The following is a 57,671-nucleotide window of genomic DNA, read 5'->3' on the forward strand; positions in this document are numbered from 1 at the left end:
GTCAGAAGGGCGTCAAGGTCTTTGGTCACACACTGATCCTCGACGCCCTTCGTCATGCCCGCAGCAGGTTCAGAAATTTCCCATCAACGATCTAGGCCCTCGTCGCGCAGGCGATGCAGGTGCGGGCCACGGGCCGGGCCAGCAACCGCTCGGGGGAGACGGGCTCACCGCAGCGCTCACAGCGGCCGTAGCGTCCCTGGGCGATCCTCTCCAGGGCCGCGTCCACGTCGGCCAGGTGACGCTCGGCCGCGGCGAGCGCGGCGCTCGTGTGCGAGCGCTCGAACGCGATCGTCGACCCTTCGGGGTCGTGCTCGTCGTCCGTCGCCGTGTCCTGGGTCGCCTCGACGATCGAGTCGAAGCTCCGGGTCAGGGAGAGGATCAACGCGGACGTGCGCTCGCGGTCGGCGGTCAGCAGCCCACGGATCTCGGCGACCCGGCCTCGGAGGGGCTCCCCGGCCCCGGGCCGTGAGCCCGCCGAACGCTCGGACGGAACCATGTCGCCTCCCCTCGCACGGCTTCCCGGAGTGGCCGCGGAACGCTTCCACCGGACCTCCTGTAGAACGCGGTCACCCGCCGGGCATTCCCGTCGGCGGGCACCCCGTAGGCTGCTCGCAGGGCGCGTACGGTTCCGAACTCAGGAGGAGGCACCATGGCTGACCTGGACGACATCCCGGTGACCATGATCGACGGCCGCGAGACCACCTTCGGTGAATGGTCCGGGAAGGTCCGCCTGGTGGTGAACGTGGCGTCCCGCTGCGGACTCACCCCGCAGTACGGCGCGCTGGAGGAGCTCCAGAAGCGCTACGAGGACCGGGGCTTCACCGTGCTGGGCTTCCCCAGCAACCAGTTCCTCCAGGAGTTCGGCGGTGAGGAGAAGATCGCCGAGTACTGCTCGATGACCTGGGGGGTGACCTTCCCGATGACCAGCAAGGTGAAGGTCAACGGCCGGGGCCAGCACCCCCTCTACGCCGAACTCACCGAGGTCCCCGACCCCGAGGGGCACGCCGGGCGGGTCAAGTGGAACTTCGAGAAGTTCCTGGTCCTGCCGGACGGCACCGTGCACCGGTTCCGCCCCGCCACCGTTCCCGACGCCCCCGAGATCGTGGAGCTCATCGAACGCTCCCTGCCCGAGGGCGGCTAGCGGAGGCGGTCGCGGAAGACCTCGGCGATCGCCTGGGCGCCGGCGAGGTTGGTGTGGATGTCCGGGCCCCGGGCGGCGTCGCACATCCAGGTGAGGTCGCAGATCCGCTGGAGGTTGACCGGCATGCCCGTGGTGCTGTCGGCGGGCACCTCGGTGTCCGAGCCGTCGAAGACGGTGTCCACGTCGGCCACGTCGATCCCGGCGGCCTCGTAGGAGGCGGTCAGCGACGCGTTCACCCGGTCGAGGATCTCCACGGTGCGCTCGGACTGGCTCGTGTTCCCGGGTTCCTCCAGGAGGGCGAGGGCCAGGAACGGGTTGTAGTAGGTCATCCCGACGATCCGCGTGCCCGGGTCCGCGGCCTCCACCAGGCGCTCGGCGATCACCGGCACCTCGGTCTCCAGGCGCTCCAGGCCGTCCGCCACGCAGGCCTCGTCGACACCGATCCCGTCGATGCCGAGCGCCTCCTCGTGGACGCCCTCCACACAGTTGGTGAAGTTGTTGCCGCCGATGGTGAGGGTGACCAGGTCGACCGCGTCACCGTTCTCCCGCAGGAACTCCTCGGCCTGGTCGAGCTGGGACCCCGCCTCGTAGCGGTCGTCGCAGCCGGGGATGCCGCCGCCGACGAAGGTCGTGGTGTCCTCCCCGCCGCACCCCATGCGCTCGTGCCGGAGAGTGGAGTCGGCGTCCTTCAGGGAGCGGTACAGGACGTCCGTGTACCCCTCGGAGGTCTCCCGTCCCCGCCCCTGCTCGTCGGGCTGTACGCCCACGGTCAGTGAATCGCCCAGGGACAGGTAGTGGCTCGTGGTGGGTTCATCGGTGTCCCCGCCGGAGCAGCCCGCGACGACGAGGGTCACGGCGAGGAAGGCGGTCCAGCGGATTCTCAACGTGCTCTCCAACCAGGGCCCCGTACGGGAGTGACGCGGGCCCCCGGACGGAACGGCCGTCACCCTTGCGGGCCGGACGGGATCCCGTCGAGGGGCGCGAGAAGGCTTCTCAGTAACGATGCCAGCTGTTCGCGCTCGGCGGCGGGCATCGGCGCCAGGAGGGTCTCCTCGTAGCTGAGGAGCGAGGCCAGGGCCGCGTCGATCCGCTCGGCGCCCCTGGCGGTCAGCCGGACCAGCACGCCGCGCTTGTCTGCGGGGTCGGGGCGGCGGCGCACGAGTTCGGCGGCGGCCAGGCGATCCACGCGGTTGGTCATGGTGCCGGAGGTGACCAGGGTGGCGCGCAGCAGGCGTCCGGGGCTGAGCTCGTAGGGCGGGCCCGAGCGGCGGAGTTCGGCGAGGACGTCGAACTCCCAGGGCTCCAGGGCGTGTTCGGTGAAGACGGTGCGGCGGGCGCGGTCGAGGTGGCGCGCGAGCCGGGACACCCGGCTGAACACCTCCAGGGGCGTCACGTCCACGTCCGGCCGCTCGGAGCGCCACGCCTCGATCAGCCCATCCACCTCATCGCGCATGGCACCAGCATATCTCTTGACATCAAGATAGTGGGGCGGGTATACGAATTCCACCCGCCCCACTGGTGACCAGGGGCGACGTCCCCTCCTGTGGCCAGCGCCACAGAAGGGTCAGCGCTTCCTGCGTGTGTCCAGCCTCGGCTTGGCCTCCAACGCGGAGAGCCCGTTCCAGGCCAGGTTGACCAGGTGCGCCGCCACCACCTCGCGCTTGGGCCTGCGCACCTCCAGCCACCACTGGCCGGTCAGTGCCCACATGCCCACCAGGGCCTGCGCGTACATCGGGGCGAGCGCCGGGTCGTAACCGCGTTCGGCGAACTCGTCCACCATGATGTGCTCGACCTGGCTGGCGATGTCGTTGAGCAGGCTCGCGAAACTGCCGGTCCCGGAGGCCACGTGCGAGTCACGGGTGAGCACCCGGAACCCCACGCTGTCCTCCTCGACGTAGCGCAGCAGGGCCAGGGCTGCCTTCTCGATCTTGCTTCGGGCGTCGTCGGCGGTGAGAGCCTCGCCCATCATGTCCAGGAGCGTGCGCATCTCCCGGTCCACGACGACGGCGTAGATGCCCTCCTTGCCACCGAAGTGCTCGTAGACGACGGGCTTCGATACTCCGGCCCGCGCGGCGATCTCCTCAACGGAGGTCGCGTCGAACCCTCGTTCGGCGAACAGCTCCCGGCCGATTCCCAACAGCTGTTGCCGACGCTCCTTGCCCGTCATGCGCTTGCGGCGCACTCGGGTTCCCTGCTCGCTGTCGGCTGCTCCCATGATGGTTGTCGATCCTAGACCTTGACCCGCTTCGCAGCGAGCCGTTCGTTGTTGGGCCAGCGGACCTTGGTGGCCCAGCCGAACTTCTCGAAGGCCCAGATGACCCTGGCGGAGATGTCGATCTGGCCCTTGAGCACGCCGTGGCGGGCGCAGGTCGGGTCGGCGTGGTGCAGGTTGTGCCAGGACTCACCGAAGGACGGGATGGCCAGCCACCACACATTGCGGGAGCGGTCGCGGACCTCGAAGTTCTCCTCGCCGATGGTGTGGCAGATGGAGTTGATCGACCAGGTCACGTGGTGCAGCAGAGCGACGCGGACGAGGCTCGCCCAGAAGAACGCGGTGACCGCGCCCCACAGGGACATGGTGACCAGGCCGCCGATGGCGGCGGGGGCGAAGAGCGAGAACAGCACGATCGGCAGGAACAGCTTGTCGACGAGGACGACGTCCTTGTCCTTGAGCAGGTCCGGGGTGAAGCGGCGCGGCGAGGTCTTCTTCTCGTCCAGGTACATCCACGCCATGTGGGCGTAGTACATGCCCTTGGCCACGGACTTCCAGTCGTCGCCGAAGCGCCACGGCGAGTGCGGGTCGCCCTCGGCGTCCGCGTACTTGTGGTGGCGGCGGTGGTCGGCCACCCACTTGATGACGCTGCCCTCGATGGCCATGGAGCCCGCGATCGCCAGCGCGATCCGCAGCGGGCGGTTGGCCTTGAAGGAACCGTGGGTGAAGTGGCGGTGGAAGCCAACGGTGATGCCCAGGCCGCTGATCACGTAGAACACCGTGGCGATCGCGATGTCGGTCAGCGACAGGCCCCAGCCCCAGAAGAACGGCACCGCGGCGAGGAGGGCGATCAGGGGCACGAACACGAAGGCGAAGACGGTGTAGCGCTCGGCCTTGCCCCGTAGTTCGGGCTCGTACTCGGGGATCGCCTCACGCTTGGGCGCGTCGGCGGCGGTCCCGGAGGGCTTCTCGGTGCCTTCGGTCGGCACCTCGGGGGCAGCGGTCATGGGTCTTGCACACCTCGTCACGGAGAACGTCGTCACCGGTCGGGACGGCGTCACGGGTGCGGTGCACCCGTCGGGACGGCCCAACCTATTCCTACGTAACCGTAACCTACGACCCCGTAGGTTTGGCAAGCCCCCGGGGGGAGGCGCTATGTTGGTGTCGAGCGTCCGGACCACGGTCCGGAGCGTTCCCGGATGATGTAATCGGCAGCATCTGGGGTTTTGGTCCCCATCGTCCAGGTTCGAGCCCTGGTCCGGGAGCAACCCCCGCCGTCACGCGACCGTCCCCGTCGAGGGGGCGGGACGCACCCCGTGCGCCCCACGGGAGGGACGGCGGTACAACTCACACCGGCGTCCGGCCGGCCCGCTCCTGCGGGCGTCCGCCGGGCGCCGCGCGCGTCGCGCCCTCATGTGCCTGATGTGTGCCGGTGACACACATGTATCCTTCCCATGTCGGCCGCTGGTCATCCGACGGCCGCCCGCGCGGCATGCGGGTCGCGCCGCCGAAGGGTGAGCCGACGTTCATATGCCAGCTATCACGAGGGGTCTCCTCCAGTGAGCGTGAACCGTCCGGCTGCCGTGATCATCCTCGCGGCGGGTGAGGGCACCCGAATGAAGTCGAAGCTTCCCAAGGTGCTTCACGAACTCAACGGCCGCAGCATGCTCGGCCACGTGCTCCACGCGTCCCGAGAACTCGAACCCGGCAACACGGTCGTGGTCGTGGGCCACGCCCGTGACCAGGTGAGAGCCCACCTGGCCGAGGTCGCCCCCGAGGCCACCACGGCGGTGCAGGAGGAACAGAACGGCACCGGCCACGCCGTGCGCATGGCTGTCGAGGACCTGGCCGCGAAGGGCGTCGAGCTCTCCGGAACCGTCGTCCTCACCTGCGGTGACACCCCCCTGCTGCGCGGTGAGACGCTCGCCTCGCTGGTCACGGCGCACGAGAAGGAGGGCAACGCGGTCACCGTGCTGTCCGCCCGCGTCCCCGACCCCCACGGCTACGGACGCATCGTGCGCGACGCCGACGGCGCCTTCACGGAGATCGTCGAACACGCCGACGCCACGCCCGAGCAGCACCTCGTGGACGAGATCAACTCCGGGATGTACGCCTTCGACGGCGCCCTCCTGAGCCAGGTCGTCAAGCGCCTGTCCACGGACAACGCCAAGGGCGAGGAGTACATCACCGACGCCGTGGGCCTGCTCCGCGGTGACGGCCACCCGGTGGACGCCTGGAGCGCCGAGGACTGGAACGAGGTCCAGGGCGTCAACAACCGGGTCCAGCTCTCCGAGGCCCGCCGCGTCCTCAACGACCGCCTCCTGACGGAGCACATGCTCTCGGGAGTGACCATCGTCGACCCCGCCACGACCTGGGTGGACGCCCAGGTCAGCATCGGCGCGGACACCGTGGTCCACCCCAACAGCCGCCTCTACGGCACCACGCGGATCGGCGAGGACGCGGAGGTCGGCCCCGGCGCCGACCTCCGCGACACCGTGGTCAGCGACGGCGCGAAGGTCCGCGAGACCACCGCGGACGGGGCGGAGATCGGCCCCGGGGCCAGCGTCGGCCCCTACACCTACCTGCGGCCGGGCACCCGCCTGGCCGAGCGGACCAAGGCCGGAGCCTTCGTCGAGGTCAAGAACTCGAACGTCGGCACCGGTTCCAAGATCCCGCACCTGACCTACGTCGGTGACGCGGACATCGGGGTGGGCAGCAACATCGGCTGCTCCTCCGTGTTCGTCAACTACGACGGGGTCAACAAGTCCCGGAGCACGATCGGCGACCACGTCCGCATCGGCAGCGACAACACCATCGTCGCTCCCGTGACGGTGGGCGACGGAGCCTACTCCGGGGCGGGGACCGTGGTCCGTGACGATGTCCCGCCCGGTGCCCTGGCGATCTCCGAAGGACACCGGCAGCGTAACGTCGAGGGCTGGACGCGGCGCAAGCGTCCGGGAACTCCGCCCGCCGAGGCGGCGGAGCAGGCGGAACGGCACAGAGCCGACGCCGCGAACAAGCAGTGACTGTGGGGGAGAAACACGTGACCGGCATGAAGGCCACCGGCCAGAAACAACTGATGCTGTTCTCGGGGCGTACGCACCCGGCTCTGGCCGAGGAGGTGGCGAAGGAGCTGGGGATAGAGGTGGTCCCCACCCGCTTCGACACCTTCGCCAACGGCGAGATCTTCATGCGGTACCTGGAGTCGGTGCGCGGCAGTGACGCGTTCGTCATCCAGAGCCACGCCGACCCGGTCAACGAGTCGATCATGGAGCAGCTGATCATGGTGGACGCGCTCAAGCGCGCGTCCGCCAAGCGGATCACCGTGGTCACGCCGATCCTGGGCTACGCCCGCCAGGACAAGAAGCACCGGGGCCGCGAGCCCATCTCCTCGCGCCTGGTCACCGACCTGTTCCGGACCGCCGGGGCGGACCGGATGATGGCGGTGGACCTGCACACCGACCAGATCCAGGGCTTCTTCGACGGCCCGGTGGACCACCTCTTCGCGCTTCCGATCCTGGCCGACCACATCGCCACCCAGGTCGACCACTCGGAGATCACGGTCGTCTCCCCCGACGCCGGGCGCGTGCGCACCGCGGACCGCTGGGCGGACCGCCTGGGCGCGCCCCTGGCCATCATCCACAAGCGCCGCGACCCGGACGTCGCCAACGAGGTGAAGGTCCACGAGGTCGTCGGTGAGGTCAAGGGCCGCGTGTGCGTCCTGGTCGACGACATGATCGACACCGGCGGCACCATCGTGAAGGCCTCCGAGGCCCTCTTCGAGCAGGGCGCCAAGAAGGTCCTGGTCGCCGCCACGCACGGTGTGCTGTCCGGCCCGGCCGCCGAGCGCCTCCAGAACTCGCGCATCTCCGAGGTGGTCATCACCAACACGCTCCCCGTCCCGGAGGAGCGCTCCTTCGAGAAGCTCACGCAGCTCTCGATCGCCCCGCTGGTCGCCCGCGCGATCAACGAGGTCTTCACCGACGGCTCGGTCACGAGCCTGTTCGACTAGGGCCTGTTTTTCTGGATGCTTTCGCCGGTGGCGGCGAGCGCGGATCCAGAAGACAGGTCCTGGGGCGAGGGCACCCGCGCCCGGCGCGGGTGCCGTCCGGCCGAGGCCGGAACCGGTCCCGAGGTGGGCCATGTACGGAGTCGTCACCAGAGACAGTAGACTTGGCCGAGTGTCCCCGTGTCCGGGTGGATTCCTTCGTGTCTCCTCCTGGAATCAACGCGGGCAGGGGTGCGCGACGAGCGTTCCCGGGCCGGACGGGTCCGGTGACGGCTCGCCGGGCACGCCTGGAACCAGGGCGGTCGAGTCCCCTGCAAGTTGGGTGACCCCGTCACAATTCTCCGCCGAGGGCGGGAATCGTTCGTACTACTGGAGTCGTGTGCCCCGTGCTGCGGGGTTGAACCCGAGGAGTTTTGTCGTGTCCGAGGTACGTATCGCTGCCGAGCCCCGCACGGAATTCGGCAAGGGCGCCTCCCGTCGCGCCCGCCGCGCGGGTAAGGTGCCGGCCGTCCTCTACGGCCACGGCACCGAGCCCCGCCACCTGAACCTGCCGGGCCACGAGCTCATGCTCGCCCTGAAGACCCCGAACGTCCTGATTCGCCTTGGTGGCCTGGACAAGGACAACCTTGCCCTCCCCAAGAGCGTGCAGCGCGACGCCATCAAGGGCTTCCTGGAGCACGTCGACCTGCTGGTCGTCTCCAAGGGTGAGAAGGTCGAGGTCGAGATCAACGTCTCCCTCACCGGTGAGGTCAAGGCTCCCGGCGTGCTCAACCAGGAGCTCGTCACCGTGACCGTGGAGGCCGAGGCCACCCGCATCCCCGATGGTGTCGAGTTCGACATCGACGGGCTGGAGGTCGGCGCCAACCCGACCGCCGCCGACCTGAAGCTGCCCTCGGGCGTCACCCTGGTGACCGACCCCGAGTCGATCCTGCTCACCGTCTCCGCGCCGCGCGTGGAGGAGGAGCCGGAGACCAGCACCGAGGCCGCGGAGGCCAACGAGGAGGCCGCCGCCGAGTAGGCGCGGTCCCGCACCACACATCACAGAGCGCGCGGTCCCCGATCCGGGGGCCGCGCGCTCTGCGTGCGGCGGGGCGCGGTTCGGGTGCCGATAGTGTCGGTCGGCATGTGGAGAGTGTTGAGCAGGTTGGGTATCCGGAAGAGCGGGGACGGCGAGGACATGGCCGAGGCGGAGCGCTGGCTGGTGGTCGGGTTGGGCAACCCGGGCCCGAAGTACGCGGGCAACCGGCACAACGCCGGGTTCATGGTGGTGGACGCCATGGCCGCCGAGAAGGGTGAGCGCTGGAAGGTCCACAAGGCGCACGCCGAGGTCGTGGAGACCCGGATCGAGGGCGCCCCGGTGGTTCTGGCCAAGCCGCGCACCTTCATGAACGTGTCCGGCGGGCCGATCGCGGGGCTGGCGAAGTTCTACAAGGTCCCGATGGAGCGGATCATCGTCGTGCACGACGAGATGGACATCGACTTCGGGGCGCTCAAGCTCAAGAAGGGCGGCGGGTCCGGCGGCCACAACGGCCTGAAGTCGGCCACCGCGTCCCTGTCCGGCCCGGACTACCTGCGGGTCCGCTTCGGCGTGGGCCGTCCTCCCGGGCGCATGGACCCGGCCGCGTACGTGCTGCGGGACTTCTCCTCCACGGAGGCCCCCGAGCTGGACCTCAACGTGGAGCGCGCCGCCGACGCGGTGCGCACCATCCTCAAGGACGGTCTGGGCCGGGCGCAGAACATCTTCCACACCGCCGCCTGAACCCGGACGGCCGGGGCCCCGAGGCACGCCGCCAGGAGCTCGGTGATCCGGTCGCGGAGCTGGTGGTGAGGCGGGCGGCCCCGGTCGGAGCCCCGTGCCCGAACAGCGCCTCCAGCGGTTCGGGCGCGGGCGCGCGGGGCTTGCCGGGGGCAACACCCCCGCGCAGCGTGCGACGTGCGCGGCGCCCTCCACGGCGTCCGAAGTCAACCACTCGGCGCCCGCCCTGGCCGAATCCCCGGCGCGGGTGTTCAGGCTGTCCGCCGTGACGGACCCGCGCTCGCCTGAGTCGGCACCCCCGGGGCCGCGAGCCGCGTCGAGTATCGGTCGGGACATATTTTGGTGCAGCTGTGTCCCCTCAAAACGGTCATCGACGGTCTCAGGACAGACACATTCTCGGTTGGAATGGGACTTCTTTACCAACAGGCCGACACTGACAGCGATTTTCCGACTACTTTTGGTTACTGTTCGGGTTGACGACAGGCGTTCTGTGCCCGGCGATACTCCCCGTCCCTGCCTTCCGCGTGGGTTCCACGCGCGCGGGGGTGGTTACCCATGGTGATTATTCGAAGTCGTTCGTGGTCTTGGGGGATGCATGGTGACAACCAGTGGGACCGTCCACGGAGAACCCTCCGTCCGACGGCGTGAGCATCCCCGGCGGCCCGGCACGCCGGTCCGGGGTATCCGGCGGATTCCGGTCAACACCGGACCCCGGGCCGACGCCTGGCTCCGCCCCTACGTCCTCGGCCTGGTGGCCCTGGACCTGACCGCCGCCGTAGTGGCGACCCTGGCCGGGAGCCTGGTCCGGTTCCATGACGCCCTGCTGGCCGGGACCACCACGCCCTATCTGCTGCTCTCCCTGGTCCTGCCGCCGGTCTGGATCGTCTTCGTCCGGATCGGCGGCGGCTACGAACGCCGCTTCCTGGGCGTCGGCACCGAGGAGTACCGCAGGGTCGCGGTCGCCGGCGCGATCCTGGCCGCGACCGTCGCGGTCGGCGCCTACGCCGTCAAGTTCGACCTCGCCCGCGGCTACGTGCTGATCGCACTGCCGCTGATCGTCCTGCTCTCCCTCGGCCTGCGCTACGCGCGCCGCAAGGCGCTGCACCGGCGCCGACGCTCCGGGGCCTGTATGAGCGGGGTCGTGGTCGTCGGCTACAGCGTGTCGGCGAGCGACCTCATCAGGCGGTTCCGCGACGAGATCTACCACGGCATGCGCGTGGTGGGCGTGTGCCTGCCCGCGCACGAGTCGGACGTCACCGAGGTGGAGGGCTGCCCGGTCCTGGGCTCCTTCACGGACGCGGCCGACGCCGCCGCCCTGGTCGGCGCGGACACCGTCGCGGTCCTGGCCTGCCCCGAGATGGACGGCGTGGAACTGCGCCGACTCGCTTGGGAACTGGAGAAGACCGGAACCGACCTCAACGTGGCCTCGGCGCTCATGGAGGTCGCGGGTCCCCGGACCACCATCCGACCCGTGGCGGGCCTGCCCCTGCTGCACGTGGAACACCCGGAGCTGGAGGGCGCGCGCCGCGTGGTCAAGGGGGTCTTCGACCGCTGCGCCGCCGCGCTGGCGCTCCTCCTGCTCTCGCCCCTCTTCCTCGTTCTGACCGTCCTCATCCGGTCGGAGGGCGGCGGTCCCGCCTTCTTCCGGCAGACGCGCGTGGGCCGGGGTGGCGCCGAGTTCACCGTGTACAAGTTCCGTACGATGGTGGTCGGGGCGGACGCGCTCAAGGCGATTCTCCAGCCCCGGAACGAGCACGACGGAGTGCTGTTCAAGATGCGTCGGGACCCCAGGGTCACGCCCGTGGGGGCGTGGCTGCGCCGCTACTCGCTCGACGAGCTACCCCAGCTCGTCAACGTGGTGCGCGGAGAGATGTCGCTCGTCGGCCCGCGGCCCCCGCTGCCGGAGGAGGTCGCCCAGTACGGGCACGACGTCCGCCGTCGGTTGGTGGTCAAACCGGGGATGACGGGTCTGTGGCAGGTCAGCGGCCGATCCGACCTCTCCTGGGAGGAATCGGTCCGACTCGATCTGCGGTACGTGGAAAACTGGTCGCTGACATTGGACATCCAGATCCTGTGGAAGACGTGGTCAGCGGTGATCCGTGGGGCGGGAGCATACTAGCCGGTGAACAACATCCGAAACGATCATGAGGTGGCCCGGGACCTGGCGAGCGAGGCCGGACAGCTGCTGCTGCGCCTGCGCGCCCGCCATGGATTCGACGAGCCCGAGGTCCTGCGCACACTGGGGGACCGCACCTCGCACGAGTTCCTCTTCTCCGCGCTCGGGCGGCTGCGGCCGAGCGACGCGGTTCTGTCCGAGGAGGGCGTGGACGAGCAGTCACGGCTGAGGTCCCGGCGGGTGTGGATCATCGACCCGCTGGACGGAACCCGGGAGTTCTCCGAGCCCGGCCGTACCGACTGGGCGGTGCACGTGGCGCTCTGGGAGAACGGCGACCTGGTCGCCGGGGCGGTCGCGCTGCCCGCCCAGGGCAGCTGCCTGTCCACGGTCGACCCGCCGTGGCTGCCGGAGGAGCGCCCCGAGGGGCAGCGGCTGCGCATCACCGCCAGCCGGACCCGGCCTCCGGCGTTCGTCCAGCGCATGGCGACCCAGATGGGCGCCGAAGTGATCCCCATGGGATCGGCGGGGGCCAAGATCTGCGCCGTGCTGCTCGGGATCGCCGACATCTACGTGCACGCGGGCGGCCAGTACGAGTGGGACAGCGCCGCGCCGGTCGCCGTCGCGCGCGCCGCCGGACTGCACACGTCCAGGATCGACGGCTCGCAGCTGCGCTACAACGTGTCCGACCCGCTACTCCCCGATATCCTTGTATGCCGATCGGAATTGTCGGGTATGTTGTTGGCAAGCATCCGCGACGGCGCGGACCTTGACAGCGCCGGTCCGCACGCGGGGGGCTGAACCGCAGCACCCACCGCCGCGGAACCGGACTTGGGTGTCGGTATTTCTAAGGCGGATTCCATGGGTCAGGCGAGTCAGCAGGCGCTCGGGCGCTACCAGCTCTCCCAGCTGGACGTCCTCGAAGCCGAGGCGATCTTCATCATGCGCGAGGTGGCGGCGGAGTTCGAGCGGCCCGTGCTGCTCTTCTCCGGCGGCAAGGACTCCATCGTGATGCTGCGCCTGGCGGAGAAGGCCTTCTGGCCCGCCCCGGTGCCCTTCCCGGTGATGCACGTGGACACCGGGCACAACTTCGAAGAGGTCATCGAGTTCCGGGACCGGCGCGTCGCGCAGGCCGGGGTCCGCCTGGTGGTGGCCTCGGTCCAGGAGCAGATCGACGCGGGCAAGGTCACCGAGCCCACCGGCCGCTGGGCCAGCCGCAACCGCCTCCAGACCTCGGCGCTGCTGGAGGCCATCGAGGAGCACGGTTTCACGGCCGCCTTCGGGGGCGCCCGCCGTGACGAGGAGAAGGCCCGGGCCAAGGAACGGGTCTTCTCCTTCCGTGACGAGTTCGGCCAGTGGGACCCCAAGAACCAGCGCCCCGAGCTCTGGAACGTGTTCAACACCCGGATCAACCGGGACGAGCACATCCGGGTCTTCCCGATCTCCAACTGGACCGAGCTCGACGTGTGGGGGTACATCCAGCGCGAGGAGCTGGAGCTGCCCTCGATCTACTTCGCCCACCAGCGGAGCGTGTTCGAGCGCGACGGCATCCTGCTCGCGGACTCGCCGCTCATCCAGCGGGACGAGACCGAGGTCCCGTTTACCGAGACCGTGCGCTACCGCACCGTCGGCGACCTCACCTGCACCGGAGCGGTCAAGTCCTCGGCCGTGGAGCTGGACGACATCATCGCGGAGATCGCCGCCACCCGGATCACCGAGCGCGGCCAGACCCGCGCCGACGACCGGGCCAGCGAGGCCGCCATGGAGGACCGCAAGCGCGAGGGCTACTTCTAGCCACGTCCTCCTGGGCCTCCGCTTCGCTCGGGCCCGTGTTCGGCGCCTTCGCGGAGGGACTCCCTCCGGTATCCGAACGCCAGGGCCTCCGCTTCGCCGAGGCCAGCGATCCCCTCCGCACCTCCCGTCCCCACGGTTGTTGACCGCCCCACACTTCGCGCAGAGGACCAGTCACCATGAGCAACGACATCCTGCGGTTCGCCACGGCGGGCTCCGTCGACGACGGCAAGAGCACCCTGATCGGGCGCCTGCTGTACGACTCCAAGTCCATCTTCGAGGACCAGCTCGACGCCGTGGAGCGCACCAGCGCCGCGCGCGGCGAGGAACAGACCAACCTGGCGCTGCTCACGGACGGTCTTCGCGCCGAACGCGAGCAGGGCATCACCATCGACGTGGCGTACCGCTACTTCGCCACGCCCAAGCGCACCTTCATCATCGCGGACACCCCCGGGCACATCCAGTACACCCGGAACATGGTCACGGGCGCCTCCACGGCCGACCTCGCGATCATCCTGGTGGACGCCCGCAAGGGCCTCCAGGAGCAGAGCCGCCGCCACGCCTTCCTCACCACCCTGCTCCAGGTGCCGCACCTGGTGCTGGCGGTGAACAAGATGGACCTGGTCGACTACTCCCAGGACCGCTTCGAGGAGATCAAGTCCGAGTTCTCCGAGTTCGCGGCCAAGCTGGACGCGCGCGACCTCACGTTCGTGCCGATCTCCGCGCTGCACGGGGACAACGTGGTCAGCCAGTCCGAGAACACGCCCTGGTACACGGGCGGTTCCCTGCTGCACCACCTGGAGAACGTGCACATCGCCTCGGACCGCAACCTGATCGACGCGCGCTTCCCCGTGCAGTACGTGATCCGGCCGCACCGCTCGGACGACCCCGAACTGCACGACTACCGGGGCTACGCGGGCCAGCTCGCGGGCGGCGTCCTCAAGCCCGGTGACGAGGTCACCCACCTGCCCTCCGGGCTGTCCACGCGGATCGCGAAGATCCGCACGGCGGACGGGGAGGTGGCCGAGGCGTTCTCGCCCATGTCGGTCACCCTGCTGCTGGAGGACGAGATCGACATCTCCCGGGGCGACATGATCTGCCGCCCCAACAACACGCCCACGGTGTCCCAGGACATCGAGGCGATGGTGTGCTGGATGACGGACGCGCGCAAGCTCACGCCGCGCTCCAAGCTCATCGTCAAGCACACGACCAGGACCGCGAAGGTGGTGGTCAAGGACCTGCGGTACCGGCTGGACGTGAACTCGCTGCACCGCGACGAGGGTGCGGACCACCTGTCGCTCAACGAGATCGGGCGGGTGCGGCTGCGCTCCACCCAGCCCCTGTTCGTGGACGAGTACGCCAAGAACCGGCAGACCGGCGGGTTCATCCTCATCGACGAGGCCACCAACACCACGGTGGGCGCCGGAATGGTCGTCAAAGCTGACTAGACGTACCCGCTGAATAGCCAAACATTCCTCACGGGGTCGCCTTTCGGCGGCCCCGTTTCGCGTGTTCCGAGTGGTGCTCCTGGAGGGTCCGAGTCGGGACCTTCGGACGCCGGTTTCTTAAGCGGACATTTCCGAGTGTGAATCCTGGGAGGACCTTTTCTGGTCCTCGGTGCCGATCGGGTCAGGGTCAATGGTGTGCCTGGAGGAGCCCAAGTTACCCGGCGTTAGGGCCGTGTCCAGGTGTGAGAACCAACCAGAGTGTCACCTCGAACGGAGTGATCCTGACCTATCGGATAAGAGTGCGGAGGGTGATCTTTGAGAAAAATTCTCTCAGCCTCTGGCAATCCGGGGTCAAGTCTGCCTAAAGTGTGCGAATCGCGTACAGGGTCGCAATCGATCCAATACGGACGGTTATGGCCTGGCGCGTGCTCCCACTATGGAAACCCCCACAAGGAGAAACGCGTGAAGAAGCACCCCACTCGCAGGGTCGCGTTCAGCGCTGTCGCGGTCAGTGCACTCACCATTCCCCTGGCGCTGAGCGGCGCCACCGCCGGCGCCTCGGACCTCGCGCCGGTGTACACGAACTCGTCCGCCTCCAGCGGCGACTGGTTCGTGGTCCTTGAGGACACCATCACCACGAGCTCCGTCTCCCCGGCCTCCCTCGGTATCTCGGAGAGCCAGGTCAACCACACCTACGAGGAGACCATCAACGGCTACTCGGCCGAGCTGAGCGCCGCCGAGGTCGAGGAGCTGCGCGCCCAGGACGGCGTCGCCTACATCGAGCAGGTCGGCGAAGCCACCACCATGGTCCCGTGGGGCCTGGACCGCATCGACCAGGAGGACCTGCCCCTGGACGGCTCCTACACCACGGAGTCGGACGGCAGCGGCACCTCCGTCTACATCATCGACACCGGCATCGACGACTCCCACCCGGACTTCGGCGGTCGCGCCGAGGTCGGGTTCGACGCCACCGGCGGCGACGGCGGCGACCGTCAGGGCCACGGCACGCACGTCGCGGGCACCGTGGGCGCCGACGGCTACGGCGTGGCGCCGGGCGCCTCGCTCTACGGCGTGAAGGTCCTCGGCGACGACGGTTCGGGCACCTACGACGACGTCATCGCGGGCATCGAGTGGGTGGCCGAGAACGCCGACGCCAACGCGGTCGCCAACCTGTCCCTGGGCGGCCCGGCCTCGCAGGCCGTCGACGACGCCGTCAACGCCCTGGCCGACTCCGGCGTGTTCGTTGCGGTCGCCGCGGGCAACGAGGGCCAGGACGCGGGCAACGTCTCCCCGGGCGGCGCCGAGGGCGTGGTCAGCGTCGGTGCCTCCGACGAGTCCGACGCCACCGCCTCCTTCTCCAACCACGGTCCGTCCGTCGACATCTACGCCCCCGGCGTCGACGTCGAGTCCACCATCCCCGGTGGCGGCACGGACAGCTACTCCGGCACCTCCATGGCCAGCCCGCACGTGGCCGGCGCCGCCGCTCTGTACAAGAGCTCCCTCGGCGACGACGACCAGGGCGTCATCCTGGACTGGCTCGTCGAGAACGCCGGTGCGGACAAGCTCAGTGGCGTTCCCAGCAGCACCGTGAACCTGCTGCTGAACGTCGAGGGTCTGTAGGAACCCACCGGACTGTGGAGACCCCGCGCGTCCACACCCACCGGAACTGACTGGCGACACCGCGGCCCCGGGCCGGGAGCACACCTCCCGACCCGGGGCCGTTGCCGTGCGCGGGAATCAGTCCGTCACTATGTGTTCAAGGTTCATGACCAAAGGTAATAGCCTGGGGGTGTGGATGGATATCGTCTGGTGTTCGTCGGCGGGATGGGCCGTTCCGGGTCCACGCTGATCGAACGCCTCCTTGGTGAGCTGCCCGGGTTCTGCTCCGTCGGTGAGATCGTGCACCTGTGGCGCCGGGGGCTGGTGGAGAACGAGCGCTGCGGGTGCGGGCTGCCCTTCGCCGACTGCGGATTCTGGGGCGACGTGGGCAAGCGGGCGTTCGGTGGCTGGGAGCGCCTGGACGTGGATGCGGTGCTGCGGCTCAAGGACAGTGTCGACCGGACCCGGTTCCTGCCGGGGCTCCTCCAGGGGTCGGAGGGGGAGGGCGCCCTCGCGGCCCGGAGCGGGCGCTACACCGAGCTCTACCACCGGCTCTACTCCGCCGTCGCCGAGGTCAGCGGCGCCCGGGTGATCGTGGACGCCAGCAAGCACGCCTCCCTGGCCGCCTGCCTGCGCTGGCGGTACGGCTCCAGGATGCGCCTCCTGCATGTGGTGCGCGACCCCAGGGCGGTCGCGCACTCCTGGAGCAAGAGGGTGGCCCGCCCGGACGCGGCGCCGGACAGCTCCGAACCGGAGATGGCCCGGTACTCGGCGGGGCGGTCGGCGGTGCAGTGGATGACCCAGAACTCCACGCTGGACGAGCTGGCCCGGCAGGGGCTCCCGACGCTCAGGGTGCGCTACGAGGACTTCGTGGCCGACCCCGAGGCCGAGTTCGGGCGCGTCGCCGCGTTCGCGGGCCACGCGGGCGCCCCGCTCCGGCTGGGTGAGGGCGGGGTGGAGCTCTCCGAGGGGCACGCCGTCTCCGGCAACCCGATGCGCTTCCAGGCGGGCCCCGTGGGGGTTCGGGCCGACCATGGATGGCGGCGGGGGTTGGCCCCGTGGCGCCGGTGTCTGGTGGAGGCGGTCACCGCTCCCACACGCGGACGCTATGGGTACTGATGTCCGCTACCTGGTTCCCAGAGTGTTGCGTCGACAAAAGATAACGTATGGTCATTACGCGAACACTCTGTGTTGTCATCGGGATGGCTGGGGGGCGGTTGACCATGGTGGGCGGACCGGTTCGAGTTTTGGCGGCGGGGGCGGCACTGCTCGCGCTGGGGCTGGCGGGGCTGGGCGACGAACCCCCCGCCGCCGCGAAACCGGCGGAGAACCGGCCGCCGGAGAGCCGCCCGGTCCCCAACTCGGCGTCCTTCCTCGGACTGCCCTCCACCCGGGAGACCCACTGCACGGTCTCGGACATCCTCGAGCCCTCCTGCGGCGTCTGGTGGGGCGCCAGCCCCGACGGAGACGACGTGAAGGCGCTGGAGGCCGCGGCCGACCGGAAGATGGACATCGTCTACACGTGGCGCGGCATCGACCAGCCCGACGTTCCCGGTGACCGCGAGCTGCGCATGATCGCCGAGGGCCGGTTCGTGCACACCAACATCGAGGCCCGCGGCTTCACCCAGCCAGGGCGCCCCAACCTCGCCTACCGCGACATCATCGCCGGGCGCTACGACTCCTCGCTGCGCTCCCAGGCGCGGTCCATCGCCGAACTGGACGTGCCCTACTTCGTCACCTTCGACCACGAGGCCGACGGCAAGGCCCGCTACAACAACCGGGGCACACCGGAGGAGTTCGTGAGCTCCTGGCGGCACATCGTCGACCTCTACCGGTCGGAGGGCGCGGACAACGTCATCTGGGTCTGGAACGTGACCGGCTGGCCCGGCAACCTGGAGCGCCTCCCCGGCCTGTGGCCCGGCAACGACTACGTCGACTGGATCAGCTGGGAGGCGTACAACATGACCGGCTGCGAGAAGATGAACAACTGGGACCACGTCGACTCCTTCGAGGACGCCCTGGCGCCCACCTACGAGTGGATCCAGCAGGAGGGGCCCAAGCACGGCATCGACCCCGGGAAACCGGTCATGATCGGCGAGATGGGCACCACCGACATCGGCCCCAGCGCGACCACGAAGTGGTACACGGACGTCCCGGACGTCCTCAGGCGCTACGAGCGGGTGCGCGCCGTCAAGCTCTGGGACAGCCAGGTCGGAGACGACTGCGACTTCCGGATCCTGGCCAACGAGCACGCCCGGCGCGGGTTCGAGCAGGCGGGCAAGGACCCCTACGTGTACCTGCCCGACCGTGTCCGCCGCCTGGCGGAGTACGCGGTGACCCGCGACTGAGTCCGGTCGGGTCGGGGCCGCTCCGGTACCACCGGGGCGGCCCCGACGCGCTCAGCCACCCACGGGCCTGGACATCGACCAGGTGTGCGGGCCGCCGTCGGGCAGGTCGTACTCGGCGGTGACGGAGAAGCCCAGTGACTCGTACAGTCGGACGTTCTCCGGCGTCGAGGTCTCCAGGAAGGCGGGCACGCCCGCGGCGTCCGCCTCGCGCAGTCCGGCGCGGAGCACGGCCCGGCCCAGCCCCCGGCCCCGCGCCCGGGTCCGCACCCCCACCGTGCCCAGGAACCAGACCGGTTCCTTCGGCCGGTGGACCTCCATGGCCGCCTCCGCCGAGGCGTAGGAGTCGGCCCGGTCACCCGCGAGGTTGACCAGCGTGGGCAGCATCTCGGCCATGACCTCCTCGGCCCCGCCCGAGTCCGGGGTGGACCAGACGGCCACGGCGTCCAGGTCCTCGCTCACCCACACCCGGCCGTGCGGAAGCCCCACCTCGGCGAGGAAGAGCCGCTGGAACTCGCGGAGCCGCGCGAGGTGGTCGTCCGCGGAGATCGTGTGTCGGGTGAAGGGGTAGTCCCGGAAGGCCTCGGCGAGGGTGTCGGCGGCTCCGGCCACGTCCTCGACGTCGGCTTCCCTGATCACGTGCTCCCCGTTCGTGTGCTCTTCGAAGATGGCGTCCCCCAGCGTGTCGTCGTGTGCGTGCCCCGCCCCCGTGCGGGGCACGTGGGAGAGGTTATCGGCTGTGTCGGATCACGGCCTGGACACCAGGGGGCCTTGCCACCACCGTCAGCGGAGGGCCGCGCACACCAGCTCGTCGGCGCACGCGGCGCGCAAGAGCGCACCCGGTCGTCGCTGCTGGCCGGTTCGCAGGTGGGCATCACCGTGGCCACGCCCTGGGGGCCACCCCCGGGACTCCGGCACCTGCTGGTGCTGGTGGGACCGTCGGGCCGCTGGCGCCGCTTCCTCCGCCGGGCCTGCCCCTCCCGGGTCGTCCCCCCACACGGAGGCGGGGGAACGACCCGGGGGCCACGCCTCAGACCCCCTTGCCGCGCAGGTGGAGCAGCCGCAGGATCCACGCGGGCGGGACCCCGCACACCACCAGGAACGCCAGGAGGGCGCGGGCCTCGACCGGTCGGTGGCGCAGGGTCCGGCCGATCCACACCAGCGCCTGTCCGCGCCGTTTGGCCGCGGCCTCGGCGAACGCGATCTGCCCCGCGATCCGCGCGTACCCGCGCGGCACCAGGGCGAACTCCGGATAGCGCTCCAGCAGCCAGCGCAACGCCGTGGAGATGGTCTGCCAGCGCTCCGAGAAGAACGACTTGCGGTGCCACAGCACCCGCACGCCGGGCTCGGGGATGTTGCGGATCGGTGCCCGCCGGGCCAGCCGCAGCAGGAGTTCGTAGTCCTCCGCGTAGCTGCCGGGGATCTCCTCGCTCACCGTGCCGCAGCCGTCGATCATGGCCCGGCGCCGGATCAGGAACGTGGACGGGTGCAGTTCGGTCAGGCGCGAGCGCAGCAGGTCGGCGAAGGTGACGCTGGTCCGGTCCAGGGTCCGTTCGGACTCGACCCGGTCGTAGACCACCCGGATGCCGCAGCACACCATGTCGGTGTCCGGCTCGTCGCGCATGATCCGCACCTGCGCGCGCAGTTTGTCGGACATCCAGGTGTCGTCGTCGTCGCAGAAGGCCACGAGATCGGTGTCGGCGCCCAGCACACCGGTGTTGCGCGCCCCGGCCAGCCCCGGAGTGAGCGTGTTGGTCACCACGCGGACCGGGCGGTCCCCCTCGCTGTGGGTGAGCGAGGGGTCCGGCTGGTCGTTGTCGAACACCACGATCGTGGTGATTCGGCCCGGGTAGTCCTGCTCGACGATCGATCGCAGGGTGCGGCGCAGCAGTTCGGGCCGGTCCCGGGTGGGCACGACCACGGTCACCGCGGGCCAGGTGTCGCCGGGCACCTCGGTCGTCACCCCGGTACCGGTACCCCGCCGCGTGTCCGTCCCCTCGTCGGCGGGCCGGTCCTCGTCGGTGAGCAGGTCGATGAGCTCGCCCGCGCGCCGGGCGGCGCGGTCGGGGCCGTCGTCGGCCGCGGGGTCGACCCGGAAGTCCTCGGGGGACTCCAGCGCCTTGTCGATGAACGCGTGCAGCTGTTGGGCGGTGGAGCAGGCGCGCACCCGGCCCGCGTCCTCGACCCGGCGGACGAACAGCAACTGGTGCTCGTCCACGTGCTCGTCCAGTTCGGGGTCCCGGGCCACCACCACGGGCAGGTGCCCGGCGGTCCGCGCCTGGGTGATGGTGCCGGGGCCGCCGTGCGTGACGACGACGGAGGCCGAGCGCATCGCCTCGGACAACTCCTCTCCGGACAGGAACGGCGTGCCTGAGGCCCTCTCCGGGGCCCGGCTGTGTCCGTGCTGGACCAGGACGGACAGGTCGGGGTTGCGGCGGGCGTAGTCGTCGATCCACCGCACCAGGCGGTCGAAGGAGTGGTGGTCGGTGCCGAGGCTGACGACCACGTCCGGGTGGTCGCTGCCCTCGGGGCTCTGGGTGGGTCGGGTGGTCTGTTCGGTCACAGGAGCGGTCCTACGGTGATGGCGGTCGGCATGAACGAGCGCTGTTCCTCCCACTGGGCGAGGTACAGCCGGGTGAACGGCTTGCAGAGCCGGGCGGTGAGTGTGGGGGTGTCGATGCGGTCGTACACCTCGATATAGACGGTGGGGACCCGCATCAGCCAGGCCAGGACGAAGAACGGAAGAGCGACCCCGGCGCCGGTGCTGACCACGGCGGCGGGGCGCCGCGCGCGCATCACTCGGAGCGCCAGGAGGGTGTTGCGCAGCAGGTTGCCGACGTCACGTGTGGTGGGGTGGTGCGCCCAGTACACGGACTCGTCGGTGAGCGAGGTCTCGGCGTCGGGAGTGCGGAAGGTGACCCAGACTCGTTCCCGCCCACGCCACCAGGGACGCAGGGACCGCAACTGGGTGAGGTGGCCGCCGCTTGAGGCCACCAGGAGAACCGGTCGTTCTGACATTCGGTAATCAGTCCATTGCTCTGGGTGTTGGCGTGTGGGCGTCGTGGGCACGGTGGACGGGCGTACCGGGTTCACCTCCGCGGTTCGAGGGACTCGCGCAGCCACCAGATCGTGCCGAGGTGGCCGATCGCCCCCACAAGCAGGGCCGCGACCAGGACCGGAACCCCGCCGCCGGTCAGCGCGTCCATCGTCATCGGCAGGGCGCCGAACCACACCAGCGCGCTGCACGTGGCGGCCGCCACCGGTCGGCTGAACGGGTGTAACACCACCAGGGAGCGCAGCTGCCACAGCGGCAGGAGCTTGCGGACCATGGCGGAGGCCACCAGTGCGACCGCCGCTCCCGCGGCCCCGTATGCGGGGACCAGGAGCACGCACACGGCCACGTTGGCCAGCAGTGACATCACGTTGTTGAGCAGGTTCAGACCGGTGCGTCCGGTCATCGTCAGGACGAGGTCGCCCATCCCCAGCACCTGAGCGGTCATCTGGCCCGCGCACACGATGACCAGCGCCACCACCCCGGCCGCGTACTCGTCCCCGAACAGCCGCATGACCTCGGGCGCGAACACCAGGGCGGACAGGTACAACGGCCAGTTCAGGCACACCAGCCAGGCCGTCCCCGCCTGGTACAGCGCGCGTACCGCGTTGTGGTCGCGCGAGGCCAGGAGCTCGGCGAAGCGCGGCTGGGCCGCGTTCAACACGGCCTGGGTACCGAACTGGCCGACGACCATGATCCGCGTGGCGGCCGTGAAGACCGCCGCGCCGCTGAGGCCGTTCAGCAGCGCCACCATCACCACCCCGCCGCGCTGCACCCCCATCTGGGCGACCCCGCCCAGGGCGCGGGGCAGAGCGAACGCCCAGAACACCGCCGGGGTGACCCGCTCGTCCCGCTCGTCCCGCTCGCTCCGGTCCGTCCGGTCGTCACGCTCGTCACGCGCCTCCCGGCCGTCCCGGTCCTGCGCTTCGGGTGACGGGAGCTCGTCCGGCGCGGCCCGGCGCACGATCCGCCCCAGCCAGAACCAGGCCAGCACCGCCGCCGGGAGGTACGGGCCGGCCCACGCCAGGGCGAGCAGCCCGGCCGAACCGGAGAGCGCGATCATCCCCACCAGACCCAGCTGGGCCAGCGGGCGGCCCACCTTGTCCACCAGGACCGTCGCGGACATGTCGTGGTGGGCTCGGGTGGCCGCCAGTGCGGAGTCCGTGAGCACGGCGAACGGCAGGAAGAGCGCCAGCATCCACAGGTACGCCGTGGCCTCCTCCGACCCCAGCGCCTCGGCCAGCGGCCCGGCGAAGACCACCAGCGCGGCCCCGACCACGCAGGAGGCCAACACCGCCGGTCCCAGCGCCAGCCGCAGCAGCACGGGCACGGCCTCGGGGCGGCCGAACACCCGCATCCGCGCGATGAAGTACACCAGCCCGTCCGGGGCGCCCGCGTTGGCCACCGCCGCCATGATCAGGAACACGGAGGTCGCCGAGAACAGCAGCCCGGCCGTCTCCTGCGAGAACGCCCGCGTGATCGCCACGATCAGCGCCAGGTTGAGCGCGGCGCTCACCACCGCGCCGGCCATGTTCACCGCGCCGCCGCGCAGTACCCGGCGCAGGCCGTTCCCGGGACGCGTCCCGGTGGGGGTCACGCGCACCACGAGGGGGTGCGCCCCCACCAGGCGGTCAACCGGGCGTCACTGTCCGCGAAGCGCGAGGTGAGGTCGGCGCGCAGGGACTCGGGCATCACCGCGCGCTTGCGCGCGTTGTGCCTGCCCAGGGAGATCCCCGGCCCCGGCGGCAGGCCCAGGAACTCCAGGATCCCGCCGAGGGCGAAGGGGCTGCCGTCGAACAGATCGGCGTAGTCCACCACGTGCATGCGTTCGCGCCCCACGGCACGCTCCATGCGCTCCAGCTGGTCCGCGTAGCGGCCCCGGGCCACGTATCCGTGGTGCTGGTGCGAGTGCGAGTGGTGGCCGGGGTCCTCCACGAGCCGTTCCTCGGCTCCGTCCAGCCGCTTCTCCTCCAGTTCGAGGGCGCGCGCGAACGACTCGGTCTCGAACCCCCGCGCGGTCTCGTGGGCGTGCGCCGAGTAGGCCCGCTCGACGGGGTCGCGCAGGATCACCACGATCCGCGCGTCCGGCAGCTCCTTGGCGATCCGCTCGGCGGACAGCGGGTGGAACAGGTAGTAGGGGCTGGACTCGAACACCCGGACCCGGGGCCGCCCCCACCACGGCCGCAGGGACGCGCGCAGCGGGAAGTGCGAGCGGTACCAGTCCGGCCCATGGTGGTGGCCGGTGTCGAAGTAGTGCACGCCCTTGCGCAGGACCGGTCCGGTCGCGGCCGGGTGCTGGGACAGGGCCTTGAAGAGCGAGGTGGTGCCCGAGCGCTGGGCCCCGCAGATGAGGAAGTCGGGTACGGCTCGGGCGGCGCTGGTGACGCCGCCCAGTCCGTCCGCGAGTGGGAGCAGGGCCCGCCGTGCCGGTACGGCCAGGCGGTTCAGGGGCGAGGTGGCCCGGGTCATCGCGAGCTCCTTGGGTGTGGGTGGCCCCCGTCCCGGGGACGGGGGGCCGGGGCTGATGTCGGTCAGCCGCGGGGCGGCGCGGCCTGCTTCTTCGTGGCTTGGATCGGGGCGGACCGGTGCGGCCGTCAGACGGGGTGGGCGGCCTCGTGGGCCGCTCTCTCCTGGAGCCCGTCCAGCGCGGGCAGCAGCCAGTCGTCGACGGCGGCCATGCCGCTGCCGGACTCCGCCTGACGGTCGTGCAGGTAACGCGTGGCGAGGTCGATCAGGTACAGCGCCATCACGGTGGACACCGCGTGCTCGCGTAGGCCGCACGTCGCCATCAGCGGGTCGCGGAGCAGGCGGGTACCGCTGTCCAGCCACCGGTGGACCCCCGGGTGCACCCCGGCCTGCACGCACTCGTTGAGGTCGAAGTGCAGGGCGTCGAAACCGGCAGGCGCGTCCATGGTGAGTCGCTCCCAGTCCCACACGAAGGCCCGACGCGCGGTGCTGGCGATGTTCCACCGGGTCAGGTCGCCGTGCCAGGCCCCGAAGGGCAGGGACACGTCGGGGAGCCGGTGCAGAGCGGCGCGCAGGGGAGCGGCCTCGGGCCGGGTCCCGAGCCGGGCGATGCGATCGTCCAGGGTCCTCAGGTACGGGCTCTCCGAGAGTTGGCGCTCGCGCACCTTGTCCATCCCCACGATCTGCGTGACGCAGCGCAGCAGTTGGTAACGGGTGGGCCGGTCCGTCTGATGGCCGACCGGCAGCGCCTCCTGCACCATCAGCGGGTGTCCGTTCCACTCGCCGTCGTAGAGCAGACGGGGCACGGTGACGTCCCGGAGTCGCGCCTGTCCGAGGTGGCGCAGGGCCTCGGTCTCGGCGCGCACCAGTCGTGTGGTGAGGTCGTTGACGGCCACCTTGGCGTAGCCGATGGTGCGCCCGCCCGGAGTGAGCAGGAGCAGGACCGGTTTGCGGTTGGCGCGCGGCGGGCCCACGTGGATCGCGATGGCCAGTTCGCGGTCCAGGGCCGTGGTGAGCGCGTGCTCGATCCCCGGGCCCGCGCCCACGAACAGGCGGTCGCGCAGGAGCAGCGGCGCCACCCCCGTGGCGAAGGCGCCGGTCAGCAGCAGGGTCCGCAGCCGCTCGCCGAGAGAGTGTCCCTGCGCGAAGGAGGTGATCCCCCTCGTGGCCGCCGAGCGGTTGTGCGCGGGCAGGATCACCCGGGGATTGTGCGCGTTGGGCACCGGGAGGTACTGGTTGCCCCGGTTGCGGTACGCCATGCGGCGCACCGCTCCGTCCCCGGTGCCGAGCAGGCCACCGCAGGGCCACAGCACCGCCGCGAGGTCGGTCAGATAGGTGGTCTCGCTGTTCACCAGGCACCCCCGCCGGTGCGCGCCGCCCCGCCGCGTCGGACCACCGGTTCCTCGCCGCGCCAGAGCAGGGCGACGGCGATCATGGTGACGGCGAGCGGGGACATGAGCGCGACGTAGAAGAACATGTACCAGAACAGAAGCAGGACGGTCAGGAGCGCTCCCTGGCCGACCGGAGTTGACGCTGCCCGGTGGCGCCAGGCCACCCAGGCGAAGAAGCCGAAGAGCAGTGCGGTGCCCACCCAGCCGCTGGAGATCAGGGTGATCCACAGCTGACCGGCGTTGCCGATCACGTGCTGGCCGCAGCCCGGACACTCGGCCGTGGGGCCGATCGCGATGGAGTCGGAGCTGCCCAGGGACTCCCGTGTGGTGCCCCACCCGTTGACCGGGGACAGGTTGGCGGCCTCGACGGAGGCGGCGTTGGTCGCCGCCCGGCCGCCGTCGCTGTGCGGGTTGTCCGCGCGGGCCCGCACGACGTCCGCGAGCGGGGACAGGGCCAAGGCGATCAGCACCGCGACCACGGCCACCGCCCCGGCGCCGACCAGCACCACGCGGCCCCGGCGCACCGCCTGCACCGCGCCGAACGCCAACGAGAGCGCCAGCCCGGCCCACAGGGCCCGGTTCAGGGAGTGCACGACGGGGGCCACGGACACGGCGAGCACGGCCAGGGCACCCAGCCGGGCCCACCCCGAACCCTGGACGAACCAGCCCACCACGACCCACACCAGCAGCAGGGACAGCATGTAGCCCCACACGTTGGTGTACTCCCAGGGAGCCTTGGGCCGGGCCGACTCGATCCCGCCGAACACGTCCATGATCTGCGCGGACGCCGGATGGATCAGGGTCTGCATGTAGGGGTCCTGGGCCAGGGAGCCCGGCACCAGGTACTCCAGGGGAGCGGTGAACTCGAACCGGGGCGCGAGCATCCCGAGGTAACCGCCGACGACGGTCACCACGCACAGCACCGCCAGGGCCCACACCACCACGCGGACCGGTAGTTCGCGCTCGGTCAGGTTGCCCACGTAGAGCAGCAGCACCGTGAGCACCAGGTAGTTGATCACCCGCAGCAGGGCTCCGGGGTAGCCCCCGCTCTCCGGCACCGTCCCCGGCATCTCCAACGGGACCAGCGCCAGGCCCAGGACCGTCCACAGCAGGAACAGCCCCCACAGCCAGAAACCGGACGGGACCCGCAGACCCACCGTCCGGTGGCGGCGCACCAGCTCGGCCAGCATGGGTACGGCGAACAGCCAGTAGGCGAACTGGCCCATCCCCAGCGCCCACCACAACGGATACCCGGCCAGCAACCACACCAGCGGGGACCCGGAGACCGGGGCGCCCCCGCGTCGCGGTGCGACCTCCCAGGCCGTACCGGGCACGTGTCGGCCGCCGACGGCGGCGCCCCGGCCCGTCAAGGCCGCGACCCCGCGGGTGCGGGCTTGTGCTTGGTCGACTTCTTCTTCGCGGGCGTGGACTTGCCCTTGGCGGGCTTGGTGCCGTTGGACCCCGCCGGAACCTCGGAGGAGCCGTCAGTCTCGGTGCCCTCGGTGGTATCGGCAGCCTCGCTGGAGTCGGCGGTCCCGGCGGCTTCAGCGGACCCGGCAACCCGGGCAGCCTCAGCGACCTCGGTGGCCTCGGCGACCCCGGTGGTATCGGCAGACTCGCTGGTGTCGGCGGTCTCGGAGGCCTCTGCGACCTCGGCAGCCTCGGTGGACCCCGCGGCCCCCGCAGCCTCAGCGCCCTCGGCAGCCTCGGTGGTCTCCGCGACACCGGCGGTCCCGGCCCCCTCGGAGGACTCCGAGACACCAGTGGACTTGCTTGCCTCGGTGGCCCCGGCGACCTCGGTGGCCTCGGCGACCCCGGTGGTTTCGGCGACCCCGGTGGTTTCGGCGGCCTCGCTGGAGTCGGCGGTCTTTGCGGCCTCGGCGGACCCCGCAGCCTCAGCGCCCTCGGCAGCCTCGGTGGTCTCCGCTACTCCGGCGGTCTCAGTGTCGGTGGGAGCCTCGTCGGACTTCCGGGACGTGGACGCGGCGGCCGGGTTCGGCTGGCGCGGCACGGTCACGGCGCCAGGAACGGTCACCCCGAACCTCGTCCCGGCGGCGACCAGGCCGGTGAGGTCGGCGCGCCGGGTGCGACCCAGCTCGACCACGGGCAGCAGGAGGTCGGCGGAGGCGGCCAGGGCGTGGGCGTCGGCGCTCTCGACCACGGACGCGGTGACGACCACCACGAACGCGGCGCGCGGGCGCAGCAGCTCCACCAGTTCGGCGGCGCCGCCCTGGACCGGGGCGACCGCTCCCGGGCGGCCGTGCCGGAGCACCCGCAGGCGCGGCACGGCGGTGGGGCGAGCCTCCAGGTCGGCGGGGTCCTCCCCGTCCACCAGGACCTCGGCCAGGCCGGGGCCCTCCGGCAGGTCGAGGAGTTCCTCGGCGGTGCCTGCTCGCGGGTCGGCGCAGACCAGCAGGGTCTCGGAGCCGGTCCGGGCCAGGGCGGAGGCCAGGTTCACGGCGGCGGCGGTGCCCGCGCGCCCCGGGGTGGTCCCGGCGACCACGAGTACGTGCCCGGGTGCGGGCCGGTCGTCGGTGTCGTCAACGGTTGCGGCGGTGGCCACGGGGTCGGTCAGACGGGCGCGGACCAGGTGCGCGAACTCGTTGGCGCGCTGGCCGACGGGATCCGCGTCCGTGAGTAGCCCGGGGGAGGGCGCGGAGCGGTCGGCCCTGGCGGCGGACAGGTCCAGCAGGACGGGGACGGCGCCGACACGGGCGGTGTCCTCCGTGTCATGGACGCGCGGGTCGAGGCGGTCCCGGACCACCGCGGCCAGCAGTCCGGCGATCAGACCGAGGGCGGCACCGGCGACCAGCCACAGCAGCGGCACGGGGGAGGAGGGGGCCTCCGGCAGTTCGGCCGGGGAGATCACCTGGCCGGGTGAGACCGTCTCCAGCAGGGCGCTCAGCGGGCTGATGCCGTTGCCGAGGTCGCTGATCTCCTGGCGCAGCGCGTCCGCCTGGGCTTCCGCGCTGACCTGCGCGGATTCGGAACCCTCCGAGGCCAGCTCGGAGAGCCGCCCGTACAGGCCCTCCTGTTCCTCGCGCAGGGCGTCCAGCCGCCCGTTGATCAGCGCGCGGGCCTGCTCGCTGCGGTGGTCCAGATAGGCGGCGGCGAGGGCGTCGGCCCCGTCCCGGGCCGCTTCGGGGGATCGGGCCGAGTAGTGGAGTTCGAGGATGTTGCTGTTGGAGGGGACGGTGACGTCGATCCGCTCCCGCAGGTCAGCGGGGGAGGGCGTGCCCGGCAGCTCCTCGGCCATGCCCCGGGTGACCTGGTCGGAGACCGCCACCTGGGCCTCACTGTCGAGGTTGACGTCGCCGGTCAGGCGGCCGGACCTCTCCCCCGTGAACTCGGCCATCCCCGTCGGGTGGACCTGCACGGCCGCCACGGAGGTGTAGGTCGCCGGAACCGCGAACAGTCCGGCGGTGGCCAGGACCAGCCCGCCGAGCACTCCGGCTCCCACCAGGCGCCAGCGGCGCCTCAGCAGCGCGGTGTACTCCTTCAGTTCCGGTCCGGACGGGCCTGGGACGTCGCTGTCCATCGGGTCCTCTCCACGCAGACATGGCGCCACTTTTAGTGAACGATTGCATACTAAGTGTAATCCCTTTGGCTGTGTCTGGTGGTTTGGGAAACCGCTCTTTTCCCAGGGCAGGATGTCCCCAAACCGGTGGTGACGTGGGCTGATCCATCCCCTAAGCGGACGAACACGTCCGAAACGACAGAGGGGGCGGTGGGGAGTGACCCCACCGCCCCCTCACGGAGCGCAACCGATGCGGCCCTAGCCGCCGACGATCACCGGAGGCAGGCCGGTCCCCGACTCCCACGCCTCGTCGCAGGCCTTCTGCGTGGACACCGTGTGGGATCTCGCGGAGCAGTCGCGGTACTCCGAGGCCTGCTCCTGGTACACGAACAGGACCGAGACCATGGCGGCGGAGACGACGATCCCGACCACGCCCAGACCCACGCTCATCAGCGCGCCCGGAGCCTGGGTCCCGTTCGACCGCGCCGCGCGACGGGCGCGGAACCCCTGCACCACACCGAACACGGACAGCACCGCGCCGTAGGGCGGGAACAACAGACCCGCCAGACCAAGGAACAGCCCCCACAGGCCTCCTCGCTCGACCCTGGGCGGCTGGCCGTCGGCACGGGGCTCCGGGCTGTTGTCGGTCACAGGTTCACTCCTTCGGGGACGCCCCCGCACCGTGGGGCGCCGTGGTCCGCTCGGGCCCGAGCGGATCGCGTGGTGTTGGTGGCACGGGACCGCACGCCCCCTCCGAGGCCTCCACCGGAGGCGGAGACGGCCCGGTCCGCGTGAGGTAGACGCTACCCGGCCCGATAGGGTGTGAACGCGGACGGGCCGATCAGGCCCAGGCCTGGCGTCAGTACCAGGCGTACGCGCATCCCGGATGCTGTGCCGTCCCCCGGCGCCCCCGGGAGTGGGGACCCGGTCCCCGCACCGTTCTTCTACACATGAGGGAGACGCACGCTTTGTCCGCGCGAGTGGTGGTTCTCATATCGGGGACGGGCAGCAACATGGCCGCCCTGATGGAAGCCGCGAAGGACCCCGAGTACGGGGCCGAGGTCGTCGCAGTGGGAACGGACCGTGAGGGAACACGGGGCGTGGAGGTCGCCGAGGCGGCCGGGATTCCCGCGTTCGTCGTCCCCTTCCGCTCCTTCTCAGACCGGTCCGCCTGGGACGCGGCCATGTCCGACCGGATCGCCGAGCACGAACCCGACCTCGTGGTCTCCGCCGGGTTCATGCGCATCCTCGGACCCGCCGTGATCGGCCGCCACCAGGCCGTCAACATCCACCCGGCGCTGCTGCCCTCCTTCCCCGGCGCGCACGCCGTGCGTGACGCGCTCGCCCACGGTGTCCGCGTCACCGGCACCACCATCCACTTCCTCGACGAGGGCGTCGACTCCGGTCCGATCATCGACCAGGTCGCGGTGCCCGTCGAGGACGGCGACGACGAGTCCAGCCTCCACGAGCGGATCAAGGTCGTGGAACGGCGCATGCTGGTCGACACGGTCGGCCGCCTCGCCCGTGAGGGCTGGAGCATCGACGGCAGGCACGTGCGGTTCGGCCGCACCGACACGAAGGAGTCCCGGTGACCCAGCAGGCCATCAGGCGTGCGTTGATCAGCGTCTACGACAAGACCGGCCTGGAGGAGCTGGGCGTCGGCCTGGCCGCGGCCGGGGTGGAGATCGTCTCCACCGGCTCCACCGCGGCCCGCCTCACCCAGGCAGGCGTCCCCGTCACCCCCGTCGAGGACGTCACGGGCTTCCCGGAGATCATGGAGGGCCGGGTCAAGACTCTGCACCCCTCCGTGCACGGCGGTCTCCTCGCCGACCAGAACAACCCCGACCACGTCGCGAAGATCAGTGAACTGGGCATCGCCCCCTTCGACCTGGTCGTGGTCAACCTCTACCCCTTCTCCGACACCGTCGCCTCCGGCGCCTCCGAGGCCGACTGCATCGAGAAGATCGACATCGGCGGTCCCGCCATGGTGCGGGCCTCGGCCAAGAACCACGGCAGCGTGGCGATCGTGGTCGACCCCGCCAGCTACGGCACGACCCTCGAAGCGGTCCGCGAGGGCGGGTTCACCCTGGACCAGCGCAAGCACCTGGCCGGGCTGGCGTTCCAGCACACCGCCTCCTACGACGCCGCCGTCGCCGACTGGTTCGCGGGCACCTACGCCCCCGACGCCGAGGCCGAGAGCACCGGCTGGCCCGCCTTCCGCGCCTCGGCGCACACCCGCCAGGCGGCCCTGCGCTACGGCGAGAACCCGCACCAGAGGGCGGCGCTGTACACCGACGGCACGGCCAGCGGACTGGCCGGGGCCGAGCAGCTGCACGGCAAGGCCATGTCGTACAACAACTACGTCGACGCCGACGCCGCCCTGCGCGCCGCCTACGACTTCGACGAACCGTGCGTGGCCGTCATCAAGCACGCCAACCCGTGCGGGATCGCCGTGGGCGCCGACAACGCCGAGGCGCACCGCAAGGCGCACGCCAGCGACCCGGTCTCCGCGTTCGGCGGCGTGATCGCCACCAACCGCGAGGTCGGCGCCGAGCTGGCCACGCAGATCTTCGAGGTCTTCACCGAGGTGGTCGTCGCCCCCGGTTTCACCGCCGAGGCGGTCGAGACGCTGTCCCGCAAGAAGAACATCCGCCTGCTGGTGGTCTCCGACCCCGCCCGGGGGCCGCGTGTGGAGACCCGCCAGATCAGTGGCGGCCTGCTGGTCCAGGACACCGACGTCATCGACGCCGAGGGCGACGACCCGGCCACGTGGACGCTGGCCACCGGGGCGCCCGCGGACGAGGCGCTCCTCGCCGACCTCGCCTTCGCCTGGAAGGCCGTCCGCGCGGTCAAGTCCAACGCGATCCTGCTCGCCTCCGACGGCGCCACGGTGGGCGTCGGGATGGGCCAGGTGAACCGGGTCGACTCCGCCGGTCTCGCGGTCTCCCGCGCCGGGGAGCGTGTCCGGGGCTCCGTGGCCGCCAGCGACGCCTTCTTCCCGTTCGCGGACGGCCTGGAGATCCTCACCAAGGCGGGCGTTCGCGCCGTGGTCCAGCCCGGAGGGTCAGTCCGCGACGCCGAGGTGGTCGCCGCCGCCGAGGCGGCCGGGGTCACCATGTACCTCACCGGCACCCGCCACTTCTTCCACTAACCAGTCAGCGAGGAGCTACGCATGAGCGCGATCGTTCTGGACGGCAAGGCCACCGCCAAGGCCATCAGGGAGGAACTGGCGGAGCGGGTGGCGAAGCTGCACGCGAAGGGCGTCGTCCCCGGTCTGGGCACCGTCCTGGTCGGTGACGACCCGGGCAGCCACTCCTACGTGCGCGGCAAGCACCGTGACTGCGCCCAGGTGGGTATCGCGAGCATCCGCCGCGACCTGCCCGCCGACGCCACCCAGGAGCAGGTGGAGCAGGCCGTCCACGAGCTCAACGAGGACCCGGCCTGCACCGGCTACATCGTGCAGCTGCCCCTGCCGCGGGGGCTGGACGAGAACCGGGTGCTGGGGCTGATCGACCCGGCCAAGGACGCGGACGGCCTCCAGCCGGTCAACCTGGGCAAGCTGGTCCTCATGGAGAAGGCGCCGCTGCCGTGCACCCCGCGCGGCATCGTGGAGCTGCTCAACCGCTACGAGGTGCCGATCAAGGGCGCCGAGGTCGTCGTGGTGGGACGGGGGGTGACCGTGGGTCGTCCTCTGGGGCTGCTGCTCACCCGACGGTCGGAGAACGCCACCGTCACCCTGTGCCACACCGGCACCCGTGACCTGGCCGAGCACACTCGGCGGGCGGACATCGTCGTCGCCGGCGCCGGTGTGCCGGGGATCATCACCAAGGACATGGTCAAGCCCGGCGCGGCCGTGCTGGACGTGGGTGTCTCGCGTACCGAGGACGGCCTGGTCGGCGACGTCGCCCTGGACGTCCCCGAGGTCGCCGGGCACGTGTCGCCCAACCCCGGCGGAGTGGGCCCGATGACCCGCGCCATGCTCCTGGTCAACGTGGTCGAGGCCGCAGAACGCCAGGCCGCCGGACTCTAGTTCCGGGTTGGTTTTCTGAGGGGGCGGTCCCGGACGGGGCCGCCCCCTCAGGCGGTTCCGCTGGTGCTGCGGGCCTACCTGGTGTGCGGCTGCACCATCCCGGACAAGGCCGCTCAAGCGCGCAATCGCCAGAAGCGAGGCTCCCGTGGGGGCGGAAGAGGGCGGACCGGCGTGGGGGAGCGCTCGCTCGGCCTCTCGCTGGAACCAGCTGACCCTGCTGGCGTTGACGCGCTTACACGGGTAGCCCTCCAGCGTCCCTCCGTAGGTCGCCTGGAGTGCTGGTGACCAGCGGTAGCGACACTTGGGCCCTGTAATGTTGCGCGTTCACCACCACGCCGCGATCGATCAGGGAGTCCGCCTTGTCCATTCAACCTGTAGTACGTCGCGGCACGGAGGGAACGACTGAGCGATGGTCAGATGAGCGCGGGACGCTTGAGTTCACGACCCTGATCGGTGACGGGACCCCAACCAACGAACTGACTGCGGGGACGTGTCGCATCCGTCCTCGGGGCTCGTTGCACAAGCACAGTCATGCGGCCTCGGAGATCTACTACATCCTCAGTGGTTCCGGGGTCGTACACCTCGCTGGCACTGAGCACGACATCGAAGCTGGCGACATGGTCTTCATCCCTTCGCACTCCGTTCACGGGATCACCAACCCCGGCACCGTGGATTTGGAGTTTGTTTTCACCTATGCGGCCGATTCCCTCGAAGATGAACGCACGAGATACGCCTGAGAGAGCCTGTCCTGGCGATCATGTGCTGAGCCAGACCATGACGGCTGCGGCGGTTGCAGAGCCGGCATCCTGACCTGACCCACCGAGAAGACCGGGCCCGGCGCCCGCCGCGCCCCGCCCATTCCCGCGTGCGCGGGGAGCAGGCAAGGAGCGCAGGAACTCGCCCCGGCCCGGAGTCGGGGGATCTTCAGCTCCACGTCCCCGGTCGGTGGTGATCAGGGTGCGGTCGCGGTGCCGTTGCGCCGGTTGGTGCGCTCAGAGGGGGCACTGGCGGGGGGTGGGCGTCGAAGGCCCACCCCCCGCTCAACTCGCGCGGCGGGTGCGTCCGCCGACGGGCATCGGACGGACCAGGCCCAGGGCGACCACTTCGTTCGCCAACCGCGTGCGCCGGTTCTGCCCCTCCGGGATGCGGAACTTCTGGTAGAGCCGCAGCAGGTGCTGCTTGACGGCGGCCTCGGTGACCACCAGGGCCTCCGCTATGTCGCGGGCGGTGGCGGGGGCCACGAAGGCCTCCTCGGACAGGGCGGGCTGGCACAGGGCGGTCAGCACGTCCAGTTCGCGGCGGGTGAGTTCGGGGGCGGCGCCCCTGCGGAGTTCGATGTCGGGGCTGAGCTGTTCGCTGGGCAGGCCGCCGATCCGGCAGCGGGCGCTGCCGAAGCTCACCACGTCGCCCTCCCCCAGCACGCGGCGGGCGATGGGACGTCCGTTGACCCGTGTCCCGTTGCGGGACAGGCCGAGGTCGACGACGTAGACGTAGGGGCCGCGCCGGACCAGTTCGGCGTGGAGCTGGGACACGCTGGGGTCGGTCAGCCGGATGTCGGCGCCCTCGCCACGGCCGATCGTGGTGACCTCGTGGGGGAGGGGGCGGATGTCCCCGGTCTCCTCCAACCGAAGGTAGGGACCGTCCACGGTGACTCCTCCCGGGCTGCTGGGGCGCGGTCGGTGGGGGTGCGGCCTACGGTGGTGGAGGGGTGGCTGTCGGGGGGTGGCCGATCGGTCTACACGTCGAGTGGGCTTCATGGGGGTGGTCCTCGCTCACCGGTGCGCTCGTCTCCACCTGGGTTACCCGGCTGGTACGGGTTCTACGCGCTTACTTCGGAGTTAGGCGGATAAGGCGTGGAAATACGCCTCTGTGACCGAACCGGAAGCGGGAAACGGTCATCAGAGGACCCCGCAGGAGACCAGTCCGTTTCCGTGAGCCCTGGGGCTTCGGCTCTGGGGTTCACTAGAATGAACGCGGCCCCTCCAGGATGACGGCGCCCCTGTTCGTGCGGGGCGGCCGGAGCCGCCAGGAACACGAGCCACACTGGAATGCTGTTCGGTTCGGACAGCTCCTCCTCGACGTGTGGCCGGTCTGTGCCAGCCGACCGGGGAGGGGCCGTGGGTACGGGCCGCACGGCGGCCAAGCAACTCCGAGGCGAACGGGTCGGGACGCGGTGGACGACGCTGAGCAGACTGAGGTGGTCCGGTCGGACGGGGGGACCCCCGACGGCGGGTCCGGTGGGGCGGGCGGTGGCCGCCCCAAGGTGCCGTACTGGCTCTCCCAGGTGCCCTACGCCCTGGTCCTGTCCGCGCTGGCGGCCGGGATCGTCGTGGTGGCGGCCGCCTACTTCAAGCGCGGTCCGGCGATCATCGCGACGGCGCTGCTGCTCGCGGCGACCTTCCGGCTGCTGCTGCCCAAGGACTGGATCGGGCTGCTCGCGGTACGCCGGAGATGGGTCGATCTGCTCACTCTGGTGACGCTCGCGGTCCTTCTGATCGTGTTGGCCTGGGTGGCGCCGCAACTCTCCTCCTAGGCGTCGAATAAGCTTGATGTCGAGATACCGCGACACTGACAAGCGCCGCCTCCCGGGCAGCACGGACACCGGGCGGGATCAGGGATTGCCGCGCGCGCGGACACGGGACCGGCCACGAACCGGCCCCGGCTCTCCGCCGCACGAGGCGGTAGCGAGGACTGAAGGGACAGCCACACAGCCATGGCCAAGATCAAGGTCGAAAACCCCGTAGTCGAGCTCGACGGCGACGAGATGACCCGGATCATCTGGTCCTTCATCAAGGACCGCCTGATCCTGCCGTACCTCGACATCGACCTCAAGTACTACGACCTCGGTATCGAGGAGCGTGACCGCACCGACGACCAGATCACCATCGACGCGGCCCACGCCATCAAGAAGTACGGCGTCGGCGTCAAGTGCGCCACGATCACCCCCGACGAGGCCCGCGTCGAGGAGTTCGGCCTCAAGAAGATGTGGCGGTCGCCCAACGGCACCATCCGCAACATCCTCGGCGGCGTCGTCTTCCGCGAGCCCATCATCTGTGAGAACGTGCCGCGTCTGGTGCCGGGCTGGACCAAGCCCGTCATCATCGGCCGCCACGCCCACGGCGACCAGTACAAGGCCACCGACTTCAAGGTCCCCGGCCCCGGCACGGTCACCATGACCTACACCCCGGCCGACGGCAGCCAGCCGGTCGAGTTCGACGTCGCGAACTTCCCCGAGGAGGGCGGCGTCGCGATGGGCATGTACAACTACCGCAAGTCCATCGAGGACTTCGCGCGGGCCAGCCTCAACTACGGCCTGGACCGGAACTACCCGGTCTACATGTCCACCAAGAACACCATCCTCAAGGCCTACGACGGCATGTTCAAGGACGTGTTCGAGGAGATCTTCGAGACCGAGTTCAAGGACAAGTTCGCCGCCGCGGGCATCACCTACGAGCACCGTCTCATCGACGACATGGTCGCCGCCGCGCTCAAGTGGGAGGGCGGCTACGTCTGGGCCTGCAAGAACTATGACGGTGACGTCCAGTCCGACACCGTCGCGCAGGGCTACGGCTCGCTCGGCCTCATGACCTCGGTCCTGCGCACCGCCGACGGCAGCGCCGTCGAGGCCGAGGCCGCCCACGGCACCGTGACCCGTCACTTCCGCCAGCACCAGCAGGGCAAGCCCACCTCGACCAACCCGATCGCGTCCATCTTCGCGTGGACCCGCGGTCTGGAGCACCGGGGCAAGCTGGACAACACCCCGAAGGTCGTCGAGTTCGCGAACACCCTCGAGGACGTCGTCATCAAGACCGTCGAGGGCGGCCAGATGACGAAGGACCTGGCCCTGCTGGTCGGCTCCGAGCAGGAGTGGCTGACCACCGAGCAGTTCCTCGCCGCTCTGGACGAGAACCTGAGCAAGCGCCTCGCCTAGGTCCTGACTCGGCGCGACGGTCCTGAGCCGACCGGCGCGGTGAGACCTTGACCACGCCCGGGCGTCCCCGTGAGGGGGCGCCCGGGCTTCGTCGTCTCCGGGGGTCGCCGCGGCGGGTCGAGAAGCACGAAACGCGTTGTTCGCGGGGGTTCGGGGCGCGCGGAACGCAGAAGTTCCCCGGTGTGTTTCCCGTGTTCGGCCCACATCCGGACGTCGGTGGTGGGAGGATGACGGGGTAGGAGGGGGTCCTCCGGCGTCGGGTGCGACGTAGGACACGTGAGCGCGATTCGCCCCTTTCGAGAACTTTGACCTATTGTGGAGACACGCCGGTGAGAACCGGCAGGCCAGAGGGGGTTTTCGCCCCTCAGGCCACCACGAGCCGACGTGCCGGCCGTGCGCCCGCTGGGGGGTAGGCGCGCACAGTACGGAACGTCACGAAGAAGGGCCCGTCACTCCGGTGACGGGCCCTTCGCTCGTTCCAGGGGACCTCAGTCCTCCATGGCCTCCTCGGGGATCGCCTCCCCGGTACGCATGGCCTCGAACATCTGCTCGGACCGCACCTCGTCCCAGAGCACCACCGAGCCCACACCGTCCAGAGTGGGGGTGTCGCCCACCGGAACCGCCGTGGTCTGGGTGCCACCGCGCATCGCCAGCAGCATGCTCGCCAGGTGACGCAGCTTGTCGCCCTCGTCGACCATGAACGTGTCGGTGCCCGCCAGCACCAGCGGCACCGACTTGAACGGGTTGAAGAGCGTGGAGGGCGCGCTGGCCTCCTGGATCAGCGCGGAGAAGAACTCGCGCTGCCGCTGGATGCGGTCCAGGTCGGCGCGCGGTGTGGCGCGGGTGCGCACGTAGCCCAGCGCGGTGCCGCCGTCCATCTCCTGACAGCCCGCCTCGATGTCCAGGCCCGCCTTCGGGTCCGCCATCGGCTCCTCGGGGCACAGCTCCACGCCGCCGACCGCGTCGACCAGGTCCACGAAGCCGCCCATGCCGATCTCCACGTAGTGGTCGATCCGCACGCCTGAGGCCTGCTCGAAGCTCTGCACCAGCGGGGCCGGGCCGCCGCAGACCTCCTCGCCGTCCTCGCCGGTGCCGCACACGGAGTCCGCGAAGGCGGTGTTGATCTTGTTGTCCGCGTAGCCCGGAACGGCCATGGGGACGTAGGAGTCACGCGGCACGCTGACGATCGTCGGATCGCCGTCGCGCGGCATGTAGAGCACCATGATCGTGTCCGTGCGGCGCCCCTCGGCTCGCCCGGTGGCCAGGTCCCGGATCTGGTCGTCGTCCAGACCGTCCCGGCTGTCGGACCCGACGATCAGGTACGTGGTTCCGGGCTGTCGGTCCGGGCGGCCCTCGTAGTCCTGGAGGGCGTCCACCCGCTGCAACCGGGAGTCCGCCCAGAGGTAGAACGCCCCGGGGACCACCAGCAGCAGGACCAGGATCAGGATCACCGTGTTCCGCGCGGTCCTCTTGCGGCGCTCCCGCGCGCGGCGCTGGTGCCCGCGCCCGTCGTACTCGCGCCCGGCGCTGTGCGTCCGGCGCTTCCGGGGACGGTGCGGAGGGACCTGGTCGGCAGGGGGAAGCCGCCGGGTGTCGCCCACCACGCGCTGTTCGGACTCGCGGGGGCGGTACAGCCTCTCGAACTCGTCCGGCTTCTCAGGGTCGCCGCCGCGCCGGAACACGCCCGCGTCGTCGTGTCCACCGGTCGAGCCGGCCCCTTCCCCGTGCCGTCGGTCAGCCATCGATTCGCCTATCTGCTCCGCGCCATGTGCCGCTCGGGTGTGTCGTACGTCCCTTGTGATCGCTGACAGAGTAGTCGGGTTCGATCCGATCTCCTCCGGCGCCCGTGGCCCCCGCCAGGACCGCCCACGGTGCCGGGGCCGTCAGGTCCTGCGCCCGGCCCCCGCCGAGGGCAGCGCGGACCGGACGCGCGGAGGGGGCCAACCCCTCGCCCGGAACGCCTCCCGGACCTCCGCCTCCAGCCCGGCCACGCGCTCCTCGGCGACCAGCGCGAACGCGGTCCCCGCCCATCCGGACATCCGGGCGCCCCGGGCACCGGCCCTCGCGGCGGTCTCGACCGCCAGTTCCACGGCGGGCAGGGGCAGGTCGAACCGGCGCAGGGACAGGTGCGAGGCGGACAGGATCGGCCCGGTCTCCGCCGCGCGGCCCGCGCGCAGCAGACCGACCGCCGCGTTGAGCCGGTGCACCTCGGTGACGGCGTACTCCACCCGGTGGCGCAGCACGGGGTTCTGGAGCCGCCGCAGTGTCCCGGGCAGGTCCTGGACGGCCCGAAGCGGGCCTATGGACTCCTGGGCGCGGGCCAGTTCGGCGGCGCGCACCGGGCGCGGGTCCCGCCTCGGCAGCTGCCCGGTCTCCAGCACCACCAGGCGCAACCCGGCCCCGGCCAGGTCGAACGGGAGCACCGTGGTCCGGGCGCTGGCCAGGTTCGCGCGCACCGCGTGCCCCGCGCGCGCCGCCAGGATCACGCCCTCGTCCACGGTGGCGCCGGTGGGTCGGTCGGCCCCCGTGAGGTCGGCGAGCGCCAGTGACACCGCCGCGCCGACCGCCGCCGAGTGTCCCAAGGAGGCCTGTTCGGGTAGGTCTGAGCCGATCAGCACCCGTATGCCCCTGTCAGCGCCCAGAAGCCCGTTCTCGCGCGCGTCGGCCACGGAGCGGGCCACGGCCCGGGTGGAGGGGTGCCGACCGCTCAGGGGGGTGCTGGGGGTCGCAACGTGTGTGGAGCCCTCCGGGGCGGTGCCGATCGCGACCGTCACCCCCCAGGGCAATGCCACGAAGAGGGCGGCCCCGCCGCTGGCCGCAGTGTGCTCACCCATCAGGGCGAGCCGCCCCGGCGCGTGCCACAGACCCTCGGGCTCCGCCCCGAAGCGCCGCGCGTACTCCGCCCGCAGGACGTCGTCGCCCGGGCCCTCGGGCCAGTCCCCGACCGGTCCAGGAGTCCGCGCTCCCAACACCGCGCGCACCCGCGCCCCGGTGACCCCCACGTCCCGCCCCCGCTCTCTAGGTGATCCCCGGTCCCAAGTCTGCCCCCACCTCGGTACCGGAATGGCGTGGGGCTTTCCTCCCGAGAGGTCCGCAGGGCTAGGGTTACGGACCCGAAGAGTCCTGACACTCACCTCAGCCACGAGGTGAGAGCCGCCCGACCACCTCGGACACGGAGCCGACGGACACCCCTCAGCCCTGGGAGGAGGCCTGACCGACCACCGCAGCTACGGGGAGAGCCAATGGGGTGTCTCAGCCGTGGGGGATGCCCGCTTGCCCACCTCAGTCACGGTTGGAAGTCTGACCGACCACCTCAACCACGGGCGTGAGTCCCGCCCGTACATCCCAGCCGCAAGGGGGGTGCTTTGGTTCGGTGCCGGAGGGGGTTCTGGAGGTGGTGGAGGTGGGATTGCGAGGAACGAGCCATCACACCGCAGGCGCCGAAGGTTCCTCTGCAAAGGCGCTGAACACGCACCGAAGCGCCAGCGGAGGTGCAAGAAGACACAGAAGGGACCCCATGTCACCAGCGGCGGACCGTGCCAAGGACACGGCCCAGCGTTACCAGAACGCGGCGATGGACGGTTACTGGACGCTGAGACGCCGGTACCCGTCGGTCGACCACTTGGTGCGGGCCTACGGGCGCTACTCGGACCGCAACGGCACCCAGTTGGCCGGGGCGGTCACCTACTTCGCCTTCCTGTCCTTCTTCCCGTTGCTGGCGCTGGCCTTCGCCGTGGTGGGTTTCCTCGCCTCCCAGCAGGTGGAGCTCACCTCCTACCTTGAGCGGGCGCTGGACGAGGTGCTGCCCGGGCTGTCCGACCAGCTGCCCATGGAGCAGATCGCCAAGGCCCGGGTGGGTGCGAGTGTGATCGGTCTGCTGGGCCTGTTGTACGCGGGGCTGAACTCGGTGTCGGCGCTGCGGGAGGCTCTGCACACCATCTGGCTGAACAGCCTCCGGCAGGGCCCCAACTTCCTGGTGCGCAAGCTGGTCGACCTGCTGGTCATGATCGCGTTGGGCACGGCGCTGCTCTTCACGGTCGCCTTCACCAGTTTCATGCAGACCGCCACGGTGTGGATGCTCTCCCTGGTGGGGCTGGACGGGTCGCTGGTGGCCAACCTGTCCCTGCGGGCCCTGGCGCTGGTCATCGCGATCGGCGTGAACATGTGCCTGTTCGTGCTGGCCTTCGCCCTGTTGTCGGGGACGGGGCGGCCCACGGCCCAGATGTGGCGCGGAGCCCTGTTGGGCGCCGTGGGGTTCGAGATCCTCAAGAACGTCGCGACGCAGTTGCTGGCCGGGACGCTCGGCAATCCCGTGTACGCGTCCTTCGCCGTCCTGGTCGGTCTGCTGGTGTGGATCAACCTGGTGATGCGCGTGATCATGTTCAGCGCGGCCTGGACGGCCACCTGGCTGCCGATGCAGCCGCCCTACACCGGGTCCTTCCCGCTGCCTGAGGAGAACGGCATGGATTGGACGCGTCCGCGCCCGGTGCTGCGGCCGAGTCCGGAGGACCTGGCCGAGCGCCGACTCGCCCAGCGGCTGCTCGCCCTGGGGTTGTCGCTGGTCGTGGCGGCGTTCACGGCGGGTGTCGCGGCGGTGGCGTTGAGGGTACGGGGTGCCTCGCCACGGAAACGGAAAACGATCGGAAAGAAGTCGTTTTTTACTGTGGGTTGATTCCGTATGCGCGCGGTGTGAGACGGGTAGTCCTCCTCTGTCCCGGATGACCGGTTCTCCGGGACCAACGGTGCGTCGGTCACAAGGGCTGTCCCACACCAGGAGGTCAGATGGGAATCGCATTCAAATCGTCCGAGCGCGCGACACTCGGGGTCGAGTGGGAACTCCAACTCGTCGACCGGAACAGTCGCCATCTGCGGCAGGAGGCGGGGCAGCTCCTCGCCGAACTCCCGGACCTCAGTAGTGAGGCCGCGGTCCCCCCGCTGCGGCACGAACTGATGCAGTCACAGGTGGAGGTCGTCACGGGAATCTGCGAGACGGTCGAGGAGGCCAAGCGCGACCTCGGTCGCAACGTGGCGCGCATGCGGGAGGTGCTGGAACCCCGTGGTGCCACGCTGACGTGTTCCGGTACCCACCCGATCGACCACTGGCGGGACCAACAGCTGAGCCCCGGCAAGCGGTACGGGGAGCTGGTCGACCAGATGCAGTGGCTGGCCCGCAGGATCCTGACCTGCGGTGTGCACGTCCACGTGGGGGTGCGCGGCCAGGAGAAGGCCATTCCCATTGTGAACGCACTTGCGAAGTATCTCCCACATTTTCTGGCTTTGAGTGCTTCTAGCCCGTTTTGGGGTGGTCACGACACGGGGTTGGCCTCCGCGCGCTCGATTGTCTTCGGCGCGCTCCCCACCTCGGGGCCTCCGCCGAACCTCCCCGGGTGGCCCGCTTTCGAGGATTACCTCGAAACCCTTCTCAATGCGGGTACCATCGCCTCTATCAAGGAAGTCTGGTGGGACATCCGTCCGCACCCGGATTTCGGCACCATCGAGATCCGGATGTTCGACGGGATTCCCACCTTGCGCGAGGTGGGAATGGCCGCCGCTCTCTCCCAGTGTCTGGTGGAGCTGTTCGATCACCAGCTCGACCGCGGGTACAGCTTGCCCAGCCCGCCGTCCTGGGTGGTGAAGGACAACAAGTGGCGGGCCACCCGCTACGGACTCGACGCTCGTGTCATCACGGACGGACACGGAACCACGGTTCCGATCCGTGACGACCTCTACGAGCTGGTCCGCGAACTGGCGCCGGTCGCCGCCCGCCTGGGCTGCGCGGAGGACCTGGACCTGATCTCCGAGATCCTGGACAAGGGCGCCTCCTACGAGCGTCAGCGGGCGGTGGTCGCCGAAGGCGGTTCGCTCGAAGACGTCGTGGACCTGCTCTCCGCCGAGTTCGAGGGGGACACCGCCCGCGCGGCATTTGTCGGCGCGCGATAGAAGTAACGAAATGGGGACCCTCGCATGCAGGGACGTGACCTGCCGGAGCAGTTGACGGCTTTTCTGGCGCGCCATGAGCGGGAGCTCACGGGATTCCGCCAGGACCTGCACATGCACCCGGAGCTGGCCTTCGCCGAACACCGCACCACGGGCCGACTGGCCGAGCGCCTGCGGCAGGCGGGGCTCGCCCCCCGAACCCTGCCCCGGGGCACCGGCCTGATCTGTGACATCGGCGACGGCCCCGGCCCCATGGTCGCCCTTCGCGCCGACATCGACGCGCTTCCCCTCACCGACGAGAAGGACGTCCCCTACCGTTCCACGGTCCCCGGCGTAGCCCACGCCTGCGGACACGACGTGCACACCACGGTCCTGCTGGCCACGGGGATCTTCCTCGCCCAGCAGGACCGGGCGGGCGCGCTGCCCGGCCGCGTCCGCCTCCTCTTCCAGCCCGCCGAGGAGCTCCCCGGCGGCGCGGTCGAGGTCGTCAGGGCCGGTGGCATGGAGGGCGTGGACCGGGTCTTCGCCCTGCACTGCGACCCCCGCCAGATGGTCGGCAAGGTGGGACTGCGTACCGGTGGGATCACCGCCGCCTGCGACCAGATCATGGTGCGCCTGTCCGGGCCGGGTGGGCACACCGCGCGGCCGCACCTGACCTCCGACCTCGTCTACGCCCTCGGCAAGATCGTCACGGAGCTGCCCGCCGCGCTGTCCCGCCGGATCGACCCCCGGGCCGGGTTCAGCCTGGTGTGGGGCCGGATCAGCGCGGGTTCGGCGCCCAACGTCATCCCCGACGACGCCGTCGCCGAGGGCACCGTGCGCTGCCTTGAGGACGAGGCCTGGCACGCCGCCCCCGACATCCTCAAGGGCCTGGTGGAGTCGGTCGCCTCTGCCTACGGCGCCGACGCCGAGGTCACCTACCGCAGGGGTGTCCCGCCCACCATCAACGAGGCCCGCAGCGTGGAGATCATGCGCGAGGCCACCACCCTGGCCCTGGGCGCCGACGCGGTCACGCCGACCCCGCAGAGCCTGGGCGGGGAGGACTTCGCCTGGTACCTGGAGCACGCGCCGGGCGCGCTGGCACGTCTGGGCACCCACTCCCCGGACTGGAGCGGCGACATGCTGGACCTGCACCGGGGCACGTTCGACGCCGACGAGCGCGCGATCGGCGTCGGCACCCGCCTCATGGTGACGACGGCGCTCACCTCGCTGTGGGAGGACGCGCCCGAGGGCGCGCGCGTGGACACCCAGGCCCTGGCCTGACCGCCCTCCGGGCCACCGTCCCCCACGGGCGGCCCCCGACCGGCCCCACCGGTGCGACCGGGCGGCTTCTGCCGGATCGTCGGTAACTTCGTGTCGCCGTGTCGGGTGCCCGCACCGCCTGGTGGCATCCTGAATGGATGAACCAGCCACTCACAGTCGAACAGATCCGCCGGGCGCCCAAGGTGCTCCTGCACGACCACCTCGACGGCGGGTTGCGCCCGTCCACGGTGGTGGAGCTCGCGCAGGAGGCGGGCTACCGCGACCTGCCCACCTACGACCCGGCCGAGCTGGGGCGTTGGTTCCGCGACGCGTCGGACTCCGGGTCGCTGGAGCGCTACCTGGAGACCTTCGCCCACACCACCGCGGTCATGCAGAGCCGCGACGCCCTCGTGCGGGTGGCGGCCGAGGCCGCGGAGGACCTGGCCGCCGACGGCGTGGTCTACGCGGAGCAGCGCTACGCCCCCGAGCAGCACCTGGAGGGCGGGCTCACCCTGGAGGAGGTTGTCGAGGCCGTTCAGGAGGGGCTCGAACTGGGCGAGAAGCGCGCCGCCGACGCGGGGCGGAGCATCCGCACGGGGCAGCTGGTCACGGCCATGCGCCACGCGGCGCGCTCGTCGGAGATCGGCGAGCTGGCGGTCCGGTACCGCGACGCCGGCGTCAGCGGTTTCGACATCGCCGGCGCGGAGGCGGGCAACCCGCCCACCCGTCACCTGGACGCCTTCGAGTACCTGCGCCGGGAGAACTTCCACTTCACCATCCACGCGGGTGAGGCCTTCGGGCTGCCCTCCATCTGGGAGGCGCTCCAGTGGTGCGGCTGCGACCGGCTCGGGCACGGCGTGCGCATCATCGACGACATCACCACCAACGAGAACGGCGTGCCGGTGCTGGGGCGTCTGGCCCAGTACGTGCGGGACAAGCGCGTCCCGCTGGAGATGTGCCCCAGCTCCAACATCCAGACGGGGGCCGCCGAGTCCATCGCCGGGCACCCGATCGGCCTCCTGCGCGACCTGCGCTTCAGGGTCACGGTCAACACCGACAACCGCCTCCAGAGCGGGGTCACCCTGTCGGAGGAGTTCGCCAATCTGAGCGAGGCCTTCGGGTACGACTGGGACGACCTCCAGTGGTTCACCGTCAACGCCATGAAGTCGGCCTTCCTGCCGTTCGACGAGCGGCTGGCGCTGATCAACGGCACCATCAAGCCGGGATTCGCCCAGCTGAAGTGGGCGACGCACTGATGGCCGGATCCGCCGAGGGGGTCACCACGCACTACTCGACGTCCTCCCGGGTGATGGCGATCGTGTGGGTGGTGGTCGCGGTCCTGCTGCTGTTGGACCTGGTGGTGCGCGGTCAGGACCGCGCGGCCTGGATCGCCGGGGCCGTCCTGGTGCTCAGCGTCGCCATCGTCTACGCGGCGTGGCTGCGTCCCCGCGTGGTCTCCACCGAGCGCGGCATCCGGATGGTGAACCCGCTGCGCGAGACCTTCGTGCCGTGGGCGGCCGTGGTGTGGGTGGACGTGGTGGACGTCCTGCGGGTGCACACCCCGGAGCGGGTCTACCGGTCCTGGCCCCTGCGTGAGACCAAGCGGACCAAGGTGCGGGAGAACATGCGCCGTGAGTCCGGCTACCTGGATCACGACGACGACAGGGACCCGACCACGATGCGTCCGATGGACCTGGTCGCCCGTGAGCTGCGCCGTGACGCGGAGAGGCACCGTGCGCGTCCGCTGCGCGGCCCCATCAAGGAGATCGACGAGGCGGGCCCGGCCGCCCTGGGCGCCGAGGACCGCCCGCAGACGATGGTCCCGGTCGAGGTCATCGTCGTCCTCGCTGTGCCGCTGGTGCTCCTGGCGGCCGTGCTGCTGATCGCCTGACCAGCTGTTTCCTCGGATCCGACCCGGTCCCTCGCGAGGTGCGAGAGGCCGGGTCCGTCGTCTGCCGGGACCGCGAACGAACGGGCCGGCGGCCCGGCCCGGGCGCCGGACGGGCACACCGGACGCGGGGTTGACGCACCCCCCGGAGTTCTGGTTAGGTTAGGCATGCCTAAGGGAGAACGTTCCGGGTGGGCGGGCTTCGCGCGGATGGCCACCCACCCGGACCTTCTCCCAGGGCAACGCGCGCGGTTCAACTGAATATCGGGAAGAGAAGGTGCTGCCAGCGCCAGTCCAACGGGGTCTGCGGGGATCCCGGGCGCGGAGCGGCACCGGGGAAAGCACCGCCTTCGACCGGGCCCACGGTCGGTACCGTCCATCCCACGGCCTCGGGATGTACGCTCGCCACGCCGGTACCGGCACCGGGTCCGGTCGAAGGCGCCCCAGCCACTACCGAACGCGGCCCCAGGGCCGCCGACACCCAGCACGACGAAGCCCGGCCTCGGCCGGGCTTCGTGCTGTTCCCGCGGTCCCTCCTGAAGGAACCGACGCGCTGCTCAGGCCGCCGTGACCACCCGGTTGAGCAGTTCACCCAGCCGACGTGCCCGCTGGGTCACGACCTCCAGGGCGCGCTCCTGCTCGAACGGCTCCAGCACCGCCCCCAGCGCGTCGTTGCTGACGATCGACAGGCCCAGGACCTCGGCCCCCATCTCGACGGCCGCGATGGTCTCCAGGGCGATCGAGCGCCCCACCACGTCGGCCCCCGCCTGCCGCAGCACCTTCAGTTCGGTCGGTGTCTGGAGCTGCGGGCCCGTCGTCGCCACGTACACACCCTCCGCGAGGGTGACGTCCACGTCGTGGATGATCCCCCTCAGCCGCTCGCTGTACGCATGGCTCAGGTCGACGAAGTCGGGCCCGGCCAACGGCGAACTCGCGGTGAGGTTGATGTGGTCCCGCACGACCACCGGCTGTCCGGGCTGGAAGTCGGTGCGCAGGGAACCGGCGGAACCGGTCAGTACCGCGACCCGCGCGCCCGCGGCGATCCCCGTCCGCACGGCGTGCGTGGCCACCATCGGGCCGAAGCCCTCGTAGAGGTGGACGCGCCCCATGAACACGAGGACGCGTTTCTCGCCCACCCACATGCTGCGGACCTTGTCGCTGTGCCCCTCCGCGGTGGGCCGCACGAATCCGGGCAGTTCGCTCGCGTCGATCTCGATGTCGGCCGTGCCCAGCGTGTCCACCACGCCCGCCCAGCCGGAGCCGAGCACCATCAGGGCGTCGAAACTGTCGGCACCGGCCCGGGCCAACAGCTCCTTCGCCGCGGAGTCCGCCAGTTGCTTCGCCTCGCCCGTGGTTCGGGGCGGCTGCTCTGATTCGCTCACAAGTCGGATACTACCGCTCTGTAGTCAGTTGGACCCGGAGCGCAACGCAGAGTGTCCGAAGGGCGGAATGTACATGTCGCCTCGGGTGAACCCGGTACCCGATCCACGTGTCCTTCGTCGCATTCTCCGAGCTCGCGAGGGGGTCCGACGGGCCACTCCCCGACCCCGGCCGCCCGTTGACCGGGGGTGGCTGCGGTCATCGACACCCGGCATGGCCGACAATGGAGGTAAGCGAGACAACCAGGTGGTGCCCTGCCATGCCCGAACATCGCCCCGGACCGGGAACGGGTAGGCCGCACCACCCGCAGAGGGAGTGAAGCAGCGTGACGAAGGTCGTGATCATCGGTGGCGGGCCCGGGGGCTATGAGCCGGCGTTGGTCGCCGCGCAGTTGGGCGCGGACGTGACCGTGGTGGAACGCGACGGCATCGGCGGTTCCTGTGTCCTCACCGACTGCGTCCCCTCCAAGAGCCTGATCGCCACGTCCACCCGCACCACGTACGTGCGCGAGTCGGCCAGCCTGGGCATCCACATCCCGGCGGCCGAGGAGCACAAGGAGCCCGTCGAGGTCGACATCGACCAGATCAACGCGCGGATCAAGCGCCTGGCCCAGGCCCAGTCCGACGACACCCGCGCCCGCCTGGTCAAGGAGGGCGTGGAGGTGGTCATCGGGGAGGCCCGGCTGGTCGACCCGCACATCGTGGCCGTCGGCGACCGCCGCATCCGCGCGGACGTCGTCCTCATCGCCACCGGCGCCCACCCCCGCGAGCTGCCCACCGCCAAACCGGACGGCGAGCGCATCCTGACCTGGCGCCACATCTACGACCTGGAGGAGCTGCCGGAGAAGCTGATCGTCGTCGGCTCCGGTGTCACCGGCGCCGAGTTCGCCAGCGCCTACCAGGCCCTGGGCTCCGACGTCACCCTCGTGTCCTCGCGCGAACTGGTCATGCCCACGCAGGACTCCGACGCCGCCGAGGTGCTGGAGGAGGTCTTCATGCGACGCGGCATGACGGTCCTCAGCCAGACCCGCGCCGAGTCGGTCGTGCGCACCGAGGACGGCGTCCGGGTGACCCTCTCCGACGGCCGGACGGTGGACGGTAGCCACTGCCTGATGACCGTCGGCATGATCCCCAACACCGAGGGCCTGGGCCTGGAGGAGGCCGGGGTACGCCTCGGCAGGGGCGGGTTCGTCGAGGTCGACCGGGTCTCCCGCACCACCGTCCCGGGCGTGTACGCCGCCGGTGACTGCACCGGCGTGAACATGCTGGCGTCCGTGGCCGCCATGCAGGGGCGCATCGCCATGTGGCACGCGCTCGGCGAGGCGGTCTCCCCGCTCCAGCTGTCCACCGTCGCCTCCACCGTGTTCACCCACCCCGAGCTGGCCGCGGTCGGCGCCAGCGAGGACGACGTGCGCAGCGGTCGGATCGACGGCCGCACCGTCACCCTGCCGCTGAACACCAACCCGCGCGCCAAGATGAACCAGGTCAAGGACGGCTTCGTCAAGCTGATCTGCCGTCAGCACACCGGGATCGTCCTCGGCGGCGTCATCGTCGGCCCGCGCGCCAGCGAGCTCATCCTGGGCGTGTCCATCGCGGTGCAGCAGCGCCTGACCGTCGACGACATCGCGCACACCTTCTCGGTGTACCCGTCGCTGTCCGGCAGCGTCACCGAGGCCGCGCGTTCGCTCATGCTCGCCTCCCCGGAGTAGGCGCCCGGAAACGCCCCGGGAGTACGTCAGGGCCCGCCCGCCGTGTGGATCACGTGCAGGACACACGGCGGGCCCGGCTTCCTTACCCGTCCTTGACAACCCCGGGCATACCTTTTCGGGGTGATCTGTCCGAAGTGCCAAAGCCAGATGCGTACCTACGACCGTCAGGGCGTCCACATCGACCGGTGTGACGGCTGCCAGGGGATCTTCCTGGACCGCGGCGAGCTGGAGCGCGTGGTGTCCGCCGAACAGCGCCACTACGGCGCCGTCCCGCCCGACCCCCATTCGCCCCAGCCCTATCCGGGCCAGCACCCTGGCCAGCACCCGGGTCAGCGGCGCGCCTACCCCGACTCCCCGCGCGGCTACGGCGGCGGCTACGCCGACTCGCCGCCCGCCTACCGCGGCGGCTACAACGACTCCCCCCGCCCCTACCGGCGTCGCCGCAAGGGGTTCCTGGAACAGCTCTTCGACTAGCCGCAGAGGTAACGGCCGTGCACCCGCTGATTTGTACTCACTGCGGGGAGTGGGACGGGGAACCCGACACGGGAGCGGGGGAGCACCTGCTCCGCTGCTCCTCCTGCGGTCTGACCCGTCCCTTTCTTCGGCTGCCGCTCCTGTGCGTCACGGGGCCCAGCGGCACGGGCAAGTCCACCGTGGCCAGGGAACTCCTGGCACGCCTGGGGGAGGGGTTCGTCGTCCTCGAACAGGACCTCCTCTGGGTGGGGGGCCTGCGCGACCCGGCCGACGACCACCGCCTGTTCCGCTCCACCTGGCTGCGCACCGCCGCCATGGTCCAGCAGAGCGGGCGGCCCGTCGTGCTCTGCGGAACCGTGGTCCCGCCCGAGCTGGAGCACCTGCCCGAGCGCGCGCTCTTCTCGGGCGTCCACTACCTCGCGCTCACCTGTGAACCGCGTCCGCTCGCCGAGAGGCTGCGGGGGCGTCCGTCCTGGCGCGGCTGGGACGAGGCCAGGATCGCCGAGACACTGGACCACCAGGACTGGCTGACGGCCGAGGCCGAGGAGCTGCGGCCGCCCGTCACCCTGCTCGACACCACCGAGGCGACGCCGGTGGAGACCGCCGAAGCCGTTCAGCGCTGGGTGGAGGGCGTCCACCAGGACTCCGCCGCCCCCGCCGGGCGCCGGGAGTAGGACACGCGAAGGGCCCCGGGAGAGTTCACCTCTCCCGGGGCCCGTTCTCGCGTGTGCCGTCAGCGGCTAGAAGTCGAAGCCGCCGAAGTCCCCGAAGTCGCCGCCGCCGTCGAAGTCGCCTCCGCCGCCGTCGCCCATGTCCCCTCCGGCGTCCATCATGCCGCCGCCCATCATCGACCCCATCATGGAGCCCATCATCATGCCGGTGAACATGCCCATCATCATGTTCATGCCGAAGTAGCCGCCGGCGTAGGGCGAGTACGCGGGACCGGCGTCGTAGTACGGACGGCGCTCACCGTCCACCTCGACCATGCGCACGTCCGGCTGGCCGCCGGTGCGCACCGCCTGGGCGCAGACCGCGCACGCGGTGACCGACCGGGGGGACCCGCCGGGCGGGGCCCAGGTGACGTCCTCGCTGGACGGTCCGTGCTGCGGGTTGAAGAAGCAGGGGCCGCGCCGCGCCGGCACCGGCTCGCCGTTCATCCGGGCCCGGGTGGCGGACATGTAGTAGCGGCCGTCCTCCAGGGCGCTGGTCACCTGCTTGACCTGCTCGGGCTCCTGGATGGTGTCCAGTTGGGCCTTGGCCTGGTCGTAGGAGTCCATGGCCCGCGAGTAGTCGCTGCGGGTGGCCTCGTCCACCTGGGACAGGTCGATCTCCAGGCGGGCGACGTCCTCACCGAGGCGGACGACGTCCTCGGTGGCCATCTGCTTGATCTCCTGGAGCTGCTTGGCCTTCTCGGCCTCGCGCTTCTTGCGGGCGTTGTACACGTACCAGCCGCCCGCGGCGGCGACCAGCACCAGGACGGTGAGCAGCACCAGTCCCGAGCCGCCGCCCCCGGTCGGGGCCTCGTTGGCGGTCTCGGTGGTCTGGACGGCCTCGGGCACCGCCACGAGGGCGTCCGTCGGGTTGTTGCCGCCCTCCGAGAGCGCGACCTCCCTGATGGCGTCGGTGTCCTCCAGGTTGGGGGAGGTGACGTAGAGGTGCTCGCTCCCGCCCAGGACGCCGTAGGCGCCGTCGCCGACCTCGGCCATGACCGGCGCCAGCACGGCGTTCACCCCGGCCTCGGAGGTGGCGACCTCCCTCGGCAGGAGCACGTAGTAGACGGGGCTGTCCGCGTTCGCGACGGCCGCCTCCAGGGCGGCCTCGTCACCGCTCGGGAAGCCCTCGATCGACGGGTCGACGAAGACCCCGTCGTTCTCCAGCTCCGCGACGATGTCCTGCGTCTGCGGGGGTTCGGTCCCGGTGTCGGCGGCGGCCGAAGCCGCTCCCACCGTCACCATCGCCGCCGCGAGCCCGGCGGTCAGCACTGTGGGTGTTACCAAGCGGCGCAACATGTCGATCCTCTCGCCTCCCTCAACCACAGGACGAACAGGAGGCCCCCACAGTTCCCGAGGTCAGCCTCCGTGTCCGGTTTCTTGCCGTCAGGGGTGGCGGTGCGGAGGAACGACGAGGCCCGCCGAGCGGAACTCGGCGGGCCTCGTCGTGGTGCGGGGAGCGGTTAGCTCCGTGCGGCGGACTCCGCGAGATCGGAGTCCTGCTCCGAGGAGGCCCGGTCCTGCGGACCCTCGGCGGCGGCGCGTTCGGCCTCCGCGCGCTCGGCGGCGATCGCGTCACCGGTGACGGTGCCGGGCTGGTCCTCCGGGACGAAGCCGGTGATGCCGCGCGGGGCGTTGTAGCGGACCACGTCGAGGATGCCCTCGCGCTTGGCGACGATCGCGGGGATCAGCGCCTGACCGGCCACGTTGGTGGCGGTACGGCCCATGTCCAGGATCGGGTCGACGGCCAACAGCAGACCCACGCCCTCCAGGGGCAGACCCAGCGTGGACAAGGTCAGGGTCAGCATGACGGTGGCGCCGGTGGTGCCCGCGGTGGCGGCGGAACCGATCACCGAGACGAACACGATCAGCAGGTAGTCGGTCAGGCCGAGGCTCAGGCCGAAGAACTGGGCGACGAAGATCGCCGAGATCGCCGGGTAGATCGCGGCGCAGCCGTCCATCTTCGTGGTGGCGCCGAACGGCACAGCGAAGGCGGAGTAGTGGCGCGGCACGCCGAAGTTCTGCTCGGCGACGCGCTGGGTGACGGGCAGGGTGCCCAGCGAGGAGCGCGACACGAAGCCGAGCTGGACGGCGGGCCACACACCGGTGAAGTACTTGACCGGGGAGAGGCCGTTGAGGCGGGCGACCACCGGGTAGACGACGAACAGCACCAGGGCCAGGCCGAGGTAGATCGCGATCGTGAACTGGCCGAGCGCGCCGATGGTGGTCCAGCCGTAGCTGTAGACGGCGTTGCCCAGCAGACCCACGGTGCCGATCGGGGCGAGGCGGATGACCCACCACAGGGCCTTGAGCACGACCTCCAGCGTGGAGGAGGTGAACGCGATGAAGGGCTCGGCGGGCTTGCCGACCTTCACAGCGGCGATGCCCAGGACCACGGCGATCACGATCAGCTGGAGCACGTTGAACGACAGCGACGTGCTCAGCGAGCCGTCGTCGGCGGCGGAGGTGCTCGCGGCCAGGCCCAGGAAGTTGGCCGGGACGATGCTCTCGATGAAGGCCAGCCAGGAGCCGGTGGTGGAGGGCTCCGCGGCGGTGCCCGCGTCCACGGCGCTGTTCAGGCCGGGGCGCAGGGTCAGGCCGATCACGATCGCGATGGCCACGGAGACCAGCGCGGTGATGGCGAACCAGAGGAGGGTCTTCCAGGCCAGGCGCGCGGCGTTGGCGACGTTGCGCAGGTTGGCGATGGAGGAGATGACGGCCAGGACGATCAGCGGCGGCACGATCGTGCGCAGCAGCGCGACGAAGGTCGAACCGACGGTCTGGAGGGTGACGGCCAGCCAGTTGGGCTCACCGTCGCCGACGGGGCCGATCTGGAGGGCGACGACACCGAGGACGATGCCCAGCACCACACCGGCGAGGACCTGTGCGGCGAACGGGAAACGCGGCTTACGTCTGGGAACTGTGGTCTGCTCAGACACGGAAGGATGACTCCAGTAATGGGTGGCCGGGCGCTCGCGTTCGACGTCACGGGTCGGCGCGGCGGGCCGCGGGAGCTCGGCGCAGGGGATGGGTCGGGCATCACCGGGAAGGGTGACCTGGGAAGGGTGAGCGGCGCGCTGCCCGGCCGAGGGCGCGGGCGCGCGTGGACCTAGCTACACGCGTGGCTGCTGAAGCGGCACAGGTCGATGTGCCACCTTCGCGTCAGTCCCCAGATGTTCGTCACAGTCGAGAACAATAACCCGTATCACTTACCTTTTCCATACACAGTCGGACGTTCTTCCCGAAGGCGTGCACAGGAGCCCTTACTGTGCTGGATCTTCCCGTCTCCGGACGCGACGAGGATCACCCCGGGGACGGCGGAGGGGAGGCACCGACGCGGTGCCTCCCCTCCCGTGGCCCGGGGGCCGGAACGCCTACGCGTCCTTGATGTCGCAGACCACCGCGCCGTTGCCGACGGTCTCGCCGGGGGTGACCTTGAGGCCGGTCACGACCCCGGCTCGGTGGGCGGTGAGCGGCTGCTCCATCTTCATGGCCTCGATGACCACCACCGTCTCGCCCTCGGCCACCTGCTGGCCCTCCTGGGCCACCAGCTTGACCACGGTGCCCTGCATCGGCGAGACCAGGGAGTCCCCACCTGCCGCCGCAGCGGCGCCGCCCTTGCGGGCCGCGCGCTTCCTGCGCCCGCCGCCGTTCCCGGCCGCCGGGGCCGCCGCGGCGCCCAGCGACGCGGGCAGGACGACCTCGACGCGCCTGCCGCCGACCTCCACCGTCACGGTCTCCCGCTCGACCGGCTCGGCCGTGCCGGGCTCACCCGACCAGGGCGCGATGTGGTTGTCGAACTCGGACTCGATCCAGCGCGTGTACACCCCGAACGGCTGGTCGGGGTCGGCCGGGGCGAACGCCGGGTCCTCGACGACGGCCTGGTGGAAGGGGATCACCGTGGGCATCCCGCCCACGGTGAACTCGGCCAGGGCCCGTTTGGAGCGCTGGAGCGCCTCGGTGCGGGTGCGTCCGGTGACGATCAGCTTGGCGACCATCGAGTCGAAGGCCTGCGGGACGGTGAACCCGGTCTCACAGCCGGTGTCCACCCGCACCCCGGGCCCGCCGGGCAGGTTCAGGGCGGTGATGGTGCCGGGGGCGGGCATGAAGCCCCGGCCCGGGTCCTCGGCGTTGATCCGGAACTCGAAGGAGTGGCCGCGGATCTCGGGGTCGCCGTAGCCCAGCTCCTCGCCGTCCGCGACGCGGAACATCTCGCGGACCAGGTCGATGCCGGTGACCTCCTCGGTGACCGGGTGTTCGACCTGTAGGCGGGTGTTGACCTCCAGGAACGAGATGGTGCCGTCCACCCCGACGAGGAACTCGCAGGTGCCCGCGCCGACGTAGCCCGCCTCCTTGAGGATGGCCTTGGAGGCGCTGTACAGGCGCTCCGTCTGGTCGGGGGACAGGAACGGCGCGGGTGCCTCCTCGACCAGCTTCTGGTGGCGGCGCTGGAGGGAGCAGTCACGTGTGGAGACCACCACGACGTTGCCGTGGGTGTCGGCCAGGCACTGGGTCTCGACGTGGCGCGGCTTGTCCAGGTAGCGCTCCACGAAGCACTCGCCGCGACCGAACGCGGTCACCGCCTCGCGCACCGCCGACTCGTAGGCGTCGGCGACCTCGTCCAGCGTGTACGCCACCTTCAGGCCGCGGCCGCCGCCGCCGAAGGCGGCCTTGATCGCGATCGGCAGCCCGTGCTCGGAGGCGAAGGCCACGACCTCCTCGGCGGACTCCACCGGGTCGGGTGTGCCCGCGACCAGGGGGGCGCCGACCTTCTGCGCGATGTGTCGGGCCTGGACCTTGTCGCCCAGGGCGGTGATCGCGGACGGGGGTGGGCCGATCCAGGTCAGCCCGGCGTCGATGACGGCCTGGGCGAAGTCGGCGTTCTCGGCCAGGAACCCGTAGCCGGGGTGGACGGCGTCCGCGCCGGAGGAGGCGGCGATCGCCAGGAGCTTGCCGATGTCCAGGTAGGAGTCGGCCGGGGTGGAGCCGCCCAGGCTGTGCGCCTCGTCGGAGACCTTGACGTGCAGGGCGTCCAGGTCGGGTTCGGCGTAGACCGCGACGCTGGCGATCCCGGCGTCGCGGCAGGCGCGGGCGATGCGCACGGCGATCTCGCCTCGGTTGGCGATCAGAACTTTACGCACGGTGGAAATCCTCCAGCTGGAGCACGGAGCGGGTCACACGCCGACCGCTCGACGAAGGGTCTGGGTAACGGGGGAGCACGTCAGGGTCACCTGGTACTCAGGCGCCAGGCGCCGGGGCCGGGGCGCGGCGGGACGCGCATGTGGTGCGCGCGGTCCCGCCAGCCCGAGGCGGGCCGCTCTGGCTCGGGCGCCTCGGAGCCCGCGCGGGCCGCCGCGGCGCGGGCGGTGAGCACGGCGGTGAGGACGGCGAGCTCCTCCTCGGTGGGCTCACCCCGGACCACGACCAGGTGCGGGGACGCCTTCTCCTGGGCGCTCACAGCGGGATGTTCCCGTGCTTCTTGGGCGGCAGCTGTTTGCGCTTGTTGCGCAGCGCCTTCAGCGCCTTGGCCACTTGGACGCGGGTCTCGGAGGGCAGGATGACCCCGTCCACGTAGCCGCGTTCAGCCGCTGAGTACGGGTTGAGCAGGGTGTCCTCGTACTCGCCCACCAAGCGGGCGCGCTCGGACTCGACGTCGTCGGCGGCGGCCAGGGTGCGCCGGTGCAGGATGTTGACCGCCCCCTGCGCGCCCATGACGGCGATCTGCGCGGTGGGCCAGGCCAGGTTGACGTCGGCGCCCAGGTGCTTGGACCCCATCACGTCGTAGGCTCCGCCGAAGGCCTTGCGGGTGATCACGGTGATCAGCGGCACGGTGGCCTCGGCGTAGGCGTACAGGAGCTTGGCTCCCCGGCGGATGATGCCGTCCCACTCCTGGTCGGTGCCGGGCAGGAAGCCGGGCACGTCCACGAAGGTGAGGACCGGGACGTTGAACGCGTCGCAGGTGCGCACGAACCGGGCGGCCTTCTCGGAGGCGTCGATGTCCAGGCAGCCCGCGAAGCTCATGGGCTGGTTGGCGACGATGCCCACGGAACGGCCGTCGACCCGACCGAAGCCCACCACGATGTTCGTGGCGAACTGGGCGTGCACCTCGAGGAAGTCGCCGTCGTCCAGGACCGACTCGATGACCTGCTTGATGTCGTACGGCTGGTTGGCCGAGTCCGGGACGAAGGTGTCCAGGGCCAGGTCGGTGTCAGTGGTCTCGTCGCCGGGATCGTCCTCGGGAGCCAGCCGCGGGGTCTCCTCCAGGTTGTTGTCGGGCAGGTGCGACAGCAGCGACTTCACGTAGTCGATGGCGTCCTGCTCGTCGGAGCCCCGGTAGTGGGCCACCCCCGACTTGCTGGAGTGCGTGGTGGCGCCGCCGAGCTCCTCCATGGAGACGTCCTCGCCGGTGACGGTCTTGATGACGTCGGGACCGGTGATGAACATCTGGGAGGTCTCGTCGACCATCACCACGAAGTCGGTGAGGGCGGGGGAGTAGACGTGTCCGCCCGCCGTGGCGCCCATGATCAGGGAGATCTGCGGGACGACCCCGGACGCGTGTGTGTTGCGCTTGAAGATCTCCGCGTACAGGCCGAGCGCGACCACGCCCTCCTGGATGCGCGCTCCGCCGCCCTCGTTGATGCCCACGACGGGGCACCCGTTGGTGAGGGCGTGGTCGAGGACCTTGCAGATCTTCTCGCCGTAGACCTCGCCCAGCGACCCGCCGAAGACGGTGACGTCCTGGCTGAAGACCGCGACGGGGCGACCGTCGACGGTTCCGTGGCCGGTCACCACACCGTCCCCGTAGGGGCGGTTGGCGTCGAGGCCGAAGTTGGTCGAGCGGTGCCGGGCCAGTGCGTCGAACTCGACGAAGGAGCCCGGATCGACCAGCGCGTCGATCCGCTCGCGTGCGGTCATCTTGCCTTTGGCGTGCTGCTTCTCGACAGCCCGCTCGGAGCCGGCGTGCACGGCTTCGTACCTGCGTCGTCGCAGGTCGGCGAGCTTGCCCGCAGTCGTGTGGATGTCGATCTCAGCCGCGGACAGCGGTTCAGGGGCTTCGGTGGCCATAACAGCCCAGGTTAGCTCCGGGGGTCGGGTTCGCCTTCACGCGGCCCGGGTTACTCGTCAGTAGGTGAAGCCTCCCGGTGTCCGAGTGTCGAGGTATCACCCCTGGGGCTCGCGATGTGTAAAGGGGGCAAGGGAAAAGTGAGTAATTGTGAATTACGCCCGTTTCCGGAACACCGGTTAACGCCTGAGCAAAACCGCGAAAAACAGCCCCCGCGCACATACCGCCAGGCGCGATCTCTGTAGGGTCGGCCCTATGACAGCGGTTAGCGCAGAACGCGACAGTGCCCGCCAGGAAGTCCCCGAACAGCTCAGGAATGACGTCAAGCTGCTCGGCGAGATGCTCGGAACGGTCCTCGCCGAAAGCGGCGGCGCGGACCTGCTCGCCGATGTCGAGAAACTCCGACACGCCGTGATCGGTGCCCGCGACGGGACCGTCACGACCGAGGAGATCACCGGCCTGGTCGCG

50 protein-coding genes (1 of these 50 running past the window's edge) are annotated in these 57,671 nt (G+C 70.6%); 27 read left to right on the forward strand and 23 right to left on the reverse strand.

The annotated features are described in order from the left end of the window. Positions 1-91: 91 nt before the first annotated feature. Positions 92-496 carry a TraR/DksA C4-type zinc finger protein gene (locus BDW27_RS25060; RefSeq protein WP_110052064.1) on the reverse strand — a complete coding sequence of 135 codons (405 nt, stop codon included), beginning with the start codon at positions 494-496 and terminating at the stop codon, positions 92-94. Between the two features lie 153 nt (positions 497-649). On the opposite strand from BDW27_RS25060, the gene BDW27_RS25065 reads away from it, so the two are divergent. Further along, on the forward strand, positions 650-1,141 hold the full coding sequence (locus BDW27_RS25065; RefSeq protein WP_110052065.1) for a glutathione peroxidase: 492 nt from the start codon (positions 650-652) through the stop codon (positions 1,139-1,141). Here BDW27_RS25065 and BDW27_RS25070 read toward each other — a convergent pair. The 4 genes from BDW27_RS25070 to BDW27_RS25085 form a co-directional block, all read right to left on the reverse strand. Next, entirely contained in the window at positions 1,138-2,025 is an 888-nt protein-coding gene (locus tag BDW27_RS25070; protein WP_370446551.1) for a GDSL-type esterase/lipase family protein, read from the reverse strand. The genes BDW27_RS25065 and BDW27_RS25070 overlap by 4 nt on opposite strands. A gap of 59 nt (positions 2,026-2,084) precedes the next feature. Next, positions 2,085-2,594 carry a MarR family winged helix-turn-helix transcriptional regulator gene (locus BDW27_RS25075; RefSeq protein WP_017542256.1) on the reverse strand — a complete coding sequence of 170 codons (510 nt, stop codon included), beginning with the start codon at positions 2,592-2,594 and terminating at the stop codon, positions 2,085-2,087. 111 nt (positions 2,595-2,705) lie between these two features. Continuing rightward, positions 2,706-3,356 (reverse strand): TetR/AcrR family transcriptional regulator, encoded by a 651-nt coding sequence (locus tag BDW27_RS25080; protein ID WP_026128851.1) that lies wholly within the window; start codon positions 3,354-3,356, stop codon positions 2,706-2,708. A gap of 14 nt (positions 3,357-3,370) precedes the next feature. Continuing rightward, entirely contained in the window at positions 3,371-4,360 is a 990-nt protein-coding gene (locus BDW27_RS25085) for a fatty acid desaturase (RefSeq protein ID WP_110052067.1), read from the reverse strand. A 552-nt stretch (positions 4,361-4,912) separates the two neighbouring features. Here BDW27_RS25085 and glmU point away from each other — a divergent pair. From glmU to BDW27_RS25140, 11 genes are all read left to right on the forward strand, one after another. Beyond that, complete coding sequence (glmU, locus tag BDW27_RS25090) at positions 4,913-6,379, forward strand: bifunctional UDP-N-acetylglucosamine diphosphorylase/glucosamine-1-phosphate N-acetyltransferase GlmU (protein ID WP_110052069.1); 1,467 nt, start codon at positions 4,913-4,915, stop codon at positions 6,377-6,379. Positions 6,380-6,396: 17 nt separating this feature from the next. Beyond that, positions 6,397-7,365 (forward strand): ribose-phosphate diphosphokinase, encoded by a 969-nt coding sequence (locus BDW27_RS25095; RefSeq protein ID WP_017542252.1) that lies wholly within the window; start codon positions 6,397-6,399, stop codon positions 7,363-7,365. A gap of 415 nt (positions 7,366-7,780) precedes the next feature. Beyond that, the gene (locus BDW27_RS25100; protein WP_017542251.1) at positions 7,781-8,380 is read left to right on the forward strand and encodes a 50S ribosomal protein L25/general stress protein Ctc; all 600 of its coding nucleotides are present in this window, start codon (positions 7,781-7,783) and stop codon (positions 8,378-8,380) included. 105 nt (positions 8,381-8,485) lie between these two features. Next, positions 8,486-9,121: an aminoacyl-tRNA hydrolase gene (gene pth, locus BDW27_RS25105; RefSeq protein ID WP_110052116.1), complete on the forward strand. Its 636-nt coding sequence runs from the start codon at positions 8,486-8,488 to the stop codon at positions 9,119-9,121. Positions 9,122-9,713: 592 nt separating this feature from the next. Beyond that, entirely contained in the window at positions 9,714-11,237 is a 1,524-nt protein-coding gene (locus tag BDW27_RS25110; protein ID WP_110052071.1) for a sugar transferase, read from the forward strand. Between the two features lie 3 nt (positions 11,238-11,240). Beyond that, positions 11,241-12,032 (forward strand): 3'(2'),5'-bisphosphate nucleotidase CysQ, encoded by a 792-nt coding sequence (locus BDW27_RS25115; RefSeq protein ID WP_110052073.1) that lies wholly within the window; start codon positions 11,241-11,243, stop codon positions 12,030-12,032. Between the two features lie 60 nt (positions 12,033-12,092). Beyond that, positions 12,093-13,025 carry a sulfate adenylyltransferase subunit CysD gene (gene cysD / locus BDW27_RS25120; protein ID WP_049571888.1) on the forward strand — a complete coding sequence of 311 codons (933 nt, stop codon included), beginning with the start codon at positions 12,093-12,095 and terminating at the stop codon, positions 13,023-13,025. Between the two features lie 176 nt (positions 13,026-13,201). Continuing rightward, positions 13,202-14,470, forward strand: coding sequence for a sulfate adenylyltransferase subunit CysN (cysN, locus tag BDW27_RS25125; protein ID WP_017542245.1), 1,269 nt, complete (start codon positions 13,202-13,204; stop codon positions 14,468-14,470). A gap of 462 nt (positions 14,471-14,932) precedes the next feature. Next, complete coding sequence (locus BDW27_RS25130) at positions 14,933-16,090, forward strand: S8 family peptidase (protein WP_110052075.1); 1,158 nt, start codon at positions 14,933-14,935, stop codon at positions 16,088-16,090. A gap of 204 nt (positions 16,091-16,294) precedes the next feature. Further along, positions 16,295-17,188 carry a sulfotransferase gene (locus tag BDW27_RS25135; protein WP_040692672.1) on the forward strand — a complete coding sequence of 298 codons (894 nt, stop codon included), beginning with the start codon at positions 16,295-16,297 and terminating at the stop codon, positions 17,186-17,188. 104 nt (positions 17,189-17,292) lie between these two features. Next, the gene (locus BDW27_RS25140; RefSeq protein ID WP_110052117.1) at positions 17,293-18,417 is read left to right on the forward strand and encodes a glycoside hydrolase family 26 protein; all 1,125 of its coding nucleotides are present in this window, start codon (positions 17,293-17,295) and stop codon (positions 18,415-18,417) included. A gap of 51 nt (positions 18,418-18,468) precedes the next feature. Here BDW27_RS25140 and BDW27_RS25145 read toward each other — a convergent pair whose 3' ends face one another. From BDW27_RS25145 to BDW27_RS25185, 9 genes are all read right to left on the reverse strand, one after another. Further along, complete coding sequence (locus tag BDW27_RS25145) at positions 18,469-19,053, reverse strand: GNAT family N-acetyltransferase (protein ID WP_026128848.1); 585 nt, start codon at positions 19,051-19,053, stop codon at positions 18,469-18,471. A gap of 391 nt (positions 19,054-19,444) precedes the next feature. Next, positions 19,445-20,977, reverse strand: a complete 1,533-nt coding sequence (locus BDW27_RS25150; protein WP_110052077.1) for a glycosyltransferase — start codon at positions 20,975-20,977, stop codon at positions 19,445-19,447. Continuing rightward, a complete protein-coding gene (locus tag BDW27_RS25155) occupies positions 20,974-21,432 on the reverse strand; it encodes a polysaccharide biosynthesis protein (protein WP_017542239.1) in 459 nt (152 codons plus the stop codon). Before BDW27_RS25155 ends, BDW27_RS25150 begins: the two co-directional genes overlap by 4 nt. A gap of 71 nt (positions 21,433-21,503) precedes the next feature. Beyond that, complete coding sequence (locus BDW27_RS25160) at positions 21,504-23,090, reverse strand: lipopolysaccharide biosynthesis protein (RefSeq protein ID WP_110052078.1); 1,587 nt, start codon at positions 23,088-23,090, stop codon at positions 21,504-21,506. Next, entirely contained in the window at positions 23,060-23,935 is an 876-nt protein-coding gene (locus BDW27_RS25165; RefSeq protein WP_110052080.1) for a sulfotransferase, read from the reverse strand. The genes BDW27_RS25160 and BDW27_RS25165 overlap by 31 nt, the downstream gene beginning before the upstream one ends. Positions 23,936-24,060: 125 nt before the next feature. Beyond that, on the reverse strand, positions 24,061-25,284 hold the full coding sequence (locus BDW27_RS25170; RefSeq protein ID WP_110052082.1) for a phosphotransferase: 1,224 nt from the start codon (positions 25,282-25,284) through the stop codon (positions 24,061-24,063). After that, positions 25,281-26,693, reverse strand: a complete 1,413-nt coding sequence (locus tag BDW27_RS25175) for a ligase (RefSeq protein ID WP_233515923.1) — start codon at positions 26,691-26,693, stop codon at positions 25,281-25,283. The genes BDW27_RS25170 and BDW27_RS25175 overlap by 4 nt, the downstream gene beginning before the upstream one ends. Then, positions 26,690-28,861, reverse strand: coding sequence for a YveK family protein (locus BDW27_RS25180; RefSeq protein WP_233515924.1), 2,172 nt, complete (start codon positions 28,859-28,861; stop codon positions 26,690-26,692). Before BDW27_RS25180 ends, BDW27_RS25175 begins: the two co-directional genes overlap by 4 nt. Before the next feature lie 237 nt (positions 28,862-29,098). Beyond that, a complete protein-coding gene (locus BDW27_RS25185; RefSeq protein WP_049571931.1) occupies positions 29,099-29,491 on the reverse strand; it encodes a hypothetical protein in 393 nt (130 codons plus the stop codon). A gap of 329 nt (positions 29,492-29,820) precedes the next feature. Between BDW27_RS25185 and purN the strand changes: the two genes are divergently transcribed. The 4 genes from purN (at position 29,821) to BDW27_RS25205 (ending at position 33,607) form a co-directional block, all read left to right on the forward strand. Continuing rightward, positions 29,821-30,432: a phosphoribosylglycinamide formyltransferase gene (gene purN / locus BDW27_RS25190; RefSeq protein ID WP_110052086.1), complete on the forward strand. Its 612-nt coding sequence runs from the start codon at positions 29,821-29,823 to the stop codon at positions 30,430-30,432. Further along, positions 30,429-31,991, forward strand: coding sequence for a bifunctional phosphoribosylaminoimidazolecarboxamide formyltransferase/IMP cyclohydrolase (purH, locus tag BDW27_RS25195; RefSeq protein ID WP_110052088.1), 1,563 nt, complete (start codon positions 30,429-30,431; stop codon positions 31,989-31,991). Before purN ends, purH begins: the two co-directional genes overlap by 4 nt. 21 nt (positions 31,992-32,012) lie before the next feature. Beyond that, entirely contained in the window at positions 32,013-32,870 is an 858-nt protein-coding gene (locus tag BDW27_RS25200) for a bifunctional methylenetetrahydrofolate dehydrogenase/methenyltetrahydrofolate cyclohydrolase (RefSeq protein ID WP_110052090.1), read from the forward strand. 359 nt (positions 32,871-33,229) lie between these two features. Next, positions 33,230-33,607, forward strand: coding sequence for a cupin domain-containing protein (locus tag BDW27_RS25205; RefSeq protein ID WP_158543606.1), 378 nt, complete (start codon positions 33,230-33,232; stop codon positions 33,605-33,607). Positions 33,608-33,910: 303 nt separating this feature from the next. Here BDW27_RS25205 and BDW27_RS25210 read toward each other — a convergent pair whose 3' ends face one another. After that, positions 33,911-34,516 (reverse strand): FHA domain-containing protein, encoded by a 606-nt coding sequence (locus BDW27_RS25210; protein WP_110052093.1) that lies wholly within the window; start codon positions 34,514-34,516, stop codon positions 33,911-33,913. Between the two features lie 527 nt (positions 34,517-35,043). On the opposite strand from BDW27_RS25210, the gene BDW27_RS25215 reads away from it, so the two are divergent. Together BDW27_RS25215 and BDW27_RS25220 are read left to right on the forward strand one after the other, a co-directional pair. Further along, on the forward strand, positions 35,044-35,403 hold the full coding sequence (locus BDW27_RS25215) for a DUF3017 domain-containing protein (RefSeq protein WP_017542227.1): 360 nt from the start codon (positions 35,044-35,046) through the stop codon (positions 35,401-35,403). A gap of 180 nt (positions 35,404-35,583) precedes the next feature. Beyond that, the gene (locus tag BDW27_RS25220) at positions 35,584-36,801 is read left to right on the forward strand and encodes an NADP-dependent isocitrate dehydrogenase (RefSeq protein WP_110052095.1); all 1,218 of its coding nucleotides are present in this window, start codon (positions 35,584-35,586) and stop codon (positions 36,799-36,801) included. Positions 36,802-37,289: 488 nt separating this feature from the next. On the opposite strand, the gene BDW27_RS25225 is transcribed toward BDW27_RS25220, so the two are convergent. After that, positions 37,290-38,543 (reverse strand): LCP family protein, encoded by a 1,254-nt coding sequence (locus BDW27_RS25225; protein WP_017542225.1) that lies wholly within the window; start codon positions 38,541-38,543, stop codon positions 37,290-37,292. Between the two features lie 141 nt (positions 38,544-38,684). Beyond that, positions 38,685-39,803 (reverse strand): galactokinase family protein, encoded by a 1,119-nt coding sequence (locus BDW27_RS25230; RefSeq protein ID WP_110052096.1) that lies wholly within the window; start codon positions 39,801-39,803, stop codon positions 38,685-38,687. A 515-nt stretch (positions 39,804-40,318) separates the two neighbouring features. Between BDW27_RS25230 and BDW27_RS25235 the strand changes: the two genes are divergently transcribed. From BDW27_RS25235 to BDW27_RS25255, 5 genes are all read left to right on the forward strand, one after another. Beyond that, entirely contained in the window at positions 40,319-41,473 is a 1,155-nt protein-coding gene (locus tag BDW27_RS25235; protein ID WP_110052098.1) for a YihY/virulence factor BrkB family protein, read from the forward strand. 110 nt (positions 41,474-41,583) lie between these two features. Continuing rightward, the gene (locus BDW27_RS25240; RefSeq protein WP_017542223.1) at positions 41,584-42,741 is read left to right on the forward strand and encodes a glutamate--cysteine ligase; all 1,158 of its coding nucleotides are present in this window, start codon (positions 41,584-41,586) and stop codon (positions 42,739-42,741) included. A 24-nt stretch (positions 42,742-42,765) separates the two neighbouring features. After that, on the forward strand, positions 42,766-44,001 hold the full coding sequence (locus tag BDW27_RS25245; RefSeq protein WP_017542222.1) for an amidohydrolase: 1,236 nt from the start codon (positions 42,766-42,768) through the stop codon (positions 43,999-44,001). 137 nt (positions 44,002-44,138) lie between these two features. Then, positions 44,139-45,236 carry an adenosine deaminase gene (locus BDW27_RS25250; protein ID WP_110052100.1) on the forward strand — a complete coding sequence of 366 codons (1,098 nt, stop codon included), beginning with the start codon at positions 44,139-44,141 and terminating at the stop codon, positions 45,234-45,236. Further along, a complete protein-coding gene (locus BDW27_RS25255; protein WP_017542220.1) occupies positions 45,221-45,871 on the forward strand; it encodes a PH domain-containing protein in 651 nt (216 codons plus the stop codon). The genes BDW27_RS25250 and BDW27_RS25255 overlap by 16 nt, the downstream gene beginning before the upstream one ends. 554 nt (positions 45,872-46,425) lie before the next feature. Here BDW27_RS25255 and BDW27_RS25260 read toward each other — a convergent pair. Further along, complete coding sequence (locus BDW27_RS25260) at positions 46,426-47,250, reverse strand: purine-nucleoside phosphorylase (RefSeq protein WP_026128844.1); 825 nt, start codon at positions 47,248-47,250, stop codon at positions 46,426-46,428. 323 nt (positions 47,251-47,573) lie between these two features. On the opposite strand from BDW27_RS25260, the gene BDW27_RS25265 reads away from it, so the two are divergent. The 3 genes from BDW27_RS25265 (at position 47,574) to BDW27_RS25275 (ending at position 50,104) form a co-directional block, all read left to right on the forward strand. Then, positions 47,574-48,956, forward strand: a complete 1,383-nt coding sequence (locus tag BDW27_RS25265) for an NAD(P)H-quinone dehydrogenase (protein ID WP_110052101.1) — start codon at positions 47,574-47,576, stop codon at positions 48,954-48,956. A 120-nt stretch (positions 48,957-49,076) separates the two neighbouring features. Beyond that, positions 49,077-49,430 (forward strand): zf-TFIIB domain-containing protein, encoded by a 354-nt coding sequence (locus BDW27_RS25270; RefSeq protein ID WP_110052103.1) that lies wholly within the window; start codon positions 49,077-49,079, stop codon positions 49,428-49,430. Positions 49,431-49,447: 17 nt separating this feature from the next. Next, positions 49,448-50,104, forward strand: a complete 657-nt coding sequence (locus BDW27_RS25275) for an AAA family ATPase (protein ID WP_110052104.1) — start codon at positions 49,448-49,450, stop codon at positions 50,102-50,104. A gap of 66 nt (positions 50,105-50,170) precedes the next feature. Here BDW27_RS25275 and BDW27_RS25280 read toward each other — a convergent pair whose 3' ends face one another. The 5 genes from BDW27_RS25280 to BDW27_RS25300 all read right to left on the reverse strand — a co-directional run bounded on the left by BDW27_RS25280 (position 50,171) and on the right by BDW27_RS25300 (position 57,205). Further along, a complete protein-coding gene (locus BDW27_RS25280; protein WP_017542214.1) occupies positions 50,171-51,412 on the reverse strand; it encodes a hypothetical protein in 1,242 nt (413 codons plus the stop codon). Between the two features lie 191 nt (positions 51,413-51,603). Next, positions 51,604-53,079 (reverse strand): dicarboxylate/amino acid:cation symporter, encoded by a 1,476-nt coding sequence (locus BDW27_RS25285; protein ID WP_110052106.1) that lies wholly within the window; start codon positions 53,077-53,079, stop codon positions 51,604-51,606. Positions 53,080-53,514: 435 nt separating this feature from the next. Beyond that, positions 53,515-55,281 carry a biotin carboxylase N-terminal domain-containing protein gene (locus tag BDW27_RS25290; RefSeq protein ID WP_110052107.1) on the reverse strand — a complete coding sequence of 589 codons (1,767 nt, stop codon included), beginning with the start codon at positions 55,279-55,281 and terminating at the stop codon, positions 53,515-53,517. Between the two features lie 86 nt (positions 55,282-55,367). Then, complete coding sequence (locus tag BDW27_RS25295) at positions 55,368-55,598, reverse strand: acyl-CoA carboxylase subunit epsilon (RefSeq protein ID WP_017542211.1); 231 nt, start codon at positions 55,596-55,598, stop codon at positions 55,368-55,370. Continuing rightward, complete coding sequence (locus BDW27_RS25300) at positions 55,595-57,205, reverse strand: acyl-CoA carboxylase subunit beta (RefSeq protein WP_110052109.1); 1,611 nt, start codon at positions 57,203-57,205, stop codon at positions 55,595-55,597. Before BDW27_RS25300 ends, BDW27_RS25295 begins: the two co-directional genes overlap by 4 nt. Positions 57,206-57,542: 337 nt before the next feature. On the opposite strand from BDW27_RS25300, the gene BDW27_RS25305 reads away from it, so the two are divergent. Continuing rightward, positions 57,543-57,671 carry the 5' end (the start) of a phosphoenolpyruvate carboxylase gene (locus tag BDW27_RS25305; protein ID WP_110052111.1) on the forward strand. It continues 2,433 nt past the right edge of the window, so the window shows 129 of its 2,562 coding nt (coding positions 1-129); it begins with the start codon at positions 57,543-57,545; the stop codon falls past the right edge of the window.

This window comes from Nocardiopsis sp. L17-MgMaSL7, assembly GCF_003182025.1.
GTDB lineage: Bacteria > Actinomycetota > Actinomycetes > Streptosporangiales > Streptosporangiaceae > Nocardiopsis > Nocardiopsis prasina.

Bases quoted from the DNA above. Each gene is read 5' to 3' on its own strand.
- BDW27_RS25060 (WP_110052064.1), bottom strand. From the start codon at position 496: ATGGTTCCGTCCGAGCGTTCGGCGGGCTCACGGCCCGGGGCCGGGGAG.
- BDW27_RS25065 (WP_110052065.1), top strand. From the start codon at position 650: ATGGCTGACCTGGACGACATCCCGGTGACCATGATCGACGGCCGCGAG.
- BDW27_RS25075 (WP_017542256.1), bottom strand. From the start codon at position 2,594: ATGCGCGATGAGGTGGATGGGCTGATCGAGGCGTGGCGCTCCGAGCGG.
- BDW27_RS25080 (WP_026128851.1), bottom strand. From the start codon at position 3,356: ATGGGAGCAGCCGACAGCGAGCAGGGAACCCGAGTGCGCCGCAAGCGC.
- BDW27_RS25085 (WP_110052067.1), bottom strand. From the start codon at position 4,360: ATGACCGCTGCCCCCGAGGTGCCGACCGAAGGCACCGAGAAGCCCTCC.
- pth (WP_110052116.1), top strand. From the start codon at position 8,486: ATGTGGAGAGTGTTGAGCAGGTTGGGTATCCGGAAGAGCGGGGACGGC.
- BDW27_RS25110 (WP_110052071.1), top strand. From the start codon at position 9,714: ATGGTGACAACCAGTGGGACCGTCCACGGAGAACCCTCCGTCCGACGG.
- cysD (WP_049571888.1), top strand. From the start codon at position 12,093: ATGGGTCAGGCGAGTCAGCAGGCGCTCGGGCGCTACCAGCTCTCCCAG.
- cysN (WP_017542245.1), top strand. From the start codon at position 13,202: ATGAGCAACGACATCCTGCGGTTCGCCACGGCGGGCTCCGTCGACGAC.
- BDW27_RS25135 (WP_040692672.1), top strand. From the start codon at position 16,295: ATGGGCCGTTCCGGGTCCACGCTGATCGAACGCCTCCTTGGTGAGCTG.
- BDW27_RS25140 (WP_110052117.1), top strand. From the start codon at position 17,293: ATGGTGGGCGGACCGGTTCGAGTTTTGGCGGCGGGGGCGGCACTGCTC.
- BDW27_RS25155 (WP_017542239.1), bottom strand. From the start codon at position 21,432: ATGTCAGAACGACCGGTTCTCCTGGTGGCCTCAAGCGGCGGCCACCTC.
- BDW27_RS25165 (WP_110052080.1), bottom strand. From the start codon at position 23,935: ATGACCCGGGCCACCTCGCCCCTGAACCGCCTGGCCGTACCGGCACGG.
- BDW27_RS25180 (WP_233515924.1), bottom strand. From the start codon at position 28,861: ATGGACAGCGACGTCCCAGGCCCGTCCGGACCGGAACTGAAGGAGTAC.
- BDW27_RS25200 (WP_110052090.1), top strand. From the start codon at position 32,013: ATGAGCGCGATCGTTCTGGACGGCAAGGCCACCGCCAAGGCCATCAGG.
- BDW27_RS25220 (WP_110052095.1), top strand. From the start codon at position 35,584: ATGGCCAAGATCAAGGTCGAAAACCCCGTAGTCGAGCTCGACGGCGAC.
- BDW27_RS25225 (WP_017542225.1), bottom strand. From the start codon at position 38,543: ATGGCTGACCGACGGCACGGGGAAGGGGCCGGCTCGACCGGTGGACAC.
- BDW27_RS25235 (WP_110052098.1), top strand. From the start codon at position 40,319: ATGTCACCAGCGGCGGACCGTGCCAAGGACACGGCCCAGCGTTACCAG.
- BDW27_RS25240 (WP_017542223.1), top strand. From the start codon at position 41,584: ATGGGAATCGCATTCAAATCGTCCGAGCGCGCGACACTCGGGGTCGAG.
- BDW27_RS25245 (WP_017542222.1), top strand. From the start codon at position 42,766: ATGCAGGGACGTGACCTGCCGGAGCAGTTGACGGCTTTTCTGGCGCGC.
- BDW27_RS25250 (WP_110052100.1), top strand. From the start codon at position 44,139: ATGAACCAGCCACTCACAGTCGAACAGATCCGCCGGGCGCCCAAGGTG.
- BDW27_RS25300 (WP_110052109.1), bottom strand. From the start codon at position 57,205: ATGGCCACCGAAGCCCCTGAACCGCTGTCCGCGGCTGAGATCGACATC.